The sequence below is a fragment of the Mameliella sp. LZ-28 genome (assembly GCF_012274245.1).
GTDB lineage: Bacteria > Pseudomonadota > Alphaproteobacteria > Rhodobacterales > Rhodobacteraceae > Antarctobacter > Antarctobacter albus.
On sequence record NZ_JAANYX010000035.1, the window covers coordinates 108,926 to 163,925 of the forward strand.

A 55,000-nucleotide genomic window follows, 5' to 3' on the forward strand; every position below is an offset into this window, starting at 1 on the left:
ACAGGATCTTGTCCTCCGCGCTGACACCCTCGCGGAACATCCAGCCCGCGATCTTGTCCACCGCGTTGTGGCGGCCCACGTCCTCCATGTAGACCAGCGGACGGTCGCCCTGGCACAGGACCGTGCCGTGAATCGCCCCGGCCTCGAGGTACAACGAGGGCGTCGTGTTGATCTTGTGCGCCAGCGCGTAGAGCCACGAAGTCCGCACCTCTGTCGCCGGCAGGCGCACTTGTTCCAGCCCTTCCATCATGTCACCAAAGACGGTTCCCACGGCACAGCCGGAGGTCCGCGTCTTTTTTTGCATCTTTTCCTCGTAGGTGGTCTGCGAGGCCGTGCGCACGACGACGGTTTCCAGTTCCTCGTCGTAATCGACGCCGGTGATCTCTTCGCCGTCGGCCAGCATCCCCTGGTTGCGCAGGAACCCGATGGCCAGGTATTCGGGGTAATCCCCGATGGTCATGGCGGTGACGATTTCCTGGCGGTTCAGGAAGATCGTCAGGGGGCGCTCCTCGACCACCGACACCTCCACCTCGGCGCCGGTATGGTCCGTTCCGGTCACGGCACGGGTCAGGCGCGGCGCCCCCGGGTCGGGCGCGATCAGGTAGTCGGACGCGAGGTCATTATCCGGGTGGTCGGCAGGTGATTGCATCTGGCCTCTCCCCTGGGCTAGGGCGAAGTACGTTAGTGAGGGTGTAGTCATGGACGGCACAGATGTGATGTCAAGCTATTGGCGCGGGGTGCGAAATGCCCTGCCCTTCCTGTTCGTGGTCGGCCCCTTCGGAATGCTGTTCGGCGTTGTGGCGACGGATGCGGGGCTGAACATCTTTGAAACGCTGATGTTTTCTATCGTCGTCATCGCGGGCGCGGCGCAGTTCACCGCCGTCCAGCTGATGCAGGACAATGCGCCGACCATCGTCGTGCTGGTTTCGGCGATGGCCGTGAACCTGCGGATGGCCATGTATTCCGCCTCGATCACGCCGCACCTGGGCCCCTTGCCGCTGTGGAAACGGATGTTCGTCGCCTATTTCCTGGTGGACCAGGTCTATGCGGCCTCGATCATCGATTACGAAGAACGACCGCAGCAGACACTGGCAGAGAAATTCGCCTTTTTCATGGGGGTCGCGACGCCGATCTGCCCGCCCTGGTACCTCTTCACCCTCGTGGGCGCCTGGGCCGGTGAGGCCGTTCCGCCCGAGCTGGGCCTCGATTTCGTGCTGCCCATCGCCTTTATCGCGCTCTTCGCGCCCGCGCTGCGCACCGGCGCCCATCGCGCGGCGGCCCTGGTCGCGGCGCTCATGGCGCTGGCTTTCGCGTTCCTGCCCTACAACCTCGGCCTGATCGTCGGCGCTGTGGCAGGGATGATGGCAGGCGCCGAAGTGGAACGCCGCGCCGGGTTGCAGGCAGACCGGAGGCCGGGCGCATGAAAGACCTCTGGATCGTCATCATCGGGATGGGCCTGGGCTCTTTCGCCCTGCGCTTCGTGTTTCTGGGGCTGGTCGGCGACAGGGCCATGCCGGACTGGCTCTTGCGGCACCTGCGCTATACCGCCGTGGCGGTCATGCCCGCGCTGGTGGCGCCTTTGGTGATCTGGCCCAGCGCGACGGGCGGCGAAACAGATCCCCTGCGGCTGGCCGCCGCCGCCGCTGCGCTGATTGTCGGGTATATCACGAAAAGCCTTTATGGCGCTGTCGGCGCGGGCGCCGCGGTCATGATCGCGGGCGCCTGGCTGCCGTTCTGACGGCCCGGATCAGGGCTGACCGGCCTGGGTCGTCTTGCCGGCCTCGAGCGCGGCAATCGCCGCGTCCTTGTCATCCGAATCGTTTTCGCGCAGCTCGCGACGGCTGACGTTCGGCAGTTTTTCGAACCGGTTGGCCAGCTTCATCGGCGTCCAGATGCCGCCCAGCGATTCGAACCCGGGCAGCTGGCCCAGGGTGTCGGACACCGCGTTGGAACACAGGGCCGGCGCCGCCGCCCCCTTGGACTGGACCAGCTTGAGCGCGCGCTCCGCCACCGCACCGTCCACCGGACGGCGCAGCGCCAGCATCCGGTAGGTGCTGCGGGCATGGGCGCTTTCGAAGAACTGTTTGGCCTGCGGGGTGATCCCGTAAAGAACGTCTCCGATTTCAGGCACGTTCTGAAACCGGACAGAGCCGGCGGGATCGTAGATCACCCGCTGCGACGGGGCATTGATGAGCATGGAGGAATGCGCCCCGGACCCGGTCCGGTTGTTGATCATCGTGTAAAGGATGATCTCCGGCTCCCCCGGGTGACGGTAGGCGGCGGCTGCCGCCTGTTCCGGTGTCGAGTCGGGACCGGAAACGCTGCCTGCGCAACCAGCCACGAGAACCGAGGCACCAAGCCCCGCCATCGCCGCACGTCTGTTCATCATGTTACCCCACCCCGCCCCGAGGGGCGGTTCGTCCGATCAGGAATTGAAGATCGCCATGAAGATGACGATGCACAGGATCACGATGACCGTGCGGATGGTGAAATTGATGAACCCTTCAAAGGTCTTTTCCTGAACGGTGATGTCCATGCTTCCGTGCTTGTGCTCAGCCATGTCGATTTTCCTGCGGCCTGTCCCGTGTTTGCGTTCCGTGATGAGTTAGCGCAATTCCGCGCCCCTGTCACGCACCGCCGGGGGCCAGGATGTCGCGCCTGGCCCCCGGCGCACGCAGATGTGAGCCTTGTGCCCGTTCAGACGGCTTGAAACAGCCAGGCGCCGTCGTCGCGGCGGGTTCGGTCCGCCCGCCCCTCGTGCCAGAGGTGCAGGCAATGGGCCATCGCCTCGACCAGCGCCAACCCGTATTCCGCGTCCCCGATCCGGCGCTTGAACAGCGGCGGGAAACAGTCTCCGGCCGTCTGTGGCGTGGCCAGGTGCCCGTGCAGCCGCTCCAGCGCGCCGTGGTGATTCTCGATCAGTTGCGCCATGCGCAGCCCCAGCCCGGTAAAGGGCAGCTTGTGCCCGCCCATGACCAAGTGATCCGGGCGCGCCAGCGTTGCCAGCCGCTCGCAGGATTCCAGCCAGTCGGCCACCGGGTCCGCCTCGGGCTCGGTCGCATAGACCCCGAGGTTGGAACTGATCGAAGGCAGGATCTGGTCCCCGGCCAGCACAAGATGATCGTCCCGCGACCAGAGCGTTGCATGTTCCGGCGCATGGCCGTTGCCGACATGCACGTCCCAGTCACGTCCGCCGATGCGCAGGACATCGCCCTGCTTGATCCGCGTGAAGCCCAGCGGCATCGGCGCCACCACGTCGGCAAAGTTGAAGGGCCGTTCCGCCATCCGCTGTTCCAGGATGCGCGGCTCCATCCCGGCGCTCCGCCAGTAGTCCAGCGTTTCCTGCGTGGGGCGGTCCTGTGCATCCAGTTGCAGCATCCGGGCAAACAACCAGGCGGTGCGCGTCGTCACCAGTTCGGCGCCATGCGCCGTCTGGAACCATCCCGCCAACCCCATGTGGTCGGGGTGATGATGGGTCACCACCACCCGCCGCACCGGCCTGCCGCCCAGCGGCCCGGCCATCAGGCCCTGCCACAGCTCACGCGAGGTGCGCGAGGCAAAGCCGGTGTCGACCACGGTCCAGCCGTCCCCGTCATCCAGCGCGTAGACGTTGACGTGGTCCAGCTTCATCGGCAGCGGCAGGCGCATCCACAGCACGCCCTCGGCCAGTTCGATGGCCTCAGCCAGGGCGGGCGGCGTTTCCCAGGGATAGCGGATTGCGCGCACCGTTCCGTCCATCACGCCACCAGGTCCTCTGTCTTCAGGTTCGCCAGCGCGCCGACCTCGGCCCGGGCTTCGGCCAACAACCCGGCATGTTCAGGCAGCAGTCGCTGGATGTAAAAGCCTGCCAGCCGGGCATCGGCGCTGTCCGGCGCGGCCAGGGCCGCGCGCAGGTGATAATGCGCCCCCAGCACGCGGGCAAACCCCATCAGGTAGGGCACGGCGCCGCCGAAACGGTCGCCCATGTCTCGCGCCACCAGCGCCTCGGTGGTCTCGCGCAGCGATTCCGCGGCCTGCCAGACCGGCTCTGCCAACTCCGGCATCTGGCCGCGCGCCGCCTCGGCGCCGCTCTCGATCTCGTCCAGCAGGGCAAAGATCGCCTCGCCCCCGTCCATCATCTTGCGCCCGACAAGGTCCATCGCCTGGATGCCGTTGGTGCCCTCGTAGATTGCCGTCACCCGCACGTCGCGCAGGTACTGCGCGGCGCCGGTTTCCTCGACATAGCCCATGCCGCCATGCACTTGGACGCCGAGGTTGGCCACCTTGATGCCGGTTTCCGTGCCAAAGGCCTTGGTGATCGGCGTCAGCAGGGCGGCACGCGCCTTCCACTCGGCATCGCCGGTCGCGTTGCCCATGTCGATCGCTACCGCCAGCGACAGGGCAATGGCCCGCGCGGCAAAGGTTTCGGCCTTCATGGTGGCCAGCATCCGGCGCACGTCCGCATGGCCGATGATCGTCCCCTCGGGGCTGCGCCCCTGCTTGCGCTCCTGCGCATAGCCCAGCGCGTGTTGCAGCGCGCCCTCGGCCACGCTGACCCCCTGCACACCGACGCCCAGACGCGCGTTGTTCATCATGGTGAACATAGCACGCATCCCGTCATGCGGCTCCCCCACCAGCCAGCCGCGGGCACCGTCGTACTGCATCACGCAGGTCGGCGAACCGTGCAGGCCCATCTTGTGTTCCAGGCTCACCACATGCAGGTCATTGGCCACGCCCGGGTTACCGTTTTCATCCGGGATCCGCTTGGGCACCAGGAACAGGCTGATCCCCTTGGTCCCCGGCACGCCATCCGGCAGACGCGCCAGCACCAGGTGGCAGACGTTTTCGGAAAAGTCGTTGTCTCCCCAGGAGATATAGATTTTCTGCCCGGTCACCGCGTAGGTCCCGTCACCGTTGGGCACGGCCTTCGACGACAATGCGCCCACGTCCGACCCGGCCTGCGGCTCGGTCAGGTTCATGGTCCCCGCCCATTCCCCCGAGATCAGCTTGGGCAGGTACAAGTCCTTCAGCTCGTCGCTGGCATGATGTTCCAGCGCGTCGATCTGGCCTTGGCTCATCAGCGGGTTCAGCTGCAACGCAAGGCAGGCGGCGCCCATCATGTCGTTGACACAGGTGGTCACGGTCAGCGGCAGCCCCATGCCGCCATAGGCCTCCGGCGCCGATGTGGCGATCCAGCCGCCCTCGGCCAGCGCCTTGAACCCCTCGGCAAAGCCTTTCGAGGTCCGCACAACGCCGTTCTCCAGCCGCGCGGGATCAAGATCGCCATTGCGTTGCAGCGGCGCTAGTACTTCCTCACACAGCTTTCCGGCCTCGCCCAGAACGGCGGCCACGGTTTCATGGTTCGCTTCGGCAAAACGGTCAGTCGCGGCAACGGCGTCATAGCCGACAACGTCGCGCAAAAGCCGCATGTAGGCATCGATCGGCGCACGATATGGCATGGGTGTCTCCTCCGGCTTGGCAAGGACGCGCCGCTCTTGTAGCACGCGCGCAGCGCGGGTGTGAGGGTACTTCCCGCCGCCCGCGCTTCAACCGGAACGCCGCGTCATAAGGGGTCGCCGCGATGCCTGCCCTACGTCTCAGCGCCAGCACCCAGGACCTGACCCGCGCCGCGCGCATCCTGGCAGAGGGCGGTCTTGTCGCCTTTCCCACCGAAACGGTCTACGGGCTGGGCGCCGATGCGCGGCAGGATCACGCCGTGGCCCGTATCTACAAGGCCAAAGAGCGCCCCGAGTTCAATCCGCTGATCGTGCATGTGGCCGACCTCGACGCCGCGAAAGACCTGGTGATCTGGTCCGAGGCCGCCCAGGCCCTGGCCGATGCCTTCTGGCCCGGCCCGCTGACACTGGTGCTGCCGCTGCGCGAGGGCGCGCATGTGTCGCGGCTGGTGACAGCCGGTCTCGACAGCCTGGCGGTTCGGATACCCGCCGCCCCGGTGGCGCAGAACCTTCTGCGCGCCTTCGGCGGGCCGGTCGCCGCACCATCGGCGAATCGCTCCGGTCAGATCAGCCCGACCCGCGCCGCCCACGTGCTCGAGGGGCTTGGCGACCGGATCGAAGCGGTGGTCGATGGCGGCCCCTGCGCCGTGGGGCTGGAATCGACGATCCTCGGCCTGACCGGCACGCCGCCCACCCTGCTACGTCCCGGCGGCATCACCGAGGAAGCGCTGAACGAGGTCCTCGACACCCGCATCGCGCTTCGCCGCGAAACCGACGGCATCACCGCCCCGGGCCAGACCCGTTCGCATTACGCGCCGCGCGCACGGGTCCGCCTCAACGCGGTGGACTTCGAACCGGGCGAGGCCCGGCTGGGCTTCGGCACCGTGCCCTGCGACCTCAATCTCTCGCCCGGCGAGGACCTGACAGAGGCCGCCGCCAACCTGTTCGAATACCTGCATCGGCTCGATGCCGCCGGCGCCGCGACAATCGCCATCTCCCCGATCCCGCACCTGGGCCTGGGCATCGCGATCAACGACCGGCTCAGCCGCGCCGCCGCCGAACGCTGACCCTTCCGAAGAGCCTGTTTCCCGGAGCCGCCTCTCGCTGATGCCGATCAGAGGCACAGGACCGGGGCCTGCAAGGGGGCGCAGCCCCGCGCCTTGCGCGGCTTGCCCTTGCGGGGCACGGGCTTGTGCCTCAGGCATCAATCAGAGAGAGGTGGATACGGGACACAGGCACGGGCCTGTTTGCTGGTGAGCCCTTGAAGCCGGCGCCACCCGCCACAAGGCCTCATGTTCCGGCATGGGCCAGCCGAGGGGTGGCGGGCGGGCGATGGGCGCAGCCCGAGTCCCGTCCGGCCCCCTCCCGATTCCTCAGGCCCGGCCGCCGGCGGAACTCAACGCCAGGGCGGCCACGCCCAGCGTCTTCAGGGCGGCTTCCCATTTGTCCATGTCGGCCATCTCGAAGATCAGCTCAGGCGCGGCGTCACAGACCAGCCAGCCGTTCTCGGCGATCTCGCCTTCCAGCTGGCCCGCCGCCCACCCGGCGTAGCCCAGCATCATCATCCATTTCTCCGGCCCCTCACCTCGGGCAAGGTCCTCGAGGATGTCCAGGGTCGCTGTCATGTGGATGTCGTCGCGCACCTCCAGCGTCGTCACGACCGAATGGTAATCCGGCGTGTGCAGCACGAATCCGCGCCCCATCTCGACCGGTCCGCCAAAATGTACCGACCGTTCGGACAGGTCCGACACCTGGTCGATGTCCAGCTGCGACAGCAGGGTCGGCATGTCCACGTCATTGCTGGGCTTGTTCACGATCAGCCCCATCGCGCCCTCGTCGGAATGGTCGCAGATGAAGACGACGCTGTGCTCGAACCGAGGATCCCCCATGCCCGGCATGGCGATCAGCAGATGCCCGGTCAGGTTGGTCTGTGGGGTTCCGGTTCCGGCGACCATATGGCTCCCTTTCGCATTGCACGGGCTTACCATGACCGCCCGTGCGAGGACTGGCAAGACCGTCACATCTTCGTCAACTGATAGGGGGGGTCGCCGGAACGTGACTTTTCATTTCAGTCCGGAAGGGCCAAATCCAAGGACATGAAAAAGATCCTTGTGACGCTCCTGCTGATGCTGCTGCCCGGCCTTGCCGCCGCGCAATCCTATGACGACGTGGTCGAGGCGCAGATCCTGCCCGGGTGGCGCCTGCCCAATGGCGACCACATGGCCGCGCTGCACCTGAAGCTGGCCCCGGGATGGAAAACCTACTGGCGCTCACCCGGCGATGCGGGCATCCCGCCCCAGTTCGACTGGAGCGGCGCGCGCAACATGTCGGCCATCGGCGTCTACTGGCCCGCGCCGCACGTCTTCTGGCAGGAAAACATGCGGTCCGTCGGCTACAAGGGCGATGTGATCCTGCCGCTCCGGATCCGCCCCAGCCAGCCCGGCAAGGATGCGCGCCTGGGCGGGGTGATCGACATCGGCATCTGCAAGGACGTCTGCCTGCCGCACCGCCTGCGCGTGTCCGCCAGCCTGCCCGCCGGTCAGACGAAACCCGACGCAAGGATCGCGGCCGCGATGGCCGACGTGCCCTTCGGGGCAGAGGACGCGGGCGTGACCGGCGTCTCCTGCCGCATCACGCCACAGGCCAAGGGCATGGGCCTGACCGTGTCGATTGCAATGCCGCGCGGCACCGGACGCGAGGAAACGGTGATCGAGACGTCGGACCCGAACCTCTGGGTCGCCGATCCCAGCACCTCGTGGCAGGGTGGGCGGCTGGTGGCGCAGACCCGCGTGACACATATGTCCGGCGGCGTCTTTGCGCTCGACCGCTCGGGCCTGCGGATCACCATCCTGGGCGGCACCATCCCGGTGGAACTGACCGGCTGCAGCGGCTGACCCGGCAGGCCGGGAAAGCGGCGCAGGCCGGCGGTCAGGCGTCCGTCTTTGCCCGCGCTCCGCGCCGCCAGAGCATCACGATCCCGCCACCGACGTAGATCGCCAGCGGCACCGCCACAGCCCCCAGCAGGAACAGCCCCAGTGCCGAGACCTCCGGCGACACACCGCGCAAGGCGGGCAGCCCCGGCATCGGCGCTCCCGTGACCCCGGTATATCCCAGCGTCGCCGCGAGCCATCCCAGCATTGCGAACAGCGCCGCGACCAGTACACCGCGCAGCCCCGCGCCCCGGAACCGCAGCCCTTTCTTGAGCGCCGCGAACTGCTGTCCCATGTCGTGCTGGATCGCCACCAGCGCGGGCACGATCAGCAGCACCAGCACCACGCCGAACCCCAGCCCGTAGACCAGCGTGATCACCGTGGGTTTCAGGAACTGCGCCTGCGACGAGGATTCATACAGCAGCGGCGCAAGCCCCAGCACCGTTGTTGCCGTGGTCAAAAAGACCGCCCGCAAACGGTCCGAGGCCCCGTCGATGATCGAGGGGATCAGCCCGCGCTCCTTGGCGTATTCGTCGATCTGCGTCACCAGAACGATGGAATCGTTGATGATGATCCCCGTCATCCCCAACAGCCCGACCACCGTGAACATGCTCAACGGCACGTCCCACAAGGCGTGGCCATAGATCGCCCCGACCAGCCCGAAGGGCACGATCGCCATGACCACGAAGGGCCGCGTCCAGCTGGCAAAGACCCAGGCCAGGACCAGGTAGATCCCCAGCAGGACCATGATCAGCCCGTTGCGCGCATCGGTGAGAAAATCGCTTTCCTGCTCGGCCAGCCCGGCCAGGCGATAATCCACCTGCCGCGTCTCGGCGATCTGCGGCAGGATCTCTTCGCGCAGCGCCTTGACGACCTCCTCGGCCCGCGCCGCATCGTCCTCGGAAATATCGCCGGTGACAGAGACCACGCGCAGCCCGTTTTCGCGCCGGATGGTGGAAAAGCCGGTGCGCCGTTCGACCCGCACGATATCGGCCAGCGGGACATAGGCACCGCCGGGCGTGCGCAGTTGCATCCGCTCCATGAAATCGGCGGTCAGTTCGCCCTCGGGCAGTTCCACGCGGATCTCGGCAGAGCGCGGCCCGTCGGGATAGGTCGCCGCCTCGATCCCGCCCAGCCGGTTGCGCAGCACGCGCCCCAGCCCGTCGATGTCAAAGCCCAGCGCCAGCCCCTGCGGCGTTAGTTCGAGGATCAATTCGTCCTTGTCGTAGGACAGGTTGTCCTCGACCGCCGAAACCTCGGGGAACCGCAGAACCGCCTCCTTGAGGTCCTCTGCGGCGGATTTCAGCACCTCGGAACTGGCGCCATAGAATTGCACGTCCAGGGAATCGCCCCCCGGCCCGCCGCGCCACCCGCGAAAGGAAATCGTCTCGGCCAGCGGGTGGCGTTCGACACGCTCCTGCAACTCGCCCACGAAGGCGAACGAGGAATAGGGCCGCAGGTCGGCCTCGATCAGTTCGATGGATATGGCGCCCAGTTGCTCGGGGTCCTTGGTATCCGCACCGGGCAGCGACCGGCCCGCGTTGCCGCCGATCTCGGCCAGGACATAGTCCAGCGGGTTGCGGCCATAGCGGTCCTCGTATTCGCGGCCCAGCTCATCGGCGGCCTTCTGGAACAGGCGCATCTGCTCGATCGTGTCCGCCCGCGTGGCGGTAGGTGACATGGCAAAGTTGCCGGTGACAGACCCCTGCTCCGGGGAGTTGAAGAACCGCCAGGTGACATCGCCCCGGATAAAGGACGTCACCTGCGTCGCCAGTGCCACGACCAACAGGGCAAAGACGACATAGCGCCCGGCCACGATCCCGCGCATGAAGGGGCGGAACAGGCGCTCGCGAATCCAGCGGAAGCCGCGGTTGACCAGGATCGACGCCATGTCGATCCCGCCGTCGGACAGCATCCGCAGCATCGGCGCGCGTTCGTCCCGGGGCATGACCACAAGGCGCAGCGCAATGGCCGCCGCCACGAGCAGCGCCAGTCCCCCGGCCAGCACCGGCAATTGCCCCCAGATCGCCCCGCGCAGGTCCACGGCGGCGCCTTGCGCCGTCGTGATCGCCCCCGGCACGGCGCCGGCCAACCCCCAGAGCGCCGCAACAACAGCCGGCAGCGCCAGCATCGCGAGTGTCAGCAAAGCCACCGCCAGGACGGCGACCAGCGTCACCCCGACCACGCCCAGCCCCACACGCCACCACCGCGTGCCGCGCTGCACGCGCGGCTTCAGCGCATGGGCCATGTGGTTGGGCAGGATCAGGAAACATTCCACCAGCGAGGCGATCAGCACCACGATCACCGTAAACGGAATGTCCGAGATCATGTCGCCGAACCGCCCGCCGATGGCGGTCAGGCCGAAGAAGGCAATGACGGTGGTGATCGTCGCCGAAAACACCGGCAGCGCCATGCGCCGCGCCGCGTTCTCGGCGGCGTCGAACGGCCCCTGCCCCCGGCGCGCCAGGTGATCGGCATGTTCACCCACGACGATGGCGTCGTCCACCACGATGCCCAGCGTGATGATCAGCGCGAACAGGGAGATCATGTTGATCGTCAGCCCCGCCACGTACATCAGCGCGATGGCAGACAAGAGCGCCGTGGGGATGCCCGCCGCCACCCAGAAGGCCGTGCGTGTGTTCAGGAACAGGAACAGCAGCATGACCACCAGCGCCAGTCCCGTCACCGCGTTGTCGATCAGGATGTTCAGCCGCCCGGTGATGTATTCCGACCGGGTGCGGATCAGGTCGATCTTGACACCCTCGGGCAACACGGCGGTCAGCTCGGCGGCGACTTCTTCGACCGTGGCCTGGATGCCGATGGCATCGCCCTCGGCAGAGCGGTCCACCCGGATCGAGATCGCCCGGTTCTCGCCCACGAAATAGCTGCGTTCGCGGTCGATCCCCTCGACCCGGATCAGCGCCACGTCGCCCACCGTCAGGCTGGAGCCGTCCGGGTTAGACCGCAGCACGATATCCGCTATGGCATCGGCAGAGCGTTTCTCGATCCCCGTACGCACCCGCGCGCCAGCCCCCGCCACGTCGCCCGCAGGGTCTGCCTGCACCTCGGCGGCAATGGCGTCGGCGATCTCGCGCATGGTCACGTCGTGGGCGATGAGATTCTGCACCGGCACCTCGATCACCGTCTGGGGCGCCGCGAGGCCCCGGATCGTGGTCTGTGTCACGCCCTCCGCAAAGAGCCGCACCACCAGTTCGTCGGCAAACCGCGCCAGCTGATCGACGCCCACCGGCCCGGTGATCACAAGGTCCGTCACCCGGTCGCGCCAGCCGCCGCGCCGCACGCTGGGCTCATCCGCGTCCTCGGGCAGCGTCGTGATCGCGTCGACCGCCTGTTGCACGTCATCGGCGGCGCGCGCGATGTCCCAGCCGGGTTCGAACTCCAGCTCGATCGCGGCCCGCCCCTCTCGGGACACGGCGCTGGAGGCGATTACCCCCTCGACCGCCAGCAGCGCCGGTTCAAGCACCTGCACGATGGCCGCGTCCACATCTTCGGCCCCCGCCCCGTCCCAGCGGACCGAGACGTCGATTTCGTCGATGATGATATCGGGAAAGAACTGCGCCCGCATGTTGGGCACCGCGAGGATACCGGCCGCCAGCATGATCACCAGCAGCAGGTTGGCCACCGTGGGGTGGCGTACGAAATAGCCGAAGATCCCGCCAGCGGCAGAGGGAAGCGCGCGTGCCATGCCTCAGCCCCCCATCCGGGATTCGATGCGCTCGACAATCTCGGCTGGCACTTCCTTTTGCGCCAGTTGTGCCAGGATGCGGGTCCTCGCAGCCTCGGGCATCTGCGTGTTGGCCTCTATGAAGGCGACCAGCCGGGCACGCCGGTCTTCGCTGAGTTCCAGCATGGCCTCGGGTTCCGGCACAGCGCCGGTGCGCAGCGGCTTGACCTTGATACCCTCGCCCAAGAGCGGCGTGCGTTCCGCCACGATCTCGCGCCCCCGAAGGCCCCGCCCGCGGATCAGCACGTCATCGCCCTGGCGCCGCATCACCTCGACCACCACCGTCTCAAGCCTGTCTTCGGCCCCCACGATCAGGACCTCGCCACCGGCGTTCACCGCCGTGGCAGGCAGACGGGCCATCCGCTCCAGCGGCGGTTCCTCGATCCGAACGGTGACGAAATCCCCCGGCTTGAAGCCGCGTGGCGCGTCCAGCACCGCGAACAGCCGCCGACCGGTCTGGCCCTCGCCCACGGCGGCACTGTCCCGGGTGATCCGGCCCGCGGCGGTGATATTGGTGCCGAAGACATCCAGCGCCACGCTCACCGGCGCCTGCCGCAGCCGTCCGTCCCCGTCCAGCAGCCGCGCGTATTGCTGGGTCGAGACACGGAACGACACCTCCAGCGCCTGCAGGTCCACCAGCTGCGCCAGCTGTTCATTGGCAGAGACCAGCCGACCGGACACCACCGTGACCTCTGACAGCGTGCCCGCGAACGCGGCCCGGATCTGGGTGTCGTCCAGCCGTCTCTGGGCCTCGTCCCGCGCGATTTCCGACCGGCGCAGCTGGGTCGCGGCTTGGTCGATACGGGCCTCGGCGGTGGCCACCGCCTGGCGCCGGGTCAGCACCGCCTGCCGCTCGCTGGCCAGCGCCAGTTCCGCGCTTTCCACCGCCGCCGCCGTACCGACGTTGCGATCCAACAGGTCACGCTGGCGCCGCAGCGCGGTTTCGCGCAGCACCACCTGCTCCTCGGCGGCACTCAGCTCATCCTTTGCGATGACCAGGGCACGTTCGGCCTCGCGCACCTCGGCCCGCGCATCCAGCAGGTCGTTTTCGGCCCGGTCCAGCGCGGCCTCGGCATCCGCCGGGTCGATCCGCGCCAACAACTGCCCGGCCTCGACCTGCCCACCCTCGACAAATTCCGGGTCCAGTTCCACCACCGCGCCAGAGGCCGCCGCGCGCAGCTCCAGCGTCCGGCGGCTCTGCACCTCACCGAAAGAGGTCAGCACCGGCGTGACCGTTTCGAACGCCACCGGCACCACGTTGACCGCAAAGACCCGCTCGCGCGCCTGGGGCACACGGGCCTCTTCGGCCATACGCGCCTCGACGGCATCGCGCACCATGATCCCGGCAAACCCCAGCAACCCCAGGGTCAGCGACAACAGGAACAGCCCCGTCAGGCTCTTTCGCAAAAAGCGCATCTTTCAAACTCCGCGGTGCACCCTTCTGAAATAGAAGCGCGGGGATGCATTCAAACCCCGGGGAGTTATACGCAGCTCGCGATCACTTCCGTCGCTGATGTTCGTCCAGGCGCGGAAAAATCTCGACAAAGTTGCAGGGGCGGTGCCGATAATCCAGCTGCAGCCCCAGGATCTCGTCCCAGGCGTCCTTGCAGGCCCCCGTGCTCCCCGGCAGTGCAAACAGGTAGGTGCCCCCGGCAACGCCGCCCGTGGCGCGGCTCTGCACCGCGGAAGTCCCTATTTTCTGGAAGGAAACCATCGTGAAGACCGTTCCGAAGGCGTCGATCTCCTTTTCGTAGACATCCCTGTGCGCCTCGACCGTCACGTCGCGCCCGGTCAGCCCCGTCCCCCCGGTCGAGATCACCACGTCGACCTCCGGGTCGGCGATCCAGCCGCGCAGCTTGTCCGCGATCAGCGCGCGCTCGTCCTTCACGATCGCGCGATCGGCCAGCACATGGCCCGCGTCGGTCAACCGCTGCACCAGCGTGTCGCCGGATCTGTCATCCTCCAGCCCGCGCGTGTCCGACACGGTCAGGATGGCGATTCGGACCGGGATGAACTCCTTGGTTTCGTCGATACGGCTCATGATGTCCTCACAGGTTGAACCAGTTTGGCCCAGGCCCGAGGTTCACCACGCGGCTGTCCCCGATCCGGCCTTCCTGGCCCCAGCAATCATGCACATGACCACAAACCGCAAGCGCGGGTTGCAGCCGGGCGATGGCGTCGCGGATCGCGGTCGAACCGACCGACGCACCGCGCGAGGTGACATCCGCAATTCCCTTGGGCGGCGAATGGGTGATCAACAGGTCGGCGCCGGTGCAGCGGTCCAGCATCTCCGCCGCCTGGTTCTCAGTCAGGTCGAAGGACCAGTCGCCAAAGGGCGTCACCGGAATGCCGCCGCCAAGGCCGAAAAGCCGCAGGCCCTCCACCTCGACCCCTTCGCCATGCAGAACGGTTGTCCCCGGCAAGGCAGCGGCGCGCAGCTCCTCGGCCGTCTCGCTGTTGCCCGGCACCACCACCATCGGCGCCGCCACGCCTTCCAGCAGCGACAAAGCCTCGTCCAGGCCTTCGCGCACATGGCAAAAATCACCGGCGCCGATCACCAGGTCGGCCTCGCCACTCGCCTCCACCAAGGCCCGCGCATGGCGGCGCGACAGGTGCAGGTCGGAAAAGGCCAGCACCCGCATCAGACCGCCAGACGCACCGCCAGCCCGCCAAAGAGCGTGGCACAGGTGTAACGCAATGCGCGTTCCGTGCGCGTCCCGCCCTCCAGCCGACGCCGCAGACGCCCCGCGAACTGGCCGACAAGCCCGTTCACCGTGACGCCGCCAATCGACATCAGCAGGCCATAGACCAGGAACTGCGGCAAGACCGCCTTCGCCGGGTCGATGAACTGCGGCACGAAGGCCAGCACAAAGAGAATGTATTTCGGATTGGTGATATTGACGACAAAGCCCTGCCGAAAGGCCTGCGCGGGCGCCAGGGGCGGCGCATCACTGCCCGCGATGGGCGTGCGCAACGTCTTCCAGGCGATCCAGGCTAGGTAGGCCGCCCCCGCCCAACGGATCACGTCAAAGGCCCCCGGCAAGGCGGCGACCAGCGCCCCCAGCCCCAGCCCCGCCAACAGCACATGCAGCATGCCGCCCAGCGCCACGCCGCTGGAGGCCGCCCAGCCACAGCGCGCGCCCCCGCGCAGCCCCTGCGCCAGGCAGAACATCATGTCCGGCCCCGGCGTCACGTTCAGCGCCAGCCCGGCGGGAATGAAAGCCAGCAACAGAATCGGGTCGACGATCATTCCAGTGCCCTCAGTTTTGCCTTGAGCGACAGCATGTCCGCCCAGGCCTCGCGTTTCGCCTGCGGATTGCGCAGCAGGTAGGCGGGATGCAGCATCGGCAGCGCCGGGCGCTTTGCCGCCTCGACCCAGGTCCCGCGCAGCCGCGTGATCCCCCGCCTGCCCAGCAGCGCTTGGCAGGATGTATTGCCCATGATCACCAGCAGATCGGGATCGGCCAGGGCAATGTGCCGGTGCAGGAAGGGCAGCAACATGGCAATCTCGTCAGGCTTCGGGTCACGGTTCTGCGGTGGCCGCCAGGGCAGGACATTGGTGATATAGACCGATTCGGCGCGGCTCAGCCCCACCGCCGCCAGCATCCGGTCCAGCAATTGTCCGGCCCGCCCGACAAAGGGTTTGCCCTGCAGGTCCTCGTCCCGCCCCGGCGCCTCGCCCACCAGCATCACCCGCGCCCCCGCCACGCCATCGGCAAAGACCAGGTTGCGCGCGCCGCGCTTGAGCGGGCAATGTTCATAGCCCGCCAGCGCGTCCCGCAGCGCCCCCAGGTCCGCCGCGCCAGAGGCCAGCTTGCCCGCCTCCGCCACCGGATCGACCTCGGGCGCCTTGACCGGTGCCGCGCCGCGCCCGCCCCCGGGCGCCGCCGCCCGCGCCGCGTGCTGCGCCTTCAGAGCCTCCTGCTCGGCCTCATGGGCGGCAAAACGGTCGACGGGCGCGTCGAGCATCGCCTCGTCCACCCCCATCTCCAGCTGCCATTCCAGAAGCGCCTTCGCGGCGTACCAGTCCATGTTCTCCATGTCCGTCACCCTAGCCCCCGCCGGGGGCAAAGAAAATCGCCCCTGTTTCTTCTTGGCGAAAATACCCCCCGCAACATCGCCACGCGGCGCGCCCTCGGGCCTGCCGGGGGCCTTGCCCCGCAAGGGCACCCTACATAAAAGGTCCAGAACGCCACCGAGGGACCCGAATGCGCTTCGACCACCGCCATCTGCTGGGGATCGAGCCCCTGCGCCCGGACGAGATCACCACGATCCTCGACCTCTCCGATCAATATGTCGATTTCAACCGCCGCCGCGACAAGCACGCCAATGCGCTGGCCGGGCAGACCCAGATCAACATGTTCTTCGAGAATTCCACCCGCACCCAAGCCAGTTTCGAACTGGCGGGCAAACGGCTGGGCGCGGACGTGATGAACATGGCGATGCAGGCCAGCAGCATCAAGAAGGGCGAAACCCTGATCGACACCGCCATGACGCTGAACGCCATGCACCCCGACCTGCTGGTGGTGCGCCACCCGCATTCCGGCGCGGTCGATCTCCTGGCGCAAAAGGTCAACTGCGCGGTGCTGAACGCCGGGGACGGGCGGCACGAACATCCCACCCAGGCACTGCTGGACGCGCTGACCATCCGCCGGGCCAAGGGGCGGCTGCACCGGCTCTCCATCGCCATCTGCGGCGACATCGCCCATTCCCGCGTGGCGCGGTCCAACCTGCTGCTGCTGCACAAGATGGAAAACCGCATCCGCCTGATCGGCCCGCCGACCCTGATGCCCTCGGGCATCGACGCCTTTGGCGTCGAGGTCTTCGACGACATGCGCGAGGGGCTGAAGGACGTGGACGTGGTCATGATGCTGCGCCTTCAAAAGGAACGCATGGACGGCGGCTTCATCCCCTCGGAACGCGAGTACTACCACCGCTACGGGCTGGACGCCGAAAAGCTGAGCCACGCCAAACCCGATGCCATCGTCATGCACCCCGGCCCGATGAACCGCGGGGTCGAGATCGACGGCACCCTGGCAGATGACATCAACCGCAGCGTGATCCAGGACCAGGTGGAGATGGGTGTCGCCGTACGCATGGCGGCGATGGACCTATTGGCCCGCAACCTGCGCGCCCGTCCGACCGAGGTGATGACATGACCAGGGTGCAGGTCAACGGGTCTGACCGCACAACGCTTTACCTCACCCATCTCGACCTTCCCCCCGAGGCGGTCGAGCGTTTCACGCAGATGGCAGGTACGGGTGAATGGCCGCTGAAATACGCGCTTGGCGCGACGCGCCTGCGCGAAAGCTTTGTCGACGTGGTTTCGATCCGCGACCTGGGCGAAATGACGCTCTCGCAGTATATCTCGGCGGCGTACGACGTGCCTGCCCGCGCCCTGGAAAAGGACCGCGCACGCATCGACGCACTCAAGGGGCATGCGGTGGTGCTGCCGCCGCAGGCCTTTGACGGCACCTCGCAGGAGCTGACCATCGCGCCGCCGCTGACCCTCGTTGGCAGCTACGGCGAGGCGCGCCCCACCGCAGGCGGCGCCAACCCGGTATCCAGAGCGGCCCGGGGCCAGGGTGGCGCACAGCCCGCCGCGCGACGTAGCAGCGGCAACTCGCCCCTTCTGAAACTCATCCTCGCCGCCGTCGCGCTGATCCTGGCGCTGGTGCTCTGGCTGGCGCTGGTATGAGATGGGAGGCGTGAGATGAACATGCAGGACCAGGCCCCACAAAGCGGGTGGGAGGGGCTGCTCGACCCGGGCGAGACGATCCTCTGGCAGGGCCGTCCCGGTGCCCGCATCCGGCTGGGCATCGGCGATATCCTCCTCATGGTCTTCGGCACGTTTTTTGCCGGTTTCGCGCTGGTCTGGATGGCGCTTGTCTCCGGCGTGGGCGGGTTGTTCTGGGTCTTCGGCATGATCCATTTCATGGTCGGTCTCGGGATCATCTGCTGGCCGCTTCTGGGCCGCCCCTACCTGCGCCGTCACACCTGGTACACGCTGACAGACACCCGCGCCTTCATCGCCACCGAACTGCCGTTGAAGGGAAAGCAGCTGAAAAGCTACGCGATCAGCCCGGACAACCAGCTGACGCTGGAGGATGGCACCCCGGGCTCGGTGATTTTCGCGTCGGAATGGCGGCGCGGCAAGAAGGGCAGCTACGAGACCCGCATCGGCTTTCATGACATCGACGAGGCGCGCAAGGTCTACGGGTTGATGCGCGGCATCCAGCGGGGCCGGACATGACCTTCACCCCCGACCGCGCCACCTATATCCGCACCCATTGGATCATGGCCGCCATTGCAATGGCGCTTGGCATGGCGATCCTCTGGGCGCTCGGCAACGCGCATGTCTGGACCGGCGCCATCGGCGGGCTGGCCGCCGTCGCCCTGCGCGGCTGGTACCTGATGGACGAGGAACTGGGCCATGCCTGGCGGCTGGAGGACGGCGTTCTGGAAGGCCCCGGCGAGCGCCGCGTGCCATTGGACCAGGTCGAGAAGATCCGCGCCATCGGTGCCGCCGTCCAGATCGTCACGAAAACCGGCGACAAGCACCTGATCAAGTTCCAGGCCGATCCGCAGGCAACCATCGCCCGGATCGAGGCCGCCCGCCCGAGAGGCCAAGAATGACCCAGACCCTGATCCACAACGCCCGCCTGATCGACCCCGAAGCCGGGGAGATCACCCCCGGCGCGCTTCTGATCGAAAGCGGAAAGATTACCGAAATCTTAACGCAAGGCACTGATTTTGAAGGCATGTTTCGCGCGCGAAACATCCAGCCGGATCGGGTCGACGCGGGCAATGCCTTCCTGGCGCCCGGCATCGTCGACATCGGGGTGAAGGTCTGCGAACCCGGCGAACGGCACAAGGAAAGCTATGGCAGCGCCGGTCAGGCGGCGGCGGCGGGCGGGGTGACCACGATGGTCACGCGCCCCGACACGCAGCCCTGCATCGACACGCCGGAAACGCTGGAATTCATCCGCCGCCGCGCGATCGAGGAAACGCCGGTCAACGTCCTGCCGATGGCGGCGCTGACCAAGGGCCGGCAGGGCCGCGAGATGACGGAGTTCGGGTTCCTGCTGGATGCCGGGGCCGTGGCCTTTACCGATTGCAACAACGTGGTCCGCGACACCAAGGTGCTCAGCCGGGCGATGACCTATGCCCGCTCGCTGAATGCGCTGGTCGTCGGCCACCCGCAGGATCCGGGCCTGTCGCAGGGGGCCGCCGCGACAAGCGGAAAATTCGCAAGCCTGCGGGGGCTGCCCTCGGTCTCTCCGATGGCGGAACGCATGGGGCTGGACCGTGACATCGCCCTGGTCGAGATGACCGGCGTGCGCTACCACGCGGACAAGATCACCACCACCCGCGCCCTGCCCGCACTGGAACGCGCCAAGGCCAACGGCTTTGACGTCACAGCCGGGGTGTCCATCCATCACCTGACCCTGAACGAGATGGACGTGGCCGACTATCGCACCTTCTTCAAGGTCACGCCGCCGCTGCGCTCCGAGGAAGACAGGCAGGCGGTGGTCGAGGCGGTGCGCACCGGGCTGATCGACATCATCGGCAGCTATCACAGCCCGCAGGACGAAGAGAGCAAGCGCCTGCCCTTCGAAGGGGCCGCCAGCGGCGCCGTGGGGCTGGAAACCATGCTGCCGGTGCTCTTGCGGCTTTACCACGGTGGCGAACTGGATCTGCCGACGCTGTTCCGCGCCCTGTCGCTGAACCCTGCGAAACGTCTGGGGCTGGATTGCGGACGGATCGCAGCGGGGGCACCCGCCGACCTGGTGATGTTCGACGCAGACAAGCCCATCGTGCTGGACCGGTTCAAGCTGCGCTCGAAATCCAAGAACACGCCCTTTGACGGTGCCCGCCTGCAAGGCCGGGTCTTGGGCACATGGGTCGGCGGCACGCGGGTGTTCGAGGCATGAGCGGCATGGTGATCCTCTGGGCCGCGCTTGGCTACCTGCTGGGGTCGATCCCCTTTGGCGTGCTGATCACCCGGGCGATGAACCTGGGCGACCTGCGCCAGATCGGGTCGGGCAACATCGGCGCGACCAACGTGTTGCGCACCGGCAACAAGGGGGCGGCGCTGGCGACCCTGCTGCTGGACGGCGGCAAGGGCGCGGCGGCGGTGCTGATCGCCCGCGCCTTCGAGGCGGACGGCATCGCCGTGCAGGCGGCGGGTGTCGCGGCCTTTTTCGGCCATTGCTTTCCGGTCTGGCTGCGCTTCAAAGGCGGCAAGGGGGTGGCGACCTTCCTTGGGCTGATGCTGGCGCTGGCCTGGCCGATCGGCCTGTTGTGCTGCGCCACATGGGCGGCGGCGGCCTACCTGTCGCGCATTTCCTCGGTGGGGGCGCTGGCCGCCTCGGCGGGGGCGCCGGTCTGGATGCTGGTCACGGGCCGGACCGATCTGCTGGTCAGCGGGGTCCTGCTGGCGGCGCTGGTCTGGTGGCGGCACTCGGCCAACCTCGCCCGGCTGCGCGCCGGGACAGAGCCGAAGATCGGCCAGAAATAGCCCCTCAGGGCACAACCTCGATCCGCGCATCCACCAGACCGGGTTCCGCGCCACGGTCCAGGCGGAAGCCCGCGAAACGATAGCCCCAGACCGGTTCGACCTGCGTCAGCCAGCCGATCAACACGTCGAAACTGACCGCCTCGAACCGCATTTCGATTCCGCCGCCCTGCCGCGCCGAGAGCGTGGCGACATTGCCGGACAGGCCTGCCCGCTCAAGGCTGCGCTGCACCGCGGCCAGCCCGATCGGTTCTGCCGGTCCCGGCCCGGCGGCCGAGCGCAGCAACCGGGCATCCTCGGCCCGCGCCGCGACCCAGGCATTCAGCGCACGGGCCTCTTCCAGAGCCGTGACCGAGGCCGCACGCCGTTCCGCCAACGGCCAGAGCAGGCCGACCCCGGCGCCCAGCAGCAGCACCAGCGCCATGACCCCCAGCAACAGCCGTTCGCGCCCCGTCAGGCGCAAGAGATGTTCCACCATGCGCCCGGTCATCCGCCCTGCTCCGGTTCCCGGATCGTCAGGTCGGCGATAACGCCCCCCTCTCCGCCCAGCCGCGCGTCGCGCACGGTGATCCGCAGCCCTTCGGCGGCCAGGCTGTCGACCAGCGCATCGACCGCCGCGAAATCGCCCATCTCCAGCACCAGTTGCAGCCCCTCGTCCGGCGCCCAGGCCACGGTGTCCAGACGCACCCCCGCACCGGACAGGACAGGCGCCGCCCCGGCAAAGAGATCCAGCGGAGAACTGTCCCCGCTGCGGGCGCGCAGCGCGCTGCGCTGCTCGGCCAACGCACGGGCGATCTGCACCCGCATGTCGAGGATCGGCCCGGAGGTGACAAATTCGGCCCGCGTCAGCTCCATCGCGCGGGCGGTCAGTGCGGCGGTCTCCGCCTCGGTGGCGCGGATCACGGCGATCTGCGCCGCGGCCCAGAGCCCGGCCGCCACGGCCCCGGTCAGGACCGGCCAGCGCCAGGCGGAGAGCTGTCGGCGCAGCCGCCCGCGTGCGGCCTGCGGATCAGCCCGCAGGTCCAGCCCGGTTTCCCCGCGCGAGAAGGCGCGCAGGTCCGCCCGCTTGTCCGGGCCCCCCGCAACCACTGGAATGTCCCGCGCGGCAAGCCAGGCCTCGAACTCCGGCAAGGGCGGGCCATAGCGGTGGACACGCTCCGGAGCACCGTCCCGCGCGATGATCGCCTCGGCCTGCAGACAGAGCGCAGCCTCGGTGGTGGTCACGCCATCCGCCGGGCCAAAGCGCGCGCGCAGCCGGTCGGGTGTTCCCGCAACGGTCCAGCATGTATTGTCGACCGGCAGTGCCAGGTAGTCGGGCAGCACCGCGACACAGCCCTTGTCCACCTGTCCGCGCCAGCGCTCCAGCGCCGCGCGATCCACCACCAGGACGCGGGTCCAGCCTTCGGCATTGCCGTCCAGCGCATAGGGTCGCATCTGCAAGGCGCCAGCCTCTGGCCCCAGCAGGTCCGCCAGTTGCCGCTGCGCCACCTGTTCGCGCGCGACGCCGCGCAACCGGTCCGGCAGGTCCAGCGTGACCAGCGGCACCGCCTCGCCCGGCACAAGCGCAACGTACCGCCCGCGCGGCACGGGACCGCCGACAGGCGCGGTGGCCAGGCCGGGATCGTCCGGCGGTAAGGGGAACTCTGCCAAATCAGCCATCGGGCAGACGATAATCGACCCGCACCCCGACGGGAAGCGGCTGACGGAACAGGACGGTGCGCCGCGACAGCCGCCGCCCTTCGAAGTCGACCGTGGCCCGGGCCAGGAACCAGTCGCTGCCCACGGTCAGCCGCGTGTCGTCCACCGCACCCGCCGTCGCGGGTGGCAAGGCCAGCAGCAGATCCGCGACCGACCCGAAGGGCGCGCGCTGACGCGCCGCCACCAGCGCCCGCGCCTGCGCATCGCTCAACTGCGGCAACCAGGCGGCCAGCACGTCGGGCGGGGCCGTGTTCACGTTCAGCCGCGTGTCGCTGGGCAAAGCGGCGATCAGCGGTGACAGGCGGGCGAATTGCCGGTCCGTCAGGCCGGGAATGGCCCGGAGCTGAGCGGGGTCCTTGATCGGGCCGCCCCTTGGCCGCATCGCGGCATAGGCCGCCGCATCGGCCGGGCCGCCGGGGGAGAGGAAATCCCGGATCGCGCGGCCCGTCTCCTGCGGTAGGCCAAGCCCGCCCAGCAGCCGTGCAAATGCCTCATGCGCCTGCACGTCCTCTGGCACCGCCAGCCAGTTGACGTTGAACCGCCCCTGCAGGTCCGCGATCCCGCCGCTGACCCGCGCCCGATCCAGTTCGGCATCCCGGATCGGCTGGGCCCAGGCCTCTTGCGCGTGGTCGGCGGGGCCGGGATCACCCTGAAGCAGCGAAATCGCCAGCGTGTCGACCCCGTCCAGATAGGCCTCTGCCTGCGCGGCCCCCTGCCAGGCGCGCTGCCGTTCGACGCTGTGCCCGGCGCGCACCAGCAGCACCGTCGCTGCGGCCGCCAGCGCCCCCACCAGCACCAGTGCATTGACCAGGACCGATCCGCGCGTGGCACTCATGGCAGCGCCTCCAGCAGGCGGATCTCTCCAAGCCCGTCGAGGTTGAAGGTCAATTCGACTGCGCTTGGCAAGACATCGGAATAGAGATTGGCGACGCGGGCAAACGTGCGATCCTCGTCCAGGGCATCCGGAGCGTCGGCTGCGGGACCGACCAGCCCGGCGCCTGCCCCCTCGACCCACCCCTGCACCTCCCAGTAGCTGCGCAGGCGAACGCTCTCGACCCCGGTCAGGAACACCCGGTCGGGGTTGCGCTGCGCGGCACTGGCGGGGGCAGACACCGGCCAGGACGCGCGCGACAGTCCGCCAGTCGCCCGGTCATATCGCCATTCGACCCGCTGGAAAGGCGCGGTTGTCCCGTCCAGCGCCGAAACCGTCAGAGCCAGGACGCTCCCATCGAAGGTGAGCGCCGATTGCGGAGGTCCGTCCGGAGCGTGAAACACCATCGGCGCGGCGCGGTCCAGATCGCTGCGCAACAGGGCCAGTGTCACCGCCAGCGCCCGGTCCCGGTCATCCCGTCCACCCAGCGCATCGCGGGTGCGGATGGTGCCGTTCAGGGTCTGCATTCCCATCACCGCAACCAGCGAGAACAGCGCCATTGCCACCACAAGTTCGATCAGCGTCAGCCCGCGCGTGCCCTTCATCGCGGTGCCCCTCCACCGGGCAGGAAAGTGACAAGCGTCGCCCCCGGCCCCTCGGAGGATCTCACCGTGATGTCGGCGCGGATCAGCCCGGCCGCGGTGGCGCGACGGCGGGTTTCGACGTGAAACTGGTAAGGCCCAAGGGTCACGGTGTCGGGCAGGTCCACGGCACCGGGCAGGCGCAGCGCCTCGGCCCGGTTTTCCGCCGCCAGTTGCGCCAGAACGCGCGGCGCTGCCCCACCAAGGACAAGCCGCGCCTGTCCCGTGGCCTTGAGCGTGGCCATCGTGCCCAGCGACAGGATGGCGATGGCGATCACCAGCTCCAGCAGGGTCAGGCCCCTTGTGGTTCGGCCTAGTCGGGGACGCATGTCAGCCTGCTCCATCCATCGCTGGCACAGCGCCAGACCTCCCCCCCGCCCGAGAAGGTCAGCGCAAAGGCGCTGGTCCCGCCATCGGCGCGCAGCCTTATGCGCGGCGTGCCTGCGGGCATCGGCGTCGAAGAGACCAGCCGCGCCTGCCCCCGCCAGTCAAAGAGCCTCCGCATCTTGTCCCAGCCGTCGGTAGTGTGCCGGGACAGGGTCAGGCCACGCGGCGTGATCTCCAGCCCCTGTTCCTGCCGTGCCAGGATCGCCAGCGCCCAGCTTTGGTTGAATGTCCGCTGGAACCGCTGCGCGTCGCGTTCGGCGCCGGGCACCGCCGCCCCCGTCGACAGGCCGACGCCCACTGCCAGCACGGCCAGCACGGCGACCGAGACCATCAGCTCCAGCAGGCTGAACCCCGCGTCGCCGGATCTCAGCCCCCCGTCCACGAGCCTATGTCCGCATCCGCCCCGGTGCCGCCCGGCACGCCGTCGGCGCCATAGGTGAAGACGTCGAAATCGCCGTGCACACCCGGTTGCAGGTACTGGTAGGGCCGGCCCCAGGGGTCCTGCGGCACGCGGTCCATGTAGCCGCCCGAGGCCCAGTTGGCCGGCACGGGATCCGCCGAGGGGCGGCTGACCAGCGCCGCAAGCCCCTGGTCGGTGGTCGGATAGCGGAAGTTGTCCAGCCGGTAGAGATTGATCGCCGCCTGGATCGCCGCGATGTCCGATTGCGCACGGGCGGCACGGGCCTGGTCGGGCCGGTCGATGACGCGTGGCACGATGACCAGCGCGAGGATCGACAGGATGACAACCACCACCATGAGTTCGAGCAGGGAAAAGCCCGCGTCGGCGGGACGGCGCGGCGCGGCCTGTGAAGTATCGCTCATATGCTCACCTGCGCCCAAGGCGCCTCTTGACGTTTTGCGGCGATCCTAGCCAAGAACCCCGGAGCAGACAATCGCCGCCACGCAGGCGCGATACACGGCAGGGAGGGCCGGAATGGACGTCTTTTCGACCCTTTTCCTGTTGCTGATAGCCCCTGCCGCCGGCTCCTTCATGGCGGTGCTGGCGGACAGGTTGCCGCGCGGCGAGGACGTGGTCACGGCGCCGTCACGCTGTCGTGCCTGCAAGGCGCGGCTGGGCCTGCGTGATCTGGTGCCACTTCTGTCCTTTCCCCTGCTGCGCGGGCGCTGTCGCCATTGCGGGGCGCCGGTGCCCGGCTGGCTCTGGCTGATGGAACTGGCGGCGCTGGGACTTGCCGTATTGGCCCTTTTGCGCGGCGGCACCGGGTGGGAGGTCTGGTGCTCGGCCCTCCTGCTGTGGCTGCTCTTGGCGCTGGCGGTCAGCGACCTGCGCAGTTTTCGCCTGCCCGATGCCCTGACAGCCGCGCTGGCGGCGCTGTGCCTCGGCGTGGCCTTGGTGCAGGGGGCGTTGCTGTGGGCGCTGGCGGGCGGGTTGATCGGTGCGGGCAGTTTCATGGCGCTGCGCATCGCCTATGCCGCCCTGCGCGGGCGCGAGGGGCTGGGCCTGGGCGACGTCAAGCTGATGGCAGGCCTTGGCGCGCTGACCGGCCCCGCCCAGTTGCCCCTGCTGGTTCTGGTCGCGGCGCTGATGGCGCTGGCCACGGCCCTGCTGCGGCACCGCGCGCCGAAAGGCGACCTGCCGCTGCCCTTCGGCACCGCGCTTTGTGCCAGTGCCGGCCTGCTGTGGCTGTTGCGCGAAACCATCCTCTAGGCGCATAAACCGCTCGCACATCGCGTCAGGATCGTTAGGGTCGGGCGCCACGACCTGCCCGTGAAACGGAGCCGCCATGACCACCTCTTGCCGCCCCTTCCTTTCTGCCGTCCTGGCCAGCGCACTGGCGCTGTCCCCGCTGCCATTGGCAGCACAGGACGCCGCCGACCCGCCTCCCGAGGCGCAGGACCTGCCCGAGATGGCCAAGATCGAACAGGCCTGGAACCGGGGCGATTTCGTGACCGTGCGGCAGGGGCTGAAGGTGCTCGCCGAAGAGACCGGCACCGCCCTGGCACAGTACCGCTATGGCCGTATCCTGATCGAGGGGCGCGGCGGCCCGCGCGACCCCAGGGGCGCGGCGCTCTGGCTGGAACGGGCGGTCGAACAAAACCACGCCGAGGCGGCGACCCTGCTGGCGCGGCTCTACCTCAGCAACGTCCCCGGCGGGCCGGAACGGGACGCGACCCGCGCGGCAGAGCTGTTGACCCGGGCTGCAACGCGTGGCGATGCCCAGGCGCAATACCTGCTGGCCCTGCTGTACCAGAACGGCGACGGGGTCGAACGCGACACGGATGCCACGTACAACTGGCTGCTGGCCGCCGCCGAACAGCGCCATGCCCAGGCGCAGTTCGCCCTCGCCGCGATCCATCTCAACAGCGAAACGGGTGACCGCGACGAGGGGATACGCTGGCTGCGCGCCGCCGCCGGACAGGGGATCGCGGATGCACAGATTCAACTGGCAACCCTGCTGGATACGGCCGACACGCCCGTGACCAACCGCGCCGAGGCGCTGGACTGGTATCGCCGCGCCGCAGAATCGGGGCATGTGCTGGCCCAGCGGATGCTGGGCACGCGCTACCTGACCGGCGACGGTGTGAGCGCCGATCCGCAAGAGGCGCTGCGCTGGCTGGGACAGGCGGCGCAGGCCGGCGACGCGGGCGCGATGAGCAACCTTGGCTATGCCTTTGCCGCCGGGCAGACTCTGCCACAGGATATGACGCAGGCGGCCCTCTGGTACGGCCGGGCCGCGGAGCATGGACTGGGCCGGGCGATGGTGGCGTTGGCCCGCATGTACGAGACGGGCACAGGGGTGACAGCGAATTTCGATACGGCAGTGGCGCTTTATACCCGCGCTTTGGAAACGGATGACGACGCTCTGGCCCGGGTCGAGCTGGGGCGGCTGGCCGCCGCCGGGCAGTTGGACGGGCGCGTCGCGCCGCAGCGCGCCGTGCCCTGGGTCCTGGCCGCGCTGCGGGCTGGGAACGCCGAGGCGCTGACCTGGCTGGAAACCCGCGCCGAGGCGGACGATCCCGCTGCGCAATCGGCATTGGGGCGGCACCTGCTGGACAGCGACGAGGCGCACCGGGACGAGGCCGTCGCCCTGCTGCGCTCGGCCGCCGACCTGGGCAACGGGCCGGCGCAGTTCGCGCTGGCGGGTCTGCTGGCGCGCGGCGATCACGGCGACGCCCCGGATTATGTCGAGGCGCACAAGTGGTACAACATCGCCGCCACCTTTGGCCATCCGGACGCGCCCGAGCAGCGCGAGGTGCTGGGAAACCTGATGACACCCGAACAGCTGGCACAGGCCCAGGCCGCCGCTCGCGCCTGGTTCGAGGCCGACGCAGAGCGCGGGCCGGCACTCGGGGGGAATTGACCGTGCGCGCCGCCATTTCCGCGCTGGCGATCGCGCTGGCCCTGGTCAGCCCCGCGGTCCAGGCGCAGACCGATCCGCTGGCCGCCATGCGCACGGCGGCAGAGGCCGGGGACATGGCCGCGCAGCTGGCGTTGGCCGAACGGTTCGAGACCGGCGACGGAGTGGTGCAGAACTTTGCCCGGGCGGCGCGCTGGTATGGCCTGGCCGCCGAGGCGGGCAGCCTGCAGGCCGCCAACCGGCTGGGCCGCTTGCACCATGCGGGCCTTGGCGTGCCCCGCGACATCCCCCGGGCCATCGAACTGCTGGAACGCGCGGCCAAGGGCGGCGCGGCAGAGCACCTGCATGACCTGGGGCTGGTTCTGGAAAGCACGCAAACTGACGATGCCAGCCTGGCGCGTGCTGCCGATCTCTATCGCAGGGCCGCGCAGGCAGGCCATGTCGAGGCCGCGGTCAGCCTGGCCGTACTGCTGCAGAACGGCACCGGCGTACCACAGGACTTCGAAGAGGCCGCAAGGCTTTATCGCCAGGCCGCAGACCAGGGACACCTGCGCGCGCTCAACAACCTTGGGTTGCTGTATGTCCGGGGCAACGGCGTCGCGCAGGACTATGAACGGGCCGCCGACCTTTTCAAGGCCGCCGCGGACCAGGGGCTGCCGCAGGCGCTGACCAACCTCGGCGTCCTTTACGAGAACGGATTTGGCGTTCCGCAAAGCGACGCGCTTGCCATGCAGTACTATCGGCGTGGCGGCGAAGGCGGCGGCACGAAGGGCGCGCAATCGCCGCAGGTGATCTACGATCCCCGGCTGGCCCCTCCTCCCACGGACCAGGCCGGCCTGAAGGTGCTTGAACGGGCCGCACGCAGTGGCGACCCGGTAGCGGAATTCCAGTTGGCCTTCATGATGTTGCAGCAAGGCACCACAGACCCGCGCAGCGCGATCCGGGCCGCCACATTGCTGCGCCGGGCCGCCGAGGCCGGGCATGCGCCCTCGATGGCCAACCTCGCCATGATGTATTTCCGGGGTTCGGGTGTGCCACAGGACTATGTCATCGGGCAGATGTGGCTTGTCCTTGCCGGGTCCGCCGGTTTTGACGGCGCCACCGGGCTGAACGCGCAATGGAGCGCCCGCATGACCGCTGACCAGGTCAACGAAGCCCAGAAACGGGCTGAGGCGAAATGGTCCGAGTGGCGCGATGCCGAAAATTAGAAATACACGCAAAACGCGTGATTTCCTTGACCAAACGTAACATGACGATGCATAGTTCGCTCAGATACGGGACGCGGTGCCGCCGCGGCCCCATGATTTCGTTGCACGGGACAGATATGCGGATTTTCCGATACATACCCATCATCGCGACCGCGCTGACCACCAGCCTGGCCGGCATGGCCCAGGCCGCCGATCCAGTGGCGCAACACAACTCGACGGCTTTCTGGTTCGTGAACTGGCTGGGCCTGACCAATGCCACGCTGGATGTCGTCTCTCCGCAGGGTGAGGTGACGACGGTCTTTGCCTCTTCGGGCACGCCGGTCTTCGAGCTGGACCGCGCCAAGGCGATGGACGGGGTTTATCGCTACGAACTGACGGCGGCGACGGACAAGCAGGTCAAAGTCGTGAACCCGATGAACAACGGGCGCGGCGACCTGGCATCCGACATGGCTGCGGAATCCTTTTACCTGACCGGTCAATTCATCGTCTCGCGGGGCGTCATAACGACCCCGGACGAAATGACCGAAGACGACAACTGAATTTTAAGACATCAAAGGCGCAAAAGGAACAAGAACATGAGCAAAGCCAGCTTCCCGACCCGTGGACTTGCAGCGGCGGGCCTCGGCGCCTGCATGATGATCGGCCAGCAGGCCGCGGCTGACCAGGTTTTCCTCGATGATGTGATCGTGGACGGCAGCCTGTGCGTCGGCACCGACTGCGTGAACGGCGAAAACTTCGGCTTCGACACGCTGCGGCTGAAGGAAAACAACCTGCGGATCAAGTTCCTGGACACGTCGAACAGCGGCAGCTTTCCCAGTGTCGACTGGCAGATCGTCGCCAACGACAGCTCTAACGGCGGGCTGAACTACCTGGCCTTCCAGGACGACAGCACCGGGCGCATCCCCTTCCGTGTCGAGGCCGGCGCGCCGGCCAACTCTCTCTACGTCGAAGCCGATGGCGACCTGGGCATCAAGACCGCGCAGCCGGTGGTCGACATCCACGTGGTCGAGGGCAACACCCCCACCCTGCGCCTCGAGCAGGACGGGTCGGACGGGTTCGCCCCGCAGGTCTACGACATCGCCGCGAACGAGGCCAACTTCTTCATCCGCGACGTGACCAACGGCTCTCGCCTGTTCTTCCGCGCCAAGCCCGGCGCCCCCGAGGACAGCCTCTACATCGATTCGACCGGCGAGATCGGCATCGGCACAGACGCCCCCAGCGAGGCACTGCATGTGCGCCGCTCCGATGGCACAGCGACGCTCTATGTCCAGGAGGTCAACGGGTCGGTGGCGCTGCGCAACCTGATCAAACTGGACAACAACGGCGAGGTGGGCCTGCGGATGCAGAACACCGACACCTCGGACAAATGGGCGCTGGCCACAGCCGGCGGCGGGTTCATCATCAACGGCAACGGCGGCGCGGCAGAGTTCACGCTGGGCGCGAACGGCGACCTGACGATCACCGGCTCAATCACCACCACGGGCAGCTGTTCTATCGGCTGTGACGCGGTTTTTGACGCCGATTACGATATCCTGCCGATCTCTGCCCGCGCGCAGATGATGTACGATCTGGGTTACCTGCCCAACGTCGGCCCCACCGCAGAGGCGGGCCAGTACGACCTGACCAAGAAGGTCCTGGGCATGCTGAACGAACTGGAGCACGCGCATATCTACATTTCGCAGCTGAACAAGCGGATCGAAGTGCTGGAAGAAGCGCTGGCCACCCAGGTCGATTGAGCCGGGGGCGGGGCTGTGCCTCCGCCATGAAACGGGTGTGACACGCGCCCCGTCTGCCCCCGCAGGCGGGGCGTTTTCACGCCGCATGCACCGTGCACGGGCCACGCCCTGTGGCTGGCACGGCAACACCAAGTGAAAGACCGGCCAGAAGGTCGGCAGGATTCAAGAGGGACACATGATCTCGGACACCCAAAGCCCCCGCACCGACTGGCTGCGCCTGGGGTTCGCATTGGCCATTGTCGTCGTGCTGGCCTATCTCTTCTGGACCGGATCGCGCTACCCCGCGCTTGGGGAAAAGGCCATCATGTCGGGCGCCATCCAGTTGGAGGACCCGCTGGGCTTCGAGGCGAAATTCGCCCTGACCGAGGACATGACCGTGCTGGAGCGGATGTTCTGGTCGACGCTGAACTGGATCAACACCAACAAGAAGGGCATGACCTTCGGCGTGCTCTTTGCCGCCGCCTTTCTGACCGCCGCGCCCTATGTGCGGCGCAAGAGCTTCAAGGGAAGTTTCGCCAACAGCGCCCTGGGCCTGGTCATCGGCACGCCGCTGGGCGTCTGCGTGAACTGTGCCGCACCGATCGCACGGGGGATGTATTCCGGGGGCCTGAGGGCGGAAACGACCCTGTCGGCCATGATCGCCTCGCCGACACTGAACGTCGTCGTGCTGACCATGCTGTTCAGCCTGCTGCCGGTCTACATGGCCGTGACCAAGATCGCGCTCAGCCTGCTGGTCATCCTCGTGGTCGTGCCGCTGATCTGCCGAAATCTGCCGGAAACCGAGCTGCCCCCGGCGCAGCGCGTGGCCACCGTGCCGCCAGCCCCGCTGCCGGGTGTGCACCACGCCGTCAAGGACGTGGTCATTGGCTACCTGAAGAACCTTTGGTACATCTTCAAGATGACCGTGCCGCTGATGTTGCTGGCAGGCATCCTGGGCGCCGTGGTCGCGACGCTGCTGCCGCAGGACCTGATCACCGGACTGGCCTTCAGCCTGGTTGCGCTGGTGCTGATCGGCCTTGTCGGGGTCTTTCTGCCGGTGCCTATCGCCTTTGACGTGGTTGTCACGGGGGCGCTGTTGGGGGTCGGGCTCAGCCACGGCTACGTGATGGCACTGCTGTTCACCCTGGGCAGCTTCAGCATCTATTCCTTCTTCATCGTCGCGCAATCCGTGGGCATGCGGGCCGCCGTCCAGCTGGGTGCCAGCATAGCCGTGCTGGGCATCCTCGCAGGCGCCGGGGCGCATTACTACCACGACTGGCAGACCGACCGCGCACTGCGCCTGCTGACCAGCGAGGCCCAGGAACCGCAGCGCCTGCTCTGGGCCGCCGAGGCCGCCGAGGGCGATCCTTGGACCGTGACCACCGAGGACGCGCCCCGCATCATCGTCGAGCCGCGCCCCTTTGCAGATCCCTCGCCCGCCGCCGACCGGGGCTTTACCCGGCTTGAAGGTTGGGAAATCGGGCTGGATCAACCGATCGAGTTCACGATGGCCGACATGTGGCCGCCCTTCTGGGAGGGCCGCAGCCTGGCCTCGGGCGACATCGACAATGACGGTGACATCGACCTGGCGGTCGCCTCGACCGAGGTGGGCCTGCGACTGTTCGCCAATGACGGGAGCGGCCAGTTCACCCCGATGGAGATCAACCTGGGCGAACTGGCCAATGCGCCGGTCTTCAACGCGGCGATCGTGGATATCGACAACGATGGGTTCCGTGACCTCTTCCTGGCGACCTACCGGGGCGGCAATTTCGTCATGATGAACGGTCCCGACGGGTTCGGTGCGCCGCAGAAGGTGGAAAACACCGAGGGGACCTTTTTGACGATGGCGCTGAGCTTTGGCGACGCCGACCGCGACGGCGACCTGGACCTGGGCCTGGGGAACTGGTCCGCAGGCTGGTATCGCCGTATCCCGGGTGAGGAATCGCGCAACCGCGTGGTCTGGAACGAGGACGGCGCGCTGACGGGCACATCCTACACCGTGCTGCCCGGCATCCCCGGCGAGACACTGTCGATGCTGTTCACAGACCTTGACCGGGATGGCGACCAGGACCTGCTTTTGGGCAACGACTTCGAGATCCCCGACTATTTCTACATGGGGGACGGCAAAGGCGGGTTCCGCGCCGTGACCTACCAGGACGGAACCATGCCGCATACGACCACCACGACGATGGCGATCAAGACGGCGGACCTGATGAACGACGGCGCACCGGAACTTTACCTGGCGCAGATCGCCGGGCGGTCCTCGGGCGTGTCCAACATCCTCAAGATGCAGCCGCTGGAACACTATTGCGCGATCATCAAGCGCGATGACCTGCGGGCGACCTGCGAAAAGAACATGGCGATCAAGACCTGGTACAAATCGGGCAACAGCTTTGACCCGACCTATGCCAGCCGCTGCCAGGAACTGACCGGGCGCGACCAGGTGGAATGCAAGGCCATGCTGATCAAGGACCTGGCGATCCAGCGCAAGGATGCCGCGATCTGCGACATGATCCCCAAAGACCAGGTCAAGGCGCATTCCTACTGCGTGGTGCACTTCAAGCCGCCGCGCCCGATCGAGGCGCAGGAGGCCGACGCCGCCCTGCCGCAGATCAAGAACTACAACGTGCTGCTGACGCCGGATGGCGCGGGCGGCTATGCGGATGTGGCCAAGGACTGGGGCCTGCACATCGGCGGCTGGAGCTGGGACACCAAGATCGCCGATTTCGACGAGGACGGCTGGAAGGATGTCTATATCGTCAACGGCACCTGGGTCCCGAACGAGGTCAGCCCGTCGAACCTGTTCTTCCGCAACACCGGCAAGGGGTTCGTGGAATCCTCCGGTCCCTTCGGGCTTGAGGATTACCTGATGACCGCCGCCGCGACGCGGTTCGACATGGACGGCGACGGCGACCTGGACATCGTGACCTACACGGTGAACGGGCCGCTGGCGGTCTTCCGCAACAACGCGCAGGACAACAAGGCGCTGACGGTGAGTTTCGAGGACCTGCAGGGCAACCGCGACGGCATCGGCGCCGAGGTCACGGTGACGGATTCGCAAGGCGTGACGCGGATGCAGGAGATCCAGCTTGGCGGCGGCTTCATGTCCTTCGATGCGCCGGTGGCGCATTTCGGGCTGGGCGACGCGGACAAGGCGGTGCGCATCGCGGTCCGCTGGGCCGATGGCGGCGAAACGGTGATCGAAGGCGATTTCGCGCCCGAGACCCAGTACCTTATCCGCCGTTCCGCCCCCGAATAAGGCACGAGGGCGGCCTGAACGGGCCGCCCCGCGACTGCCGGGACAGGGTTCCGGCGCCTTGAATGGGCGGATTACCGAGTGCGTCCGCCCCTGCCCGGATCAACCCCGTTGAACCCGGCCCGCTTTCACGGCAAGTAGAGGGGGTTCCCCTCAGGCATCGGAAGGTCATGGCCAAGCTCTACCACGTCCCCCTCTCGCCCTTTTGCCGCAAGGTCCGTCTCAGCCTCGCCGAGAAGAAGATCGAATGCGAATTGGTCGAGGAGCGTTACTGGGAGAAAGACCCGGATTTCATGCGCCGCAACCCGGCGGCAAAGGTGCCGGTGCTGCGCATCGACGGCAAGATCATGGCCGAGTCGGCGGCGATCTGCGAATGGATCGAGGAGAAATACCCCGAACCGGCGCTGATGCCGCGGTCCGCCGACGCCCGCTACGAGGTGCGCCGCCTGGTCGGCTGGTTCGACGACAAGTTCCACAATGAGGTCACGTCGAAACTGCTGTACGAGCGGGTCAACAAGAAGGTGATGAAGGCTGGGTTCCCCGACAGCGGAAACGTCAAGGCCGGGGCCAAGGCGATCAAGTATCACCTCGACTACATGGCCTGGCTGCTGGATCACCGGCGTTGGCTGGCAGGCGACAACATGACCCTGGCCGATTTCGCCGCCGCCGCGCATCTGTCGGCGCTGGACTATATCTCGGACGTGGACTGGAACCGGTCGAGCGTGGTCAAGGACTGGTATGCCAAGATCAAGTCGCGTCCGGCCTTCCGCGCCATCCTGGCCGACCAGGTGCCGGGGTTCCCGCCGCCTGCCCATTATGCCGACCTGGATTTCTGAAATCGAGGCGATCTTTCTGCGAAAGATCGGTGGGGGCGCTGCCCCCGTCCCTGCGGGACTCCCCCGGAGTATTTTTGCCAAGAAGAAGCAGGGGGAGTCGTGAGGGAACTGACCGAACGCCTGAAGGACGAAGCGCGGGCCATCGGCTTTGCCCAGGCGCGCATCTGCCGGCCCGGCGACGTGCCCGAGGTGATGGGCAGGCTGCGCGCCTTCCTGGACCGGGGTTATCACGGGCAGATGGACTGGCTGGCGGATCGGGTGCACTGGCGCGGGGCGCCCGATGTCCTCTGGCCCGAGGCGCGGTCTGTCATCATGCTGGGTGAGAATTATGGCCCAGAGCACGATCCGCTGGAGGTGTTGGATCGGCGCGACCGGGCGGCGATCAGCGTCTATGCCCAGCACCGCGATTATCATGACGTGGTCAAGAAGCGGTTGAAGCGGCTGGCGCGCTGGCTGATCGCCGAGGCGGGCGGCGAGGTGAAGGTCTTTGTCGACACCGCGCCGGTGCCGGAAAAACCCTTGGCGCAGGCGGCGGGGCTGGGCTGGCAGGGCAAGCATACCAACCTGGTCAGCCGCGAGCTGGGATCCTGGCTGTTCCTGGGCTGTGTGTTTACCACGCTGGAGCTGGAGGTGGACGGGGCCGAGCGCGATCACTGCGGATCGTGCCGGGCCTGCCTGGACATCTGCCCGACCGAGGCTTTTCCCGCGCCTTACCAGCTGGACGCGCGGCGCTGCATTTCCTACCTGACCATCGAGCACAAGGGGCCGGTGGACGAGGCGCTGCGGCCCGCGCTGGGAAATCGGATCTACGGCTGTGACGACTGCCTGGCGGTCTGCCCCTGGAACAAGTTCGCCCGCCGCGCCGAAGAGGTGAAGTACCACGCGCGCCCGGACCTGCTGGCGCCGCCGCTGGCGGACCTGGCCGTTCTGGACGACGCGGCGTTCCGGGCGCGGTTCTCCGGCTCTCCGATCAAGCGGATCGGGCGGGACCGGATGGTGCGGAACACCTGTTATGCCATCGGCAACTCTGGCCGGCCCGAGCTGAGACCCGTTGTCCAGTCGCTTTGCGAGGATGCGGACCCGGCGGTGCGTGACGCGGCCCGCTGGGCCGTGCTGCGCCTGGGATCGGAACAGGGGGACGGGCGCTGAGCTGCCATCTCAGCGCCCGGAGCGACACCTCGGTTTCTTGGGAGAAAGAGCTTGTCACTCGACCGTTACATGGCAGCCACACCCGGTTCGCGCAAGAGGCGCGCAAGGCAACGTGAGGTCCGTGACAACGGGCTTTGATTTGCGCCGATGAAACCCATGTTATGCAGGGACAGGACAGGACCCGATCCGAGAGGAGAACAACTTGGCAAAATATGAACGAAGACCGGAGGTTATCCACAGCCTGACGCCCGAGCAGTTTCACGTCACCCAGGAGAGCGGGACAGAGCGCCCGGGGACCGGCGAATACTTGCACATGAAAGAGCCGGGCATCTACGTGGACGTGGTTTCGGGCGAGCCGCTGTTCGCCAGCGCCGCGAAATACGAATCGGGCTGCGGCTGGCCGAGCTTTGTCAAACCCATCGAGCCGGACAATATCGTCGAGCTGCGCGACACCACGCATGGCATGATCCGGACCGAGGTGCGGTCGCGCCACGGGGACAGCCACCTAGGCCATGTCTTCCCGGACGGGCCGATGGACCGGGGCGGCCTGCGCTACTGCATCAACTCGGCCTCGCTGCGGTTCATCCACCGTGACGACATGGCGGCCGAGGGCTATTCTGATTACATCGACCAGGTGGAGGAGATCGAATGACAGACCGTGCTGTTCTGGCCGGAGGCTGTTTCTGGGGCATGGAAGAGCTGATCCGCAAGCTGCCCGGGGTCGAGAAGACCCGCGTGGGCTATACCGGCGGTGACGTTGCCAATGCCACCTATCGCAACCACGGCACCCATGCCGAGGGGATCGAGATCCTGTTCGATCCGGCAAAGATTTCCTACCGGCAGCTGCTGGAGTTCTTTTTCCAGATCCACGACCCGACCACGCTGAACCGGCAGGGCAATGACATGGGCATGAGCTATCGCTCGGCCATCTACTATGTCGACGAGGACCAGCGGCAATGCGCGCTGGACACCATCGCCGACGTCGAGGCCAGCGGGCTCTGGCCCGGAAAGGTGGTGACCGAGGTGGAACCCGTGGGCGATTTCTGGGAAGCGGAGCCCGAGCACCAGGATTACCTGCAACGTTATCCGGGCGGGTATACCTGCCATTTCCCGCGCGCCGACTGGGTGCTGCCCAAGCGCGACGCAGCGGAATGACACCGGGGAAGCCATGCGTTTGCGCATGGCTTCCTTGCCACATTGGGCAATCCCTATTCTCCGGCCCTCCGCCTATATGCGGGAAAGCTCAGGAGATTGGAGAACGGATATGACACCAGAGGCATTCTGGGACGGGATTGCAGAGAAATACGCCAAGCAGCCCATTGGCAACACCGAGGCCTACGAGGCCACGCTGGACCGGGTGCGGCATTGGCTGCGTCCGGACATGGCCGTGCTGGAAATCGGCTGTGGTACCGGCACGACGGCGCTGAAGCTGGCCGGGAATGCGGGGCAGATCCTGGGCACCGACGTCTCTGGAGAGATGGTACGCATCGCGAACGAAAAGGCCGCGCAGGTGCCGAATGTCAGCTTTGCCACTGCTCCCGCGGAAAGTGCCGGGGCCGGGCAGCCCTTCGACGCGGTGCTTGCCTTCAACCTTTTGCACCTAGTCGCGGACAGGGCGGCGGTTCTGACCCATGTGCGCGGCCTGTTGCCCGAGGGCGGGCTGTTCATCTCCAAGACGCCCTGCCTGGGTGGCAAACCCTGGTTCCGGCCGCTGATCTGGGCGCTTCAGAAGGTCGGCAAGGCGCCCGGCCCCGTCCATTCGCTGCGGCCCGGTCAGATCGAGGACGAACTGCGCGCGGCCGGTTTCGAGGTGGTGGAAAGCGGAGGCTATCCGAAAAAGCTGCCCAACTGGCTGGTCGTGGCCCGCGCGGTCTGACCGCGCATTTCCCTGCAACCCGGGCATCCGGTTACGGGAACGGGATTTGACTTGTGCCCCTGAGCACCCCAGATAGTCTGTCGAGCCGGGAAACAGGACAGTCACCGGATATCAGGGGTATTTGCGTAAAGGCCAACCGTTGCCTATTGTGCGCGATCTTTCGGCAATAGGGCAACGGGACGAGGCAGGACTACGTGACAGCAGGGTCGACCATTCGAGGCGGAATCATAAGGAAACTCTTTTCCTTGATCAGGAAAACCGGCGCGGAATTCGCGCTGCCGATGCTGCAACGGCCCCGGCAGTTGCAGACGGCTGCCCTGTGTTACCGCATCGACGACGGTCACAAACGCGTCCTTTTGATCACCAGCCGCGGCACCGGGCGCTGGGTCATCCCCAAGGGCTGGCTGATGCGCGGCAAGAACGCCAGCGAGGCCGCTGTCGTGGAAGCCTGGGAAGAAGCCGGGGTGCGCCCGGGCCGGACGGCAGAGCGTCCCATCGGCACCTATGTCTACGACAAGATCAAGAATTCGGGCCTGCCGGTCACCGTCGAGATGCTGGTCTTTCCGGTCGAGGTCCGGTCGCTGGAGGATCGGTTCCCCGAAGCCCGTGAAAGAGTGCGCCGCTGGGTCACGCCAACTGAGGCAGCAGGAATGGTTGACGAGCCGGGACTGAGGCAAATTCTCCTCGATTTCGGGGACAATTGACCCTGCAACCGTGTTGATCTTGCTCCGAGGCCGCATTTGACATAGGCCCCCCGGCCAAACGGGGGGAAATGCATGTCGGACGAACACCTGGATCCAAGTCACCTGGAGACGCTTGACCGCGACCTGGGCCGGCTTTCGGCGCTGGAACAGGCCACGGCCTATGTCAGCCGCCCGATGATGGGCTTTGGAATCGCGCTGATCTTCGTGGTGTTCGCGGGACTGGTCGCGGCGCTTGTCTTCGGGCAGACCAACAACACCTTCATCGTTGTCGTGGCCGCCGCCTTTGGCGCCTACATGGCGCTGAACATCGGTGCCAACGATGTGGCCAACAACATGGGGCCCGCCGTGGGCGCCAATGCCATGTCGATGGGCGCGGCCATCGTGATCGCCGCGATCTTTGAAAGCGCCGGCGCCCTGCTGGCCGGGGGCGACGTGGTATCGACCATCGCCAAGGGCATCATCGCGCCGGAAAGCCTGGGCACCTCCGGGGCTTTCATCTCTGCCATGATGGCGGCGCTGCTGGCCTCGGCGCTTTGGGTGAACCTGGCGACATGGATCGGGGCGCCGGTCTCGACCACGCATTCGGTCGTGGGCGGCGTCATGGGCGCCGGGATCGCGGCGGCAGGTTTTGCCGCCGTCAGCTGGGGCCAGATGAGCGCCATTGCCGCCAGCTGGGTGATCTCTCCCCTGCTGGGCGGGCTGATCGCCGCCGGGTTCCTGTGGTTCATCAAGGCCAACATCATCTACCGCGACGACAAGATCGCCGCCGCGCGCAAATGGGTGCCGGTTCTCGTCGGCATCATGGCAGGGGCCTTTGCCTCGTACCTTGCGGTCAAGGGCCTCAAGAAGATCGTCAAGATCGAGCTGGGCAGCGCCCTGATGATCGGCGTCGGGGTGGCCGTGATCGCCTGGCTGATCATGATCCCGGTGGTCCGCAGGCAATCGGCCAACCTGGAAAACCGGAACAAGTCTCTCAAGGTGCTGTTCGGCATCCCGCTGATCGTTTCGGCGGCGCTGCTCAGCTTTGCGCATGGGGCCAATGACGTGGCCAACGCGGTCGGCCCGCTGGCCGCCATCGTGCAGGCCTCGTCGACCGGCGATTTCACCCACGCGGTGGAAATCCCGCTGTGGGTCATGGTGATCGGCGCGCTGGGGATTTCCTTTGGCCTGTTCCTCTTCGGGCCGAAGCTGATCCGCATGGTGGGCAACCAGATCACCAAGCTGAACCCGATGAGGGCCTATTGCGTGGCGCTTTCGGCGGCGATCACGGTGATCGTGGCCAGCTGGCTGGGCCTGCCGGTCAGCTCGACCCATATCGCCGTGGGCGGGGTCTTTGGCGTCGGGTTCTTCCGCGAATGGGACACCGAGCGGCGGATGCGGAAATCCAAGAGCGCGATCACCGGCCTGCCGGCCCTTGCGCCCGAGGAACGCCGCCGCCGCAAGCTGGTGCGGCGGTCGCACTTCATGACCATCGTGGCGGCCTGGGTCATCACCGTGCCCGCCGCCGCGGCGTTGTCTGCGGGCCTGTTCCTGGTGATCCAGGGCATCAGCGGCTGAGCCTTTCCACCCTCAAGGGCCCTGTCACTCCCGTTTCACCGGGCTGGGCAAGTCCCTTGGGTGGCGCGGCCTGGCGCGCGCCAGGTCCGCGCGCAGCTCTGCCGGACCTCGATCCGTCGCAGGCGCCACCCCCTGCCCCGCCCCGGGCGTCAGGATGTGCCGCAACAGCGCCACCGGATGCGCCCGCAGGGACAGGCGCATGGCGACGTAATCCTCGACCACCTGTTCGCCCTCCGTCATCTGCGGCAGGCAAGCCGCCACCTCGGCAATGGCCTCGCCGTCCAGATCCCGCGAGAAGAGCGGCAGCTCCCCGCCCGTCTTCAGCGCCTTGGCCTGCCACAGCGCCTCGCGCCGGGAGAGGCCGAGGGCGGCAAAGGCATCCGCCTCGGCCAGCCGTTCCAGCACCGCGGGCGCCAACCCGGCCCGGCGCCAGACATCGGCCACCTGCATGTAGCCGTTGCCCCGCGCATGGGTCAGCCAGGTGGCCTCTTCCTCGGCCAGTCCCTTGATCTGGCGAAAGCCCAGCCGCAACGCCAGCCCGCCCTTGCCGTCCGGTTCCATCACATTGTCCCAGTAGCTGGCATTGACGCAGACCGGCCGCACCAACACCCCGTGTTCGCGCGCATCGCGCACGATCTGGGCGGGCGCATAGAACCCCATCGGCTGCGCATTCAGCAGCGCGCAGGCAAAGATCCCCGGGTGATGGCATTTCAGCCAGGCCGAGGCATAGACCAGCAGCGCAAAGCTGGCGGCATGGCTCTCGGGAAAACCATAGGATCCGAACCCCTCGATCTGGGAAAAGCAGCGTTCGGCAAACGCCCGGTCATAGCCCTTTTGCGCCATGCCCCGCAGGAACAGGCTGCGAAACTCGCTGACATTGCCGTGTTTCTTGAAGGTGGCCAGCGAGCGGCGCAGGCGGTCCGCCTGTTCCGGGGTGAAGCCCGCGCCGGTGATGGCGATCTGCATGGCCTGTTCCTGGAACAGCGGCACGCCCAGCGTCTTGCCCAGCACCTCGCCCAACTCGTCCGAGGGGAATTGCACCTTTTCCTCGCCGTTGCGACGGCGGATGTAGGGGTGCACCATGTCGCCCTGGATCGGGCCGGGGCGGATGATCGCCACCTCGATCACCAGGTCATAGAAGGTGCGCGGCCGCATCCGGGGCAGGAAATTCATCTGTGCCCGGCTCTCGACCTGGAAGACGCCCACGCTGTCGGCCCTGCACAGCATGTCATAGACCGCGCCATCCTCGGGCGGCAGGGTGGCCAGCGTGTGCCGCGCCCCGTGGTGACGCGCCACCAGGTCAAAGGCCTTGCGGATGCAGGTCAACATCCCGAGCGAGAGCACATCGACCTTGAGGATGCCCAGAGCGTCGATGTCATCCTTGTCCCAGCAGATGACGGTCCGCCCCTCCATCGCGGCGTTTTCCACCGGCACCAGTTCATCCAGCCGCCCCTCGGTGATGACAAAGCCGCCGACATGCTGGCTCAGGTGACGGGGAAAGCCGATGATCTCGTAGATCAGCTCCATCGTCAGCATCAGGCGGCGGTCGTCCGGGTCCAGCCCGATCTCGGCCATGCGCTGCCGTTCCAGCCCCTGCGCGGAAAAGAACCCCCAAAGCTGCGAGGACAGCGCCCCGATCGTGTCCTGGCTCAGCCCCATCGCGGCGCCGACCTCGCGGATGGCGCGCTTGCCCCGGTAATGGATCACCGTGGCACAAAGACCCGCGCGGTGGCGTCCGTAGGTCTCGTAGATGTGCTGGATCACCTCCTCGCGGCGCTCGTGTTCGAAATCCACATCGATATCGGGCGGTTCGTCCCGCGCCTCGGACACGAAACGCTCGAATACCATCGTCCCCACCTCGGGGCTGACAGAGGTCACGCCCAGGCAATAGCAGGTGATGGAATTGGCCGCGGAGCCGCGCCCCTGGCAGAGGATCCCGCGCGACCGGGCAAAGGCGACGATGTCCCGGACAGTCAGGAAATAGGGCTCGTAATTCAGCCGCGAGATCAGATCCAGCTCATGCGCCAGCATCTTCTGCACCTTCTCCGGCGCCCCCTGCGGATAGCGCCAGGCCAGCCCCTCATGCGCCAACCGCGCCAGCCGCGCCTGCGCGGTCTCGCCCTGCGCGATCTCCGACGGGTACTCGTACCGCAGGGACGCGATGTCGAAGGCGCAGCGCGCCGCCAGCGCGGCAGCCCGGTCCACCGCCTGCGCATGTGGACCCAGCAGGCGGCGCATCTCGTCTTCCGAGCGCAGCCGCTGTTCACCGTTGGCCAGCGCCGCCCGGCCTAGTTGATCCACGCGGACCCCGCTGCGGATCGCCGTCAGCACATCCGCCAGCCGCCGCCGCCGTCCGTGGTGCATGACGGGTGCCGCCGTGGCCACGGTGGGCAGGCCCAGCTCCGTCGCCAGCGCCGCCAGCCGGTCGAACCGGCGCGCATCCTCGCCATCATAGCGCGGCGCCAGTGCCAGGTGCATCCGCGCGCCCTGCCCCCGCACCAGCGCCGCCACATGGCCGCACCAGCCCGCCCCAACCCGGTCCGGCGCCAGGAGGATGAACTCCAGCCCCTCCACGCCCTCCGGCAAATCCGACAGGTGCAGGTGACAGGCGCCTTTTTCCGCCCGCAGCCGGCCGGCGCTCAGCATCCGGCACAAATGCCCCCAGCCCACGCGCGACCCCGCCAGCGCCACCATCTCCACACCTTCGGTAAAGACCAACCGCGCCGCCGGGATCAGCCGGGGCACGTTGCGCACCGGCGCACGCGGCGGCACAGGCAGACCGGGCGGCGCCGGCGGGCCGATCACCCCGCCCTCTGTCTCCAGCCGCTCCAGCTCCGCCACCTGCCGCGCGATCTCGCGCCCCGCGCTATGCGCCCGCACGATACCCGCAACAGAATTCACATCCGCCAGGGCAATGACAGACACCCCCGCAAGTGCCGCACGCTCCATGTACTCTTCCGGGTGCGAGGCCCCGGTGAGAAAGGAGAAGTTCGAGGTGATACAAAGCTCGGCGAACATGCGGGGCAATATATTCCCCCTTTGTTCTCATTTCGAGTCCACAGAACGCTGCCCGGACCCCATGCTTCTTCTTGGCGGAAATACTCCCCGCCGGAGGCACCTCGAGGAGGGAGCCGGAGGCGGACCGACGAGATACAAAGCGCGGGCCCCGAAGGGCCCGCTCAATTGGATCAGACGCCGGATTTCACGATGGCCTCGGCCAGCAGCGGCACGGTCTTCGCGTTCAGACCCGCGATGTTCATGCGCGAATCGCCCACCATGTAGACGCCGTGATCGCGGCGCAGGGTCTCGACCTGTTCAGGCGTGGCACCCAGGCGCGAAAACATGCCGCGGTGCTGCGCGAGAAAGCCGAACCGGTCCGACCCCGACAGGCGCTGCAATTCGCCCGCCAGTTGCTCGCGCAGGGCCAGCATGCCGGTGCGCATCTCTTCCAGTTCCGCCTGCCACTCGGCCTTCAGCGCATCGTCGCTCAGGACATAGGTCACCAGCCGCGCGCCGTGGTCCGGCGGGAATGAAAAGTTCTGCCGGTTGAGATAGTTCAGCGTGCCCTGGTTCAGCGTCTTCGCGCCGCCGTCCTGCGCCACGGCCATCAGCAGGCCGGTGCGCTCGCGGTAGATGCCGAAGTTTTTCGAACAGGAGGCCGCGATCAGGCATTCCGGCACCGACGAAGCCACCATGCGCACCGCTTGCGCATCCGCGTCCAGCCCGTCGCCGAACCCCTGGTAGGCCAGGTCCACCATCGGCGTGGCGCCGGTCTTGTTCAGGAGGTCGATCAGGGCCTTCCACTCGGTCGCGTTCAGGTTCGCGCCGGTCGGGTTGTGACAGCAGCCGTGCACCAGCACGATGTCGCCTTTGCCCGCCTGAGCGAGGTCGGCCATCATGCCGTCGAAGTTCACGCCGCCGCTTTCATTGTCGAAATAGCGGTACATGACCGTCTCGATCCCCATGTGTTTGAGGATCGACAGGTGGTTGGGCCAGGTCGGATCGCTGACAAAGACGCGGACTTTCGGGTTGGCCATGCGCGCCATGTCAAAGGCCTGGCGAACCGCGCCTGTGCCGCCCGGCGTCGCCGCCGCGGCCACGTTCTCACGCGCAACCGCATCGCCCAGCACCAGCGCCACCATGACGTCGGCAAAACCCGGATCGCCGGCAAGCCCGGTATAGGCCTTGGTCTGTTCGTCTTCCCAAAGCTGCTTTTCGGCGGCCTTGATCGCCCGCATGATCGGCGTGTTGCCATCGGCGTCCTTGTAGACGCCGACGCCAAGGTCGATCTTGTCCTCGCGCGGGTCCTCGCGGAAGGCCTGCATCAGCATCAGGATCTTGTCGGCGGGTTGTTCCTTGATCGTCTCGAACATCTCTGTCTCCGGTTATTCCGCGGGTCCCGTGGCGACGGGCAGCGTCGGGAAGGCGCCCCATTCCGCCCAGGACCCGTCATATAGCGAATGGTCGCTCTTGCCGATGCGTTCCATCGCAAGACTCAGGATCGCGGCGGTCACACCCGACCCGCAGGTGGTGATCGCGGGCTTGGCCAGGTCCACGCCCGCCGCCACGAAGACCGCACGCAGCGCATCTGCGTCCTTCAACGTGCCGTCTTCGGTCAGGAGGCTGCGGTAATGGACATTTTTGGACCCCGGGATATGCCCCGCCCGCAGGCCTTCGCGCGGTTCGGGTTCCTCGCCGGCAAAGCGCGACGGCGACCGGGCGTCGATCACCTCGGTGTTCTTCAGCTTGGCGGCGGCGGACACCTGGGTCACGTCGCGCACCAGGTGGTTCTGGCGGCGCACGGTCATGTGCCGGTCGCGGACGATCGGATCCATGTCCTCGATCTCGCGGCCCTCGGCCTGCCACTTGGCGAACCCGCCGTCCAGCACGGCGATGTCATCTTTGCCCATCAACTTGAACAGCCACCAGACCCGGGCGGCGGAAAAGATCCCGGCGCCATCGTAGACCACGACCTGGTGGCCGTCGCCCACGCCCATCGCGCGCATCCGCGACATGAACTTTTCCGGCGGCGGCGCCATGTGCGGCAGGTCCGACCGCGCATCCGAAATTTCGTCGATGTCGAAAAACCGGGCGCCGGGAATATGTCCGGCGTCGTATTCGGCACGGGCATCGCGGCCCATGTCGGGCAAGTACCAGCTGGCATCCAGGATCCGCAGGTCGGGATCGTTCAGGTGTTTGGCCAGCCACTCGGTCGAAACGAGCGTTTTGGGATCGTCGGCGAACATGGGCCCCCCACAGCGGTCATTACCGTGTGCTTAGGCAAGAGGGCCACCGCTTGCAAGCGCGTCGCGCCGCGATCTGTCCTCCGGGGCAGGAAATGCCACCCCGGAGACCGGCGCATTACTTCGACATCATGCCACGCAGCGCGCTGACCACGGCCAGAACGACACCTCCGCCGACACCGCCGCTGGCAACTTGGCCGATGATCGTGCCGATATCCAGCCCGCCCACAGCACCGGCCTGCCCGGCCACGTCTGGCGCGCCCAGCATTCCCAGCAGGGTACTGCCCAGGCCACCCCCGACAATACCCGCTATCGAGTTGATCAGCGTGCCTTGGTTGATGCCCTTGACCAGCCCGCCGGCAAGGTTGCCGCCGACCGCGCCCGAGATCAGTGCAATGAAAAGTTCCATGTCCACTCCCTTTCCTGCGCCCCACCAAGGGGCGCGGACTGGGTAGCGGGCCGGGCAGGCCAGCGATAAGGGAATGGCGCGCAGGCTTTCCCCGCACGCGCCGTCGGGGTCAGCCGCGTTCCTTCAGCAGGCGCTGCTTTTGGCGGTTCCAGTCGCGCTTGGCCTCGGTCTCGCGCTTGTCGACGTTCTTCTTGCCCTTGGCGATGCCGATCTTGATCTTGGCGATACCCTTGTGGTTGAAATACAGCACCAGGGGCACCAGCGTCATGCCCTTGCGCTGGGTCTCGTTCCAGAGCCGGGCCAATTCACGCTTGGAACACAAGAGCTTGCGCCGCCGGCGCTCCTCGTGCCCGAACATCGCGCGCTCGTAGGGCGCGATATAGCTGTTCACCAGCCAAAGTTCGCCATCCTCAACCGCCGCATAGCTCTCGGCGATGTTCGAGGTGTTCTCGCGCAGGGATTTCACCTCGGACCCGTTCAGCACGACGCCGCATTCGAGGTCATCCTCGATCGCGTAGTCAAAACGGGCGCGCCGGTTCTCGGCGATCACCTTGTAGTTCGGGTTGCTGTCGGGTTTCTTGGCCATGATGCGCCTAGATAGTCACTGGCGCGGGGCCTGTCCACCACCCGCGGCGGGTCTCGGACTTGACAATCAGCGCCGGTCGCAGTGCCTAGGTGACAGACCCAGACCAAGAGGCAGAGATGAACCGCTACCCCCGCGACATGATCGGCCACGGCCCCCACCGCCCCGACCCGCAGTGGCCCGGCGGCGCGCGGGTCGCGGTGCAATTCGTCCTGAACTACGAGGAAGGCGGCGAGAACTGCCTGCTGCACGGCGATGCAGGGTCCGAAGGGTTCCTGTCGGACATTCCCGGCGCCGCGCCCTGGCCGGGACAACGCCACTGGAACATGGAATCGATCTATGAATACGGCGCCCGCGCCGGATTCTGGCGCCTGCATGACCTATTCACCAGCGCGGGCATCCCGCTGACGATCTACGGCGTCGCCACGGCGCTGGCCCGCTCCCCCGAACAGGTCGAGGCCATGAAGGAGGCGGGCTGGGAAATCGCCAGCCACGGTCTGAAATGGATCGAACACCGCGACATGCCCGAGGAGGAGGAACGTCAACAGATCGCCGAGGCAATCGCCCTGCACACCGAGGTCGTCGGAGAGCCTCCGCGCGGCTGGTACACCGGGCGCTGTTCCATGAACACCGTCGCGCTGACTGCCGAGACCGGGCAATTCGCCTACATCTCGGACACATACGACGACGACCTGCCCTATTGGAAAGAAATCGGCGGGCGTGCCCAGCTGGTCATCCCCTACACGCTCGAGGCCAACGACATGCGCTTTGCCGGCGCGCCGGGCTGGGTGACGGGGCAGGACTTTGGCCAATATCTCTGCGATGCCTTCGACACGCTTTATGCCGAGGGAGAGGCCGGGAAATCCGCGATGATGAGCGTCGGCCTGCACTGCCGTCTCATCGGACGCCCGGGCAAGATCGCCGGGCTGAAACGCTTTCTCACCCATATCGCCGCGCATGAGGGTGTCTGGACCCCGACCCGCCTGCAAATCGCCGAACACTGGGCCGCCACCCACCCGCCGATCACGACAGAGCGCCCCTCGCAGATGGACCGCGACACCTTCGTGACCCGGTTCGGGGGCATCTACGAACACAGCCCCTGGGTCGCGGACCGCGCCTGGGATCTGGAACTGGGTCCGGCGCACGACCGCCCCGCCGGGCTGGCCAATGCGCTTGCCCGCGCCTTTCGCCGCGCCACCGAACAGGAACGGCTGGGCGTGCTGCGCGCCCACCCTGATCTGGCCGGGAAACTGGCCGCTGCGCGCCGCCTGACCACCGAAAGCACGGCCGAACAGGCCAGCGCGGGCCTTGACGCCCTGACCGACGAGGAGCGCGCCCGCTTTTCAGAACTCAATGACGCCTACACCGAAAAGCACGGGTTCCCCTTCATCATCGCCGTGCGCGACCATGACAAGCAGGGCATTCTCGCCGCTTTCGAACGACGCCTTGGCAATGACAGCGAAACGGAGTTCACCGAGGCCTGCCGCCAGGTCGAACGGATCGCACGCCTGCGCCTCGACGCCCTGCTCTGACGCCCCCTCTACCGAAAGGAAAGGACATGCCTCAGATCATCGCACGACCGCTGACGCAAAGCGCCTTTGCCCCTTTCGGCGAAGTGCTGGAGGTCATGGGACCGCCCGACAAGCTGATCAACGCGGGAAAATGCGGCCGCCACCATGACATCGCGAAGTTGGATTTCGGTCCCGGCGGGCGGGCCGGCATCAGCCTGTTCGATGCCGAGCCGCGCGCCCTGCCCTACCTGCTCGACCTGGTCGAACGCCACCCGGATGGCAGCCAGGCCTTCCTGCCCATGCACCGCAATCCCTGGCTGGTCATCGTGGCTGAACCGGGCGACAGGCCCGGCGCGATCCACGCCTTCCTCGCCGGACCCGGGCAGGGGGTGAATTTCCATCGCGGCACCTGGCATGGCGTGCTGACGCCTCTGTCCGCGCCCGGCCTCTTTGCCGTGGTGGACCGGATCGGGGAGACCGCCAACCTCGAAGAGGTCAGGCTCGACCTGCCGGTCGAGATCGTCCTGCCCTGAGCATCAAACGAAAGAGGGGCCTCCGCAGAGACCCCTCTCTCCCCCGGGTCGGGGACTGCTCGATCCTGGGTGCCGGAGGCGTTACCAGCAACGCTGGCCGTGGCGGTTCCAACCGTTGCGGCATCCGTTGTGATGGCCGCCGTTGCGTTTCCATTTGCCGCCGTTGTGGTGCCGCTTTTTCCACTTGCCGCCGTTGTGATGGCGATGCTTCCAGTGCCCGTTGTGCTGACGCTGAATCACGACCCGGCCACGATGTTGGTTTTCGATCGCCTGGCCAAGAATGTAGAGTCCGACGGCAGCGCCGAGGAACCTCTTGAGGTCGTCGTTGTTGCGGGCCTGCGCCGGCGAGGCCGCGGTCAGCGACAGGGCCAGCGCACCGGCAGCGACGATGGATGTGATGAGACGTGCAGACATGAGGTGTTCTCCTCTCACGGGTAAGGGTCGGAGCCGCGTCAAGTCAGCGACTCCCGACCCCAGCGTCCTGCCGGCCTGTCCGGCGGCTCAATATCAGCCCGTGGATATTGGATAACCGCCCTGCCAGGCCCTTCGCGTTATTGAATTTCTCGACCGGGCAGCGCAGTTTGGGATCATGTCCCAAACCCGGCGTATCCTCATGTCCCCGACCCTTGCCCGCCTGATTTCCGCTGCTCTCGTCATTGTCGCCCTGGCCATGCCCGGCGCCGCGGCGGCGGATTGCTACATCCATTACAAGGCCAAGCGCGACACGCCCAAATACGGGCTGCACTACGGCATCGTGCGCAGCTCGGGTTCTTGCCCGTCGTCGCCGGAACGCGCCGTCCGGTCGCGCATTTCATCGGGCGGATGGGTCGTTCTGGGCATCGTCAAGGTCACCAATTCGCCCCCTACCGCATCGGAACTCGAATTTGCAAAGCAACACTATTACCGCTAGCGAAAGCCGCCGTTCTGGCAGCCGCATCGTCACGCTGGGCATTGTCGCCATCGTGACCATCCTGGGTCTGGCCGGGGCCGTCCTGCTGCTGACCCTGCCGGACGGCAATGCCTTCAACGCGCGTGTCGAACGCATCTTCCTGGAAAACGACAACCTTGCTAGCCAGGCCGAGGTCAAGCTGCTGGAGATCCTGGCACAGTCCGGCACCGCCTTTTCCGACACGCTGGCCAGCTACCGCGTCGTGATCTTCGTGCTGCTGGTCTTTTCCGCCGCGCTGCTGGTCGCGGCGCTGGTCTTTCTGGTGATGCTGGTGTCGCTCAACCGGCGGATGGCCCAGATCGAACGATCCGGCATCGAGGTGTCCAGCCTGATCATCTCGCGCGAGGAAAATACCGTCTACCTGAACACGATGGGGTTCAAGCTGACCGATGCGATGATGGAAACGCTGGCCGTCCTGGCCGAAGCCCGGCTGGACGACGAGATGCTGACCGGCAGCCAGATCGAGGCGGTTATCTCTGGCAAGGCCGAGGCGGATTGCGACGAGGCCTCGGGCGCGACGCGGATCAAGCGGCTGCGCGACGGTCTCGGCAACCAGATGGTCAGCGAGTTGCTGGTCAAGAACATCGCCCGCCGGGGCTATATGCTGGCCATCGACAAGGGCGTGATCGAGGTCGTCTGAACCACTCGGAGGACCGCCCCCTCAGAACAGCGCGGATTCCGCTGCGCCGGACTCATCGACCTCGCCAAGGCGCGTGTTGGCCCGCATGCCCGCGCGCAACTCCCCACGTAGTGCGAGCAGCACCCGGCGGTGATCCGCCTTGTGGTCCAGCACAGCCCGGTTTCGTGCCGCGGACTGGCGCAGAAACGCCTTCCAGGGCTTCTCGGGCAGCGCGAAAGAACGGTTCAACTGCCCGTCGCCGTAACCGTTGTCATAGACCTGCTTGCCCAGCAGCACGGCGGTAAAGACGTTGTAGGTGAACAGATGCGCCGAGGGCACGTCCAGTGGCGTGGGTAACTGGTGCCTCCACAGGTCCAGCAGGTGCTCCAGCCGGTCGGAAATCTTCAACTGGGTGCGCGAATCCATCCAGTAGGGGTCGTCAGTGCGGTTGTTCAGGCGGTAATGCAGGCAGATGAAATCCCGCACCTCGTTGAACATCCCGTCAGACACCCGGTTGTAGGCGTCGCGGGTGGCGTCCTCGTAGTCCTGGCTGGGAAAGTACTGCAACAGCCAGCGCAGACCCATGTCGATCATGTGGATCGCGGTGGACTCCAGCGGTTCGATGAACCCGCCCGACAGGCCCAGAGCGATGCAGTTCTTGACCCAGGCCCGGCGCGATCGGCCCACCCGCATCGGGATCACGCGCGGCTCTGCCCCCGGCGGGGCCATGTCGCCCAGATGCGCCAGGAATTCTTCGGCGGCTTCGTCGTCCGTGCGATGGGCCGAGGAAAAGACATAGCCCGTGCCGATGCGGTTGAAGAGCGGCACCGCCCAGCTCCACCCGGCGCCCAGCGCGGTGGATTGCGTCGCGGCCCGGATCTTTTCGGGATCGGGATGCGGCACCTGCAGCGCCATCGCACGATCGTTGCCCAGGTAGTCCGCATAGCTGTCAAAGGGTTCGCCCAGCGCCTTCTGGATGACCAGCCCACGAAAGCCGGTGCAATCGAGGACCAGCTGCACCGGGTGCCGGCCCGTTTCCCGCAAAACCAGCGCGGCGACAAATCCGCGCTCGTCCAGTTCGACATCGTCGACGTCGTCCAGGATGTGTTCGATACCGTGGTCGCGGCCCCGCTCTGCCAGGAGCCCTGCGAACTTGACCGCGTCGAGGTGATAGGCATAGCCCGCCCGGGGCATGGGATCCTCACCCTGCTTGTTCAGGGAAAAGGGGCATTTCCAGGATTCAAAGAGATCCATGAGCGGCGAAAAGGACCGGATGTAATCCCGGTTGCCCGCGCCGTAGGCCTGAAAATAGTGACCGGCCTCGACGCCCTCGATCCGGGGCGGGCTGGCAAAGGGGTTCATGTAGCGGATGAACCTGCCCTTGCGGTCGACGTTCCAGTCGTTGAACATCACCCCCATCTTGAACGAGGCGTTGCAGCGCCGCATGAACTCCTGGTCATCAATGCTCATCTCGCGCAGTGTGACGGGCATGTGCGGCACCGTCGCCTCGCCGACGCCCACGGTGGGCACGTTGGGCGACTCGATCAGGGTGATCTTGATCTTTGGGGCGCATTTCGTCCGCAGGAAACAGGCCGCCAGCCAACCGGCCGTGCCGCCCCCCACGATGGTGATGGATGTGACCGGATCGCCCATGCCGCTGCCCTCCCCGCAACTTACGCCGGGTCAGCCTAACGGCAGGCGGCGAAATGGCAAAGGGTCAGGTGAATTCCGGCCCGTGGACCCAAGTGGTCAGAGAATAGCGCTGGCCCCGCGATACCGGTGTCACCCGGTGCAACGTGAAGCTGGGGAACAGGATGGCGCTGCCGCGTGTCGCATCCGCTGTTTCCACCTGTCCGTTGCCGTTGAGCTCCAGCCGCCCACCCTCGTAGGCGCTGCCTTCGCTCAGCTGTGCGACAAGCGTCAGTTTGCGCTTCTGGGCGAAGGTGCCGGCACCGATGTCGGAATGCCAGTCAAAATGCCCGCCCGCGTCCGAGGCATAGAGCGCCACCTGCGCCCGCTCGGCGAACTCGGTCAGGGCAAAGTTGAAATGCGCGCGGTTCACGTCGCGCACGACTTCCATCACCCGGCGAAAGACCCAGGCGCCCTCGCCCTCTTCGTCCAGCCAGGTGATGCGGGCGACGCGGATGTTCTCATTCTGGCGCCCGCGCACCAGGCCGGCGTCGCTGAAGTCCTGTGCCTGGGTCAGGCGGATGATCTGGTCGCACTCGGTGTCGGAAAACATCCGGTCGAGAGAATAGGGTGACAGCATGCAGATGCCCCGATGGAAAGGATCTGAGCCGCATGCCACCGGCCCGCGTCGGATACCGGTCTGTTTGCGACATGAAAGGCCGAAAACGTCACATTTCTTTTGCAGGGCGTTTTGGGGTCCGGAATTCCGGACCGCACATTCGAACAAATAGCTTGACCAATGAGACACGCCCGCCTATTTGTCCCGGCATGACCACGCAAATGACATATCGCAGTTGTTGCTAACCTCCTTCCGGTAGGTAAACCCGCAAGGTGCGGGGCACGACTGCTAATCGTTGCGTTCTTTCCCAAGAATTTGGTTCGAGACCAATGCCTACCGCCATTGGATACAGTGGCTGAATTGGTTATGGCGCCGGATTGCAAATCCGGAGTATGCGGGTTCGAGTCCCGTCTGCATCTCCAAACATCACCCCAACAAAACATGAGCTTAACAACCACATGACAGCTTCACGGTCCGGCCCGCAGCGATGAGTGGGAGAAACAGGTTCGGGCTCTGCGTCGGGCGAGTTGACCATTGAACCTTTCCGAATCCCTGATCCGGGTGTTGAAACAACACGTTTCGAAACCCTGAAATCCGGGAAAATAACTCGGAAAACTCTGGAATAGAAAACGACGGCAGATTCCCCTGCCGCCGCCCAAATAATTCGCACCCGAACGCCGCAGAATTACCGCCTATCGCCAATCACGGCCTTCAGCATCTCGCGCTCTTCACCGGTCAGGTCGGTCAGCGGCGATCTCACCGGGCCGGTGTCGAACCCTCGCAGGGCCACACCCGCCTTGATGGCGGACACCGCGTAGCCGGTCTTGCGGTCGCGGACCCTGGCGAAGGGATAGTAGAAGTCGGTCAGCATCCGTTCGCACTTGGCATCGTCGCCCGCCTGGAAGGCCGCGTGGAATTCCAGCGCGGTTTCGGGGACAAAGTTGAAGACGGCAGAGGAATAGGTATCCACGCCCGCCCCCCGGAACGCCTGCGCGAACAGTTCATGCGTGGGCATCCCGCCGACATAGGCCAGCCTGTCGCCCAGCCCGATTGTGATTCGGCGGACCGTGTCGATGTCGCCGGTGCCATCCTTGAAACCGATCAGGTTTGGGCACTCTTCGGCCAGGCGTGCAAGCGTATCGGCAGAGACAACCGACTGGCCCCGATTGTAGACGATCACGCCCATGTTGGTGGCGTTGCAGACGGTGCGGATATGCGCCTCGATCCCGTCCTGCGGCGCGCCGATCAGGTAGTGCGGCAAAAGCAGGATGCCGTCACCACCCGCCGCCTCGATGCCCTGCGCCATGTCGCAGGCCATGCGAGTGCCATAGCCGCAGCCGGCGATCACCGGCTGGCCGGGCTGGGCGGCGCGGGCGGTCTTGACCACCTCGACCACCTCGGCAGGGGTCAGCGAAAACAGTTCACCCGTGCCGCCGGCGACGATCAGCCCGGCGATCTTGTGCGGGCTGAGCCATTCGAGATGGGCAGAAAAGGCACTGGGGTTGAACCTGTCATCGGCATCGAAGGGCGTTACCGGAAAGGACAGCAGGCCGGAACGGATGATGTCGCGCAGGGCGATAGGGTCGATCATGTCTTTGAATCCTCGTGCATTCAGTCTTCGTGGATGCCATCGCCGCAAAAGGCGCCGCCCTGGTAGAGCGCGTTGACATCGTCGGCGGGCGGCGGGTCCATTTCGGCGTCGATCTTGGCGCGGAACTGCTCGGCATTGTCTTTCGGCTGCCAGCCCAGGTAGGCCACTTCGCGGTTGTCCCACCAGGAGGCCCCGTTGGCCGAGGCGCCATAGACGATGGGACAGCCCAGCCGCGGCACCATGAAGACGCGTTCGATCAACTGCATGAAATCGTCAAAGCTCATCCAGGTGGACAACATTCGGTGGTTCTTGGGCTCCGGAAAGCAGGACCCGATGCGCACGCTTGCGGTCTCGATGCCGTATTTGTCGTGGTACATGCTGGCCATCGCCTCGCCGAACACCTTGGACACGCCGTAAAGCCCGTCGGGCCGGGGCGTGCTGTTGGCGTCCAGCCGCTGGGTCTGCTTGTAGTAACCGATGGCATGGTTCGAGCTGGCAAGGATGATGCGCGGTTTGACCGAGGATTTGCGCGCGCCTTCGTACAGGTGAAAGACCCCGTCGATATTGGCGTTGCGCACGGTGTCCCAGTTGGCCTCGACCGACTGGCCGCCCATGTGGACGATGCCATCGCAGCCCTCGACCAGCGCCTCGACCGCTGCCTTGTCCCCCAGGTCACAGGGCACCAGTTCCTCGTGCGGGGCGGCCTGCCCCAAGTCGGCGCCGGGGCGGTCGGACAGGCGGATGGTTTCTGCGATGGGCTTCAGCCGCTCGCGGCAGACGGCGCCGAGGTTGCCCGTGGCGCCGGTGATCAGCAGTTTCTTCAGCATGGTGTCCTCTTGGTCAGTGCGCGGTCCAGGAACTGCAGGACCGCATGGTGAATGGCCGGGGTTTCCTTGTGGCCGGTCTCCTGGTCGATCCAGGTCACCAGCTGGTCGGTCTGCCCGGTGGCGTCATAGGCAAGGCGCAGGTCCAGCGTCGCCTGCGCCCCGGCGGGGATGGCGGTAAAGGGATCCTCGCGGCCATGAGCCACGAATTGCGGACGCGGCGCAATCAGGCCGGCGACCTGTCCCATGTCCGTGTGGCGCAGCACCCCCGGCACGATCAGGTACAGGCCGTGACGGTCGTGGACTCCGGTTTCGATCAACCCCTCTATGCTGGCCAGCATGCATAATTGCGCCACCGCCGCCACCCGGGACTCCAGCGCCCCCACCCACATGGCCAGCGCGGCCCCCATCGACATGCCCAACACGGCGATGCGGGTGCTGTCGATCCGGTCATGACCGGCCAGCCAGTCGAAGGCCGCCAGTTGATCCCCGACCATCTGGCCGAACAGCGGCCGCCCCCGCCAGAACCCGGCCTTGGCCAGGGCGCTTTCGCTGCCTTCGGACCGGCGATCGCCAAAGCCGGGCATGTCCATAGCCAGCACGGCATGACCGGCGGCCAGGAGGTCGGGACCATAAGGGGACGC

General features: G+C 66.8%; 57 protein-coding genes and 1 tRNA gene (2 of these 58 cut by a window edge). 28 read left to right on the forward strand and 30 right to left on the reverse strand.

The window, feature by feature from the left end; genetic code table 11:
- On the reverse strand, positions 1-649 hold the 5' portion of the coding sequence (locus G9Q80_RS22795; protein WP_088715644.1) for a formate dehydrogenase accessory sulfurtransferase FdhD. The gene continues 257 nt to the left of window position 1, outside the view; the window shows 649 of its 906 coding nt (coding positions 1-649); it begins with the start codon at positions 647-649; its stop codon lies beyond the left edge, outside the window.
- A 49-nt stretch (positions 650-698) separates the two neighbouring features.
- Between G9Q80_RS22795 and G9Q80_RS22800 the strand changes: the two genes are divergently transcribed.
- A complete protein-coding gene (locus G9Q80_RS22800; RefSeq protein ID WP_043141632.1) occupies positions 699-1,424 on the forward strand; it encodes an AzlC family ABC transporter permease in 726 nt (241 codons plus the stop codon).
- Positions 1,421-1,738: an AzlD domain-containing protein gene (locus G9Q80_RS22805; protein ID WP_088715643.1), complete on the forward strand. Its 318-nt coding sequence runs from the start codon at positions 1,421-1,423 to the stop codon at positions 1,736-1,738. The genes G9Q80_RS22800 and G9Q80_RS22805 overlap by 4 nt, the downstream gene beginning before the upstream one ends.
- 9 nt (positions 1,739-1,747) lie before the next feature.
- Here G9Q80_RS22805 and G9Q80_RS22810 read toward each other — a convergent pair whose 3' ends face one another.
- From G9Q80_RS22810 to G9Q80_RS22825, 4 genes are all read right to left on the reverse strand, one after another.
- Positions 1,748-2,389 (reverse strand): hypothetical protein, encoded by a 642-nt coding sequence (locus G9Q80_RS22810; protein WP_308421212.1) that lies wholly within the window; start codon positions 2,387-2,389, stop codon positions 1,748-1,750.
- A 36-nt stretch (positions 2,390-2,425) separates the two neighbouring features.
- Entirely contained in the window at positions 2,426-2,560 is a 135-nt protein-coding gene (locus G9Q80_RS22815) for an aa3-type cytochrome c oxidase subunit IV (RefSeq protein WP_074622641.1), read from the reverse strand.
- A gap of 137 nt (positions 2,561-2,697) precedes the next feature.
- Entirely contained in the window at positions 2,698-3,738 is a 1,041-nt protein-coding gene (locus G9Q80_RS22820) for an MBL fold metallo-hydrolase (protein WP_088715642.1), read from the reverse strand.
- Positions 3,738-5,438, reverse strand: a complete 1,701-nt coding sequence (locus tag G9Q80_RS22825; protein ID WP_074622639.1) for an acyl-CoA dehydrogenase family protein — start codon at positions 5,436-5,438, stop codon at positions 3,738-3,740. Before G9Q80_RS22825 ends, G9Q80_RS22820 begins: the two co-directional genes overlap by 1 nt.
- Positions 5,439-5,560: 122 nt before the next feature.
- Between G9Q80_RS22825 and G9Q80_RS22830 the strand changes: the two genes are divergently transcribed.
- The gene (locus G9Q80_RS22830) at positions 5,561-6,502 is read left to right on the forward strand and encodes an L-threonylcarbamoyladenylate synthase (protein ID WP_088715641.1); all 942 of its coding nucleotides are present in this window, start codon (positions 5,561-5,563) and stop codon (positions 6,500-6,502) included.
- 306 nt (positions 6,503-6,808) lie between these two features.
- On the opposite strand, the gene G9Q80_RS22835 is transcribed toward G9Q80_RS22830, so the two are convergent.
- Complete coding sequence (locus G9Q80_RS22835; protein WP_088715640.1) at positions 6,809-7,390, reverse strand: YqgE/AlgH family protein; 582 nt, start codon at positions 7,388-7,390, stop codon at positions 6,809-6,811.
- Between the two features lie 141 nt (positions 7,391-7,531).
- Here G9Q80_RS22835 and G9Q80_RS22840 point away from each other — a divergent pair, with 141 nt between their 5' ends.
- Positions 7,532-8,329 (forward strand): protein-disulfide reductase DsbD domain-containing protein, encoded by a 798-nt coding sequence (locus tag G9Q80_RS22840; protein WP_074622638.1) that lies wholly within the window; start codon positions 7,532-7,534, stop codon positions 8,327-8,329.
- A 34-nt stretch (positions 8,330-8,363) separates the two neighbouring features.
- On the opposite strand, the gene G9Q80_RS22845 is transcribed toward G9Q80_RS22840, so the two are convergent.
- The 6 genes from G9Q80_RS22845 to G9Q80_RS22870 form a co-directional block, all read right to left on the reverse strand.
- Positions 8,364-12,071 carry an efflux RND transporter permease subunit gene (locus G9Q80_RS22845; protein WP_088715639.1) on the reverse strand — a complete coding sequence of 1,236 codons (3,708 nt, stop codon included), beginning with the start codon at positions 12,069-12,071 and terminating at the stop codon, positions 8,364-8,366.
- Between the two features lie 3 nt (positions 12,072-12,074).
- On the reverse strand, positions 12,075-13,526 hold the full coding sequence (locus G9Q80_RS22850) for an efflux RND transporter periplasmic adaptor subunit (protein WP_088715638.1): 1,452 nt from the start codon (positions 13,524-13,526) through the stop codon (positions 12,075-12,077).
- Between the two features lie 82 nt (positions 13,527-13,608).
- Positions 13,609-14,151, reverse strand: coding sequence for a molybdenum cofactor biosynthesis protein B (gene moaB, locus G9Q80_RS22855; RefSeq protein WP_088715637.1), 543 nt, complete (start codon positions 14,149-14,151; stop codon positions 13,609-13,611).
- Between the two features lie 7 nt (positions 14,152-14,158).
- Positions 14,159-14,752: a metallophosphoesterase family protein gene (locus tag G9Q80_RS22860; RefSeq protein ID WP_088715636.1), complete on the reverse strand. Its 594-nt coding sequence runs from the start codon at positions 14,750-14,752 to the stop codon at positions 14,159-14,161.
- The gene (locus G9Q80_RS22865) at positions 14,752-15,360 is read right to left on the reverse strand and encodes a LysE family translocator (protein WP_043141599.1); all 609 of its coding nucleotides are present in this window, start codon (positions 15,358-15,360) and stop codon (positions 14,752-14,754) included. Before G9Q80_RS22865 ends, G9Q80_RS22860 begins: the two co-directional genes overlap by 1 nt.
- Positions 15,357-16,142 carry a uracil-DNA glycosylase gene (locus tag G9Q80_RS22870; RefSeq protein WP_500862231.1) on the reverse strand — a complete coding sequence of 262 codons (786 nt, stop codon included), beginning with the start codon at positions 16,140-16,142 and terminating at the stop codon, positions 15,357-15,359. The genes G9Q80_RS22865 and G9Q80_RS22870 overlap by 4 nt, the downstream gene beginning before the upstream one ends.
- A gap of 176 nt (positions 16,143-16,318) precedes the next feature.
- Here G9Q80_RS22870 and G9Q80_RS22875 point away from each other — a divergent pair, with 176 nt between their 5' ends.
- Genes G9Q80_RS22875 through plsY form a run of 6 tightly spaced genes read left to right on the forward strand, consistent with a single transcriptional unit; the run spans position 16,319 to position 20,631 of the window.
- A complete protein-coding gene (locus G9Q80_RS22875; RefSeq protein WP_088715634.1) occupies positions 16,319-17,269 on the forward strand; it encodes an aspartate carbamoyltransferase catalytic subunit in 951 nt (316 codons plus the stop codon).
- Positions 17,266-17,808, forward strand: a complete 543-nt coding sequence (locus G9Q80_RS22880) for an aspartate carbamoyltransferase catalytic subunit (protein ID WP_088670186.1) — start codon at positions 17,266-17,268, stop codon at positions 17,806-17,808. Before G9Q80_RS22875 ends, G9Q80_RS22880 begins: the two co-directional genes overlap by 4 nt.
- A gap of 15 nt (positions 17,809-17,823) precedes the next feature.
- Positions 17,824-18,363 (forward strand): aspartate carbamoyltransferase catalytic subunit, encoded by a 540-nt coding sequence (locus G9Q80_RS22885; RefSeq protein WP_232788235.1) that lies wholly within the window; start codon positions 17,824-17,826, stop codon positions 18,361-18,363.
- The gene (locus tag G9Q80_RS22890) at positions 18,360-18,746 is read left to right on the forward strand and encodes a hypothetical protein (protein WP_088670188.1); all 387 of its coding nucleotides are present in this window, start codon (positions 18,360-18,362) and stop codon (positions 18,744-18,746) included. The genes G9Q80_RS22885 and G9Q80_RS22890 overlap by 4 nt, the downstream gene beginning before the upstream one ends.
- Positions 18,743-20,044 (forward strand): dihydroorotase, encoded by a 1,302-nt coding sequence (gene pyrC, locus G9Q80_RS22895; RefSeq protein WP_088715633.1) that lies wholly within the window; start codon positions 18,743-18,745, stop codon positions 20,042-20,044. The genes G9Q80_RS22890 and pyrC overlap by 4 nt, the downstream gene beginning before the upstream one ends.
- Positions 20,041-20,631, forward strand: coding sequence for a glycerol-3-phosphate 1-O-acyltransferase PlsY (gene plsY, locus G9Q80_RS22900; RefSeq protein WP_088715632.1), 591 nt, complete (start codon positions 20,041-20,043; stop codon positions 20,629-20,631). Before pyrC ends, plsY begins: the two co-directional genes overlap by 4 nt.
- A 4-nt stretch (positions 20,632-20,635) precedes the next feature.
- Here the strand turns inward: plsY and G9Q80_RS22905 are convergent, their stop codons facing one another.
- The 7 genes from G9Q80_RS22905 to gspG are packed head-to-tail and all read right to left on the reverse strand — an operon-like array spanning position 20,636 to position 25,047.
- Positions 20,636-21,118 carry a type II secretion system protein M gene (locus G9Q80_RS22905; protein WP_088715631.1) on the reverse strand — a complete coding sequence of 161 codons (483 nt, stop codon included), beginning with the start codon at positions 21,116-21,118 and terminating at the stop codon, positions 20,636-20,638.
- Positions 21,115-22,287 (reverse strand): type II secretion system protein GspL, encoded by a 1,173-nt coding sequence (gene gspL / locus G9Q80_RS22910; RefSeq protein WP_088715630.1) that lies wholly within the window; start codon positions 22,285-22,287, stop codon positions 21,115-21,117. Before gspL ends, G9Q80_RS22905 begins: the two co-directional genes overlap by 4 nt.
- Positions 22,280-23,161: a type II secretion system minor pseudopilin GspK gene (gspK, locus tag G9Q80_RS22915; RefSeq protein WP_088715629.1), complete on the reverse strand. Its 882-nt coding sequence runs from the start codon at positions 23,159-23,161 to the stop codon at positions 22,280-22,282. The genes gspL and gspK overlap by 8 nt, the downstream gene beginning before the upstream one ends.
- On the reverse strand, positions 23,158-23,802 hold the full coding sequence (locus G9Q80_RS22920; RefSeq protein WP_088715719.1) for a type II secretion system protein GspJ: 645 nt from the start codon (positions 23,800-23,802) through the stop codon (positions 23,158-23,160). The genes gspK and G9Q80_RS22920 overlap by 4 nt, the downstream gene beginning before the upstream one ends.
- Positions 23,799-24,167 carry a type II secretion system protein gene (locus G9Q80_RS22925; RefSeq protein ID WP_168246585.1) on the reverse strand — a complete coding sequence of 123 codons (369 nt, stop codon included), beginning with the start codon at positions 24,165-24,167 and terminating at the stop codon, positions 23,799-23,801. The genes G9Q80_RS22920 and G9Q80_RS22925 overlap by 4 nt, the downstream gene beginning before the upstream one ends.
- Positions 24,152-24,607 (reverse strand): prepilin-type N-terminal cleavage/methylation domain-containing protein, encoded by a 456-nt coding sequence (locus G9Q80_RS22930; protein ID WP_088670196.1) that lies wholly within the window; start codon positions 24,605-24,607, stop codon positions 24,152-24,154. The genes G9Q80_RS22925 and G9Q80_RS22930 overlap by 16 nt, the downstream gene beginning before the upstream one ends.
- Positions 24,592-25,047 carry a type II secretion system major pseudopilin GspG gene (gene gspG / locus G9Q80_RS22935; RefSeq protein WP_088715628.1) on the reverse strand — a complete coding sequence of 152 codons (456 nt, stop codon included), beginning with the start codon at positions 25,045-25,047 and terminating at the stop codon, positions 24,592-24,594. Before gspG ends, G9Q80_RS22930 begins: the two co-directional genes overlap by 16 nt.
- Positions 25,048-25,159: 112 nt before the next feature.
- On the opposite strand from gspG, the gene G9Q80_RS22940 reads away from it, so the two are divergent.
- The 13 genes from G9Q80_RS22940 (at position 25,160) to G9Q80_RS23000 (ending at position 39,846) form a co-directional block, all read left to right on the forward strand.
- Positions 25,160-25,894 (forward strand): prepilin peptidase, encoded by a 735-nt coding sequence (locus tag G9Q80_RS22940; RefSeq protein WP_088715627.1) that lies wholly within the window; start codon positions 25,160-25,162, stop codon positions 25,892-25,894.
- A gap of 76 nt (positions 25,895-25,970) precedes the next feature.
- Complete coding sequence (locus G9Q80_RS22945; RefSeq protein WP_088715626.1) at positions 25,971-27,548, forward strand: SEL1-like repeat protein; 1,578 nt, start codon at positions 25,971-25,973, stop codon at positions 27,546-27,548.
- Positions 27,549-27,550: 2 nt separating this feature from the next.
- Positions 27,551-28,753, forward strand: a complete 1,203-nt coding sequence (locus tag G9Q80_RS22950; protein ID WP_088715625.1) for a tetratricopeptide repeat protein — start codon at positions 27,551-27,553, stop codon at positions 28,751-28,753.
- 116 nt (positions 28,754-28,869) lie between these two features.
- Entirely contained in the window at positions 28,870-29,292 is a 423-nt protein-coding gene (locus G9Q80_RS22955; RefSeq protein ID WP_043141559.1) for a hypothetical protein, read from the forward strand.
- 36 nt (positions 29,293-29,328) lie between these two features.
- On the forward strand, positions 29,329-30,489 hold the full coding sequence (locus G9Q80_RS22960; protein ID WP_074622618.1) for a hypothetical protein: 1,161 nt from the start codon (positions 29,329-29,331) through the stop codon (positions 30,487-30,489).
- Between the two features lie 175 nt (positions 30,490-30,664).
- The gene (locus tag G9Q80_RS22965) at positions 30,665-33,727 is read left to right on the forward strand and encodes an FG-GAP-like repeat-containing protein (RefSeq protein WP_088715624.1); all 3,063 of its coding nucleotides are present in this window, start codon (positions 30,665-30,667) and stop codon (positions 33,725-33,727) included.
- Positions 33,728-33,894: 167 nt separating this feature from the next.
- Positions 33,895-34,560, forward strand: a complete 666-nt coding sequence (gene fzlA / locus G9Q80_RS22970; RefSeq protein WP_069209385.1) for an FtsZ-binding protein FzlA — start codon at positions 33,895-33,897, stop codon at positions 34,558-34,560.
- Between the two features lie 99 nt (positions 34,561-34,659).
- Positions 34,660-35,709, forward strand: a complete 1,050-nt coding sequence (gene queG, locus G9Q80_RS22975; RefSeq protein ID WP_088715623.1) for a tRNA epoxyqueuosine(34) reductase QueG — start codon at positions 34,660-34,662, stop codon at positions 35,707-35,709.
- 202 nt (positions 35,710-35,911) lie between these two features.
- The gene (msrB, locus tag G9Q80_RS22980) at positions 35,912-36,361 is read left to right on the forward strand and encodes a peptide-methionine (R)-S-oxide reductase MsrB (protein WP_043141550.1); all 450 of its coding nucleotides are present in this window, start codon (positions 35,912-35,914) and stop codon (positions 36,359-36,361) included.
- On the forward strand, positions 36,358-36,864 hold the full coding sequence (gene msrA, locus G9Q80_RS22985; RefSeq protein WP_043141546.1) for a peptide-methionine (S)-S-oxide reductase MsrA: 507 nt from the start codon (positions 36,358-36,360) through the stop codon (positions 36,862-36,864). The genes msrB and msrA overlap by 4 nt, the downstream gene beginning before the upstream one ends.
- A gap of 109 nt (positions 36,865-36,973) precedes the next feature.
- The gene (locus G9Q80_RS22990) at positions 36,974-37,585 is read left to right on the forward strand and encodes a class I SAM-dependent methyltransferase (RefSeq protein WP_088715622.1); all 612 of its coding nucleotides are present in this window, start codon (positions 36,974-36,976) and stop codon (positions 37,583-37,585) included.
- A gap of 245 nt (positions 37,586-37,830) precedes the next feature.
- Positions 37,831-38,289, forward strand: a complete 459-nt coding sequence (locus G9Q80_RS22995; RefSeq protein WP_308421213.1) for an NUDIX hydrolase — start codon at positions 37,831-37,833, stop codon at positions 38,287-38,289.
- Positions 38,290-38,361: 72 nt separating this feature from the next.
- Positions 38,362-39,846 carry an inorganic phosphate transporter gene (locus G9Q80_RS23000; RefSeq protein ID WP_088715621.1) on the forward strand — a complete coding sequence of 495 codons (1,485 nt, stop codon included), beginning with the start codon at positions 38,362-38,364 and terminating at the stop codon, positions 39,844-39,846.
- Between the two features lie 24 nt (positions 39,847-39,870).
- Here G9Q80_RS23000 and G9Q80_RS23005 read toward each other — a convergent pair whose 3' ends face one another.
- The 5 genes from G9Q80_RS23005 to smpB form a co-directional block, all read right to left on the reverse strand.
- Positions 39,871-42,864, reverse strand: coding sequence for an error-prone DNA polymerase (locus tag G9Q80_RS23005; RefSeq protein ID WP_088715620.1), 2,994 nt, complete (start codon positions 42,862-42,864; stop codon positions 39,871-39,873).
- 170 nt (positions 42,865-43,034) lie between these two features.
- Positions 43,035-44,219: an amino acid aminotransferase gene (locus G9Q80_RS23010; protein WP_088670205.1), complete on the reverse strand. Its 1,185-nt coding sequence runs from the start codon at positions 44,217-44,219 to the stop codon at positions 43,035-43,037.
- A gap of 12 nt (positions 44,220-44,231) precedes the next feature.
- Complete coding sequence (gene sseA, locus G9Q80_RS23015) at positions 44,232-45,092, reverse strand: 3-mercaptopyruvate sulfurtransferase (protein WP_043141533.1); 861 nt, start codon at positions 45,090-45,092, stop codon at positions 44,232-44,234.
- A gap of 115 nt (positions 45,093-45,207) precedes the next feature.
- Positions 45,208-45,498, reverse strand: coding sequence for a hypothetical protein (locus G9Q80_RS23020; protein ID WP_172430871.1), 291 nt, complete (start codon positions 45,496-45,498; stop codon positions 45,208-45,210).
- Positions 45,499-45,607: 109 nt separating this feature from the next.
- Entirely contained in the window at positions 45,608-46,084 is a 477-nt protein-coding gene (gene smpB, locus G9Q80_RS23025; RefSeq protein WP_043141528.1) for an SsrA-binding protein SmpB, read from the reverse strand.
- Between the two features lie 116 nt (positions 46,085-46,200).
- On the opposite strand from smpB, the gene puuE reads away from it, so the two are divergent.
- The gene (gene puuE, locus G9Q80_RS23030; protein ID WP_088715619.1) at positions 46,201-47,613 is read left to right on the forward strand and encodes an allantoinase PuuE; all 1,413 of its coding nucleotides are present in this window, start codon (positions 46,201-46,203) and stop codon (positions 47,611-47,613) included.
- 26 nt (positions 47,614-47,639) lie between these two features.
- A complete protein-coding gene (locus G9Q80_RS23035; RefSeq protein ID WP_088715618.1) occupies positions 47,640-48,125 on the forward strand; it encodes an ureidoglycolate lyase in 486 nt (161 codons plus the stop codon).
- An 81-nt stretch (positions 48,126-48,206) separates the two neighbouring features.
- Here G9Q80_RS23035 and G9Q80_RS23040 read toward each other — a convergent pair whose 3' ends face one another.
- Positions 48,207-48,539, reverse strand: coding sequence for a hypothetical protein (locus G9Q80_RS23040; RefSeq protein ID WP_088715617.1), 333 nt, complete (start codon positions 48,537-48,539; stop codon positions 48,207-48,209).
- A 175-nt stretch (positions 48,540-48,714) separates the two neighbouring features.
- Between G9Q80_RS23040 and G9Q80_RS23045 the strand changes: the two genes are divergently transcribed.
- The gene (locus G9Q80_RS23045) at positions 48,715-49,035 is read left to right on the forward strand and encodes a hypothetical protein (protein ID WP_246870571.1); all 321 of its coding nucleotides are present in this window, start codon (positions 48,715-48,717) and stop codon (positions 49,033-49,035) included.
- A complete protein-coding gene (locus G9Q80_RS23050; RefSeq protein ID WP_043141518.1) occupies positions 49,010-49,714 on the forward strand; it encodes a winged helix-turn-helix domain-containing protein in 705 nt (234 codons plus the stop codon). Before G9Q80_RS23045 ends, G9Q80_RS23050 begins: the two co-directional genes overlap by 26 nt.
- Positions 49,715-49,735: 21 nt before the next feature.
- On the opposite strand, the gene G9Q80_RS23055 is transcribed toward G9Q80_RS23050, so the two are convergent.
- Both G9Q80_RS23055 and G9Q80_RS23060 read right to left on the reverse strand, forming a co-directional pair.
- Positions 49,736-51,346 (reverse strand): tryptophan halogenase family protein, encoded by a 1,611-nt coding sequence (locus G9Q80_RS23055; protein WP_088715616.1) that lies wholly within the window; start codon positions 51,344-51,346, stop codon positions 49,736-49,738.
- 64 nt (positions 51,347-51,410) lie between these two features.
- The gene (locus G9Q80_RS23060; RefSeq protein WP_088715615.1) at positions 51,411-51,962 is read right to left on the reverse strand and encodes a prolyl hydroxylase family protein; all 552 of its coding nucleotides are present in this window, start codon (positions 51,960-51,962) and stop codon (positions 51,411-51,413) included.
- Positions 51,963-52,286: 324 nt separating this feature from the next.
- Between G9Q80_RS23060 and G9Q80_RS23065 the strand changes: the two genes are divergently transcribed.
- Positions 52,287-52,363 (forward strand) — tRNA-Cys (locus G9Q80_RS23065).
- A 263-nt stretch (positions 52,364-52,626) separates the two neighbouring features.
- Here the strand turns inward: G9Q80_RS23065 and G9Q80_RS23070 are convergent.
- The 3 genes in view from G9Q80_RS23070 to G9Q80_RS23080 are tightly spaced (at most 23 nt apart) and all read right to left on the reverse strand, a layout consistent with a single transcriptional unit that may run on beyond the window.
- On the reverse strand, positions 52,627-53,529 hold the full coding sequence (locus G9Q80_RS23070) for a 5-dehydro-4-deoxyglucarate dehydratase (RefSeq protein ID WP_198549993.1): 903 nt from the start codon (positions 53,527-53,529) through the stop codon (positions 52,627-52,629).
- Between the two features lie 23 nt (positions 53,530-53,552).
- Complete coding sequence (locus G9Q80_RS23075) at positions 53,553-54,359, reverse strand: NAD-dependent epimerase/dehydratase family protein (protein WP_184757148.1); 807 nt, start codon at positions 54,357-54,359, stop codon at positions 53,553-53,555.
- Positions 54,353-55,000, reverse strand: partial view of an alpha/beta hydrolase family protein gene (locus G9Q80_RS23080; protein ID WP_088715614.1) — the 3' portion only. 264 nt of this gene lie beyond the right edge of the window; only the last 648 of its 912 coding nucleotides appear in the window; its start codon lies beyond the right edge, outside the window — the gene reads right to left on this strand; the stop codon is at positions 54,353-54,355. Before G9Q80_RS23080 ends, G9Q80_RS23075 begins: the two co-directional genes overlap by 7 nt.

Excerpts from the sequence above, each read along its gene's own strand:
- G9Q80_RS23060 (WP_088715615.1), bottom strand. The coding sequence starts at position 51,962 with ATGCTGTCACCCTATTCTCTCGACCGGATGTTTTCCGACACCGAGTGC.
- G9Q80_RS22940 (WP_088715627.1), top strand. The coding sequence starts at position 25,160 with ATGGACGTCTTTTCGACCCTTTTCCTGTTGCTGATAGCCCCTGCCGCC.
- G9Q80_RS23035 (WP_088715618.1), top strand. The coding sequence starts at position 47,640 with ATGCCTCAGATCATCGCACGACCGCTGACGCAAAGCGCCTTTGCCCCT.
- G9Q80_RS22805 (WP_088715643.1), top strand. The coding sequence starts at position 1,421 with ATGAAAGACCTCTGGATCGTCATCATCGGGATGGGCCTGGGCTCTTTC.
- G9Q80_RS22800 (WP_043141632.1), top strand. The coding sequence starts at position 699 with ATGGACGGCACAGATGTGATGTCAAGCTATTGGCGCGGGGTGCGAAAT.
- G9Q80_RS22920 (WP_088715719.1), bottom strand. The coding sequence starts at position 23,802 with ATGAAGGGCACGCGCGGGCTGACGCTGATCGAACTTGTGGTGGCAATG.
- G9Q80_RS22845 (WP_088715639.1), bottom strand. The coding sequence starts at position 12,071 with ATGGCACGCGCGCTTCCCTCTGCCGCTGGCGGGATCTTCGGCTATTTC.
- G9Q80_RS23045 (WP_246870571.1), top strand. The coding sequence starts at position 48,715 with ATGTCCCAAACCCGGCGTATCCTCATGTCCCCGACCCTTGCCCGCCTG.
- G9Q80_RS22840 (WP_074622638.1), top strand. The coding sequence starts at position 7,532 with ATGAAAAAGATCCTTGTGACGCTCCTGCTGATGCTGCTGCCCGGCCTT.
- puuE (WP_088715619.1), top strand. The coding sequence starts at position 46,201 with ATGAACCGCTACCCCCGCGACATGATCGGCCACGGCCCCCACCGCCCC.
- G9Q80_RS22990 (WP_088715622.1), top strand. The coding sequence starts at position 36,974 with ATGACACCAGAGGCATTCTGGGACGGGATTGCAGAGAAATACGCCAAG.
- G9Q80_RS22820 (WP_088715642.1), bottom strand. The coding sequence starts at position 3,738 with ATGGACGGAACGGTGCGCGCAATCCGCTATCCCTGGGAAACGCCGCCC.
- G9Q80_RS23075 (WP_184757148.1), bottom strand. The coding sequence starts at position 54,359 with ATGCTGAAGAAACTGCTGATCACCGGCGCCACGGGCAACCTCGGCGCC.
- G9Q80_RS23000 (WP_088715621.1), top strand. The coding sequence starts at position 38,362 with ATGTCGGACGAACACCTGGATCCAAGTCACCTGGAGACGCTTGACCGC.
- G9Q80_RS22945 (WP_088715626.1), top strand. The coding sequence starts at position 25,971 with ATGACCACCTCTTGCCGCCCCTTCCTTTCTGCCGTCCTGGCCAGCGCA.
- G9Q80_RS22810 (WP_308421212.1), bottom strand. The coding sequence starts at position 2,389 with ATGATGAACAGACGTGCGGCGATGGCGGGGCTTGGTGCCTCGGTTCTC.
- G9Q80_RS22870 (WP_500862231.1), bottom strand. The coding sequence starts at position 16,142 with ATGGACTGGTACGCCGCGAAGGCGCTTCTGGAATGGCAGCTGGAGATG.
- pyrC (WP_088715633.1), top strand. The coding sequence starts at position 18,743 with ATGACCCAGACCCTGATCCACAACGCCCGCCTGATCGACCCCGAAGCC.
- G9Q80_RS22890 (WP_088670188.1), top strand. The coding sequence starts at position 18,360 with ATGACCTTCACCCCCGACCGCGCCACCTATATCCGCACCCATTGGATC.
- G9Q80_RS23010 (WP_088670205.1), bottom strand. The coding sequence starts at position 44,219 with ATGTTCGAGACGATCAAGGAACAACCCGCCGACAAGATCCTGATGCTG.
- G9Q80_RS22815 (WP_074622641.1), bottom strand. The coding sequence starts at position 2,560 with ATGGCTGAGCACAAGCACGGAAGCATGGACATCACCGTTCAGGAAAAG.
- sseA (WP_043141533.1), bottom strand. The coding sequence starts at position 45,092 with ATGTTCGCCGACGATCCCAAAACGCTCGTTTCGACCGAGTGGCTGGCC.
- plsY (WP_088715632.1), top strand. The coding sequence starts at position 20,041 with ATGAGCGGCATGGTGATCCTCTGGGCCGCGCTTGGCTACCTGCTGGGG.
- G9Q80_RS22880 (WP_088670186.1), top strand. The coding sequence starts at position 17,266 with ATGACCAGGGTGCAGGTCAACGGGTCTGACCGCACAACGCTTTACCTC.
- G9Q80_RS22925 (WP_168246585.1), bottom strand. The coding sequence starts at position 24,167 with ATGCGTCCCCGACTAGGCCGAACCACAAGGGGCCTGACCCTGCTGGAG.
- smpB (WP_043141528.1), bottom strand. The coding sequence starts at position 46,084 with ATGGCCAAGAAACCCGACAGCAACCCGAACTACAAGGTGATCGCCGAG.
- G9Q80_RS22835 (WP_088715640.1), bottom strand. The coding sequence starts at position 7,390 with ATGGTCGCCGGAACCGGAACCCCACAGACCAACCTGACCGGGCATCTG.
- msrA (WP_043141546.1), top strand. The coding sequence starts at position 36,358 with ATGACAGACCGTGCTGTTCTGGCCGGAGGCTGTTTCTGGGGCATGGAA.
- G9Q80_RS22850 (WP_088715638.1), bottom strand. The coding sequence starts at position 13,526 with ATGCGCTTTTTGCGAAAGAGCCTGACGGGGCTGTTCCTGTTGTCGCTG.
- gspK (WP_088715629.1), bottom strand. The coding sequence starts at position 23,161 with ATGAGTGCCACGCGCGGATCGGTCCTGGTCAATGCACTGGTGCTGGTG.
- G9Q80_RS22965 (WP_088715624.1), top strand. The coding sequence starts at position 30,665 with ATGATCTCGGACACCCAAAGCCCCCGCACCGACTGGCTGCGCCTGGGG.
- G9Q80_RS23020 (WP_172430871.1), bottom strand. The coding sequence starts at position 45,498 with ATGGAACTTTTCATTGCACTGATCTCGGGCGCGGTCGGCGGCAACCTT.
- G9Q80_RS22960 (WP_074622618.1), top strand. The coding sequence starts at position 29,329 with ATGAGCAAAGCCAGCTTCCCGACCCGTGGACTTGCAGCGGCGGGCCTC.
- G9Q80_RS23005 (WP_088715620.1), bottom strand. The coding sequence starts at position 42,864 with ATGTTCGCCGAGCTTTGTATCACCTCGAACTTCTCCTTTCTCACCGGG.
- G9Q80_RS22955 (WP_043141559.1), top strand. The coding sequence starts at position 28,870 with ATGCGGATTTTCCGATACATACCCATCATCGCGACCGCGCTGACCACC.
- moaB (WP_088715637.1), bottom strand. The coding sequence starts at position 14,151 with ATGAGCCGTATCGACGAAACCAAGGAGTTCATCCCGGTCCGAATCGCC.
- G9Q80_RS22905 (WP_088715631.1), bottom strand. The coding sequence starts at position 21,118 with ATGACCGGGCGCATGGTGGAACATCTCTTGCGCCTGACGGGGCGCGAA.
- G9Q80_RS23055 (WP_088715616.1), bottom strand. The coding sequence starts at position 51,346 with ATGGGCGATCCGGTCACATCCATCACCATCGTGGGGGGCGGCACGGCC.
- G9Q80_RS22865 (WP_043141599.1), bottom strand. The coding sequence starts at position 15,360 with ATGATCGTCGACCCGATTCTGTTGCTGGCTTTCATTCCCGCCGGGCTG.
- gspG (WP_088715628.1), bottom strand. The coding sequence starts at position 25,047 with ATGAGCGATACTTCACAGGCCGCGCCGCGCCGTCCCGCCGACGCGGGC.
- G9Q80_RS22875 (WP_088715634.1), top strand. The coding sequence starts at position 16,319 with ATGCGCTTCGACCACCGCCATCTGCTGGGGATCGAGCCCCTGCGCCCG.
- G9Q80_RS22885 (WP_232788235.1), top strand. The coding sequence starts at position 17,824 with ATGAACATGCAGGACCAGGCCCCACAAAGCGGGTGGGAGGGGCTGCTC.
- gspL (WP_088715630.1), bottom strand. The coding sequence starts at position 22,287 with ATGGCTGATTTGGCAGAGTTCCCCTTACCGCCGGACGATCCCGGCCTG.
- G9Q80_RS22825 (WP_074622639.1), bottom strand. The coding sequence starts at position 5,438 with ATGCCATATCGTGCGCCGATCGATGCCTACATGCGGCTTTTGCGCGAC.
- fzlA (WP_069209385.1), top strand. The coding sequence starts at position 33,895 with ATGGCCAAGCTCTACCACGTCCCCCTCTCGCCCTTTTGCCGCAAGGTC.
- G9Q80_RS22860 (WP_088715636.1), bottom strand. The coding sequence starts at position 14,752 with ATGCGGGTGCTGGCCTTTTCCGACCTGCACCTGTCGCGCCGCCATGCG.
- G9Q80_RS22830 (WP_088715641.1), top strand. The coding sequence starts at position 5,561 with ATGCCTGCCCTACGTCTCAGCGCCAGCACCCAGGACCTGACCCGCGCC.
- G9Q80_RS23040 (WP_088715617.1), bottom strand. The coding sequence starts at position 48,539 with ATGTCTGCACGTCTCATCACATCCATCGTCGCTGCCGGTGCGCTGGCC.